General features: G+C 55.1%; 62 protein-coding genes and 1 pseudogene (1 of these 63 running past the window's edge). 38 read left to right on the plus strand and 25 right to left on the minus strand.

Annotated features, from left to right (window positions below):
• The first annotated feature begins 124 nt into the window (after window positions 1-124).
• Together Q0816_RS19980 and Q0816_RS19985 are read left to right on the plus strand one after the other, a co-directional pair.
• Window positions 125-448 (plus strand): hypothetical protein, encoded by a 324-nt coding sequence (locus Q0816_RS19980; RefSeq protein ID WP_298853952.1) that lies wholly within the window; start codon window positions 125-127, stop codon window positions 446-448.
• Between the two features lie 4 nt (window positions 449-452).
• On the plus strand, window positions 453-671 hold the full coding sequence (locus Q0816_RS19985; RefSeq protein ID WP_298853954.1) for a GDCCVxC domain-containing (seleno)protein: 219 nt from the start codon (window positions 453-455) through the stop codon (window positions 669-671).
• Window positions 672-1,044: 373 nt separating this feature from the next.
• On the opposite strand, the gene Q0816_RS19990 is transcribed toward Q0816_RS19985, so the two are convergent.
• Both Q0816_RS19990 and Q0816_RS19995 read right to left on the minus strand, forming a co-directional pair.
• Complete coding sequence (locus Q0816_RS19990; RefSeq protein WP_298853956.1) at window positions 1,045-1,584, minus strand: luciferase family protein; 540 nt, start codon at window positions 1,582-1,584, stop codon at window positions 1,045-1,047.
• Between the two features lie 65 nt (window positions 1,585-1,649).
• Window positions 1,650-2,240, minus strand: a complete 591-nt coding sequence (locus Q0816_RS19995; RefSeq protein ID WP_298853959.1) for a YceI family protein — start codon at window positions 2,238-2,240, stop codon at window positions 1,650-1,652.
• A 124-nt stretch (window positions 2,241-2,364) separates the two neighbouring features.
• Here Q0816_RS19995 and Q0816_RS20000 point away from each other — a divergent pair, with 124 nt between their 5' ends.
• Together Q0816_RS20000 and Q0816_RS20005 are read left to right on the plus strand one after the other, a co-directional pair.
• Window positions 2,365-2,946, plus strand: a complete 582-nt coding sequence (locus tag Q0816_RS20000) for a TetR-like C-terminal domain-containing protein (RefSeq protein ID WP_298853961.1) — start codon at window positions 2,365-2,367, stop codon at window positions 2,944-2,946.
• A 662-nt stretch (window positions 2,947-3,608) separates the two neighbouring features.
• On the plus strand, window positions 3,609-4,865 hold the full coding sequence (locus Q0816_RS20005) for an MFS transporter (RefSeq protein ID WP_298853963.1): 1,257 nt from the start codon (window positions 3,609-3,611) through the stop codon (window positions 4,863-4,865).
• Between the two features lie 99 nt (window positions 4,866-4,964).
• Here Q0816_RS20005 and Q0816_RS20010 read toward each other — a convergent pair whose 3' ends face one another.
• From Q0816_RS20010 to Q0816_RS20025, 4 genes are all read right to left on the minus strand, one after another.
• Complete coding sequence (locus tag Q0816_RS20010) at window positions 4,965-5,909, minus strand: efflux RND transporter periplasmic adaptor subunit (RefSeq protein WP_298853965.1); 945 nt, start codon at window positions 5,907-5,909, stop codon at window positions 4,965-4,967.
• 42 nt (window positions 5,910-5,951) lie between these two features.
• Window positions 5,952-7,484, minus strand: a complete 1,533-nt coding sequence (locus Q0816_RS20015) for a tannase/feruloyl esterase family alpha/beta hydrolase (RefSeq protein ID WP_298853967.1) — start codon at window positions 7,482-7,484, stop codon at window positions 5,952-5,954.
• A 660-nt stretch (window positions 7,485-8,144) separates the two neighbouring features.
• The gene (locus Q0816_RS20020; protein WP_298853969.1) at window positions 8,145-8,588 is read right to left on the minus strand and encodes a hypothetical protein; all 444 of its coding nucleotides are present in this window, start codon (window positions 8,586-8,588) and stop codon (window positions 8,145-8,147) included.
• A 37-nt stretch (window positions 8,589-8,625) separates the two neighbouring features.
• Complete coding sequence (locus tag Q0816_RS20025; protein ID WP_298853971.1) at window positions 8,626-8,994, minus strand: antibiotic biosynthesis monooxygenase; 369 nt, start codon at window positions 8,992-8,994, stop codon at window positions 8,626-8,628.
• A 103-nt stretch (window positions 8,995-9,097) separates the two neighbouring features.
• Between Q0816_RS20025 and Q0816_RS20030 the strand changes: the two genes are divergently transcribed.
• On the plus strand, window positions 9,098-9,586 hold the full coding sequence (locus Q0816_RS20030; RefSeq protein WP_298853972.1) for a MarR family winged helix-turn-helix transcriptional regulator: 489 nt from the start codon (window positions 9,098-9,100) through the stop codon (window positions 9,584-9,586).
• Window positions 9,587-9,722: 136 nt separating this feature from the next.
• Window positions 9,723-10,355, plus strand: coding sequence for a tyrosine-type recombinase/integrase (locus Q0816_RS20035; RefSeq protein WP_298853974.1), 633 nt, complete (start codon window positions 9,723-9,725; stop codon window positions 10,353-10,355).
• A 165-nt stretch (window positions 10,356-10,520) separates the two neighbouring features.
• On the opposite strand, the gene Q0816_RS20040 is transcribed toward Q0816_RS20035, so the two are convergent.
• The 8 genes from Q0816_RS20040 to Q0816_RS20075 form a co-directional block, all read right to left on the minus strand.
• Window positions 10,521-10,778: a YjhX family toxin gene (locus Q0816_RS20040; RefSeq protein ID WP_298853976.1), complete on the minus strand. Its 258-nt coding sequence runs from the start codon at window positions 10,776-10,778 to the stop codon at window positions 10,521-10,523.
• A 352-nt stretch (window positions 10,779-11,130) separates the two neighbouring features.
• Window positions 11,131-11,520 carry a VOC family protein gene (locus tag Q0816_RS20045; protein ID WP_298853978.1) on the minus strand — a complete coding sequence of 130 codons (390 nt, stop codon included), beginning with the start codon at window positions 11,518-11,520 and terminating at the stop codon, window positions 11,131-11,133.
• Window positions 11,517-11,831 (minus strand): helix-turn-helix domain-containing protein, encoded by a 315-nt coding sequence (locus tag Q0816_RS20050; RefSeq protein ID WP_298853980.1) that lies wholly within the window; start codon window positions 11,829-11,831, stop codon window positions 11,517-11,519. Before Q0816_RS20050 ends, Q0816_RS20045 begins: the two co-directional genes overlap by 4 nt.
• Window positions 11,832-12,068: 237 nt before the next feature.
• Window positions 12,069-13,580, minus strand: coding sequence for an AMP-binding protein (locus Q0816_RS20055; RefSeq protein WP_298853982.1), 1,512 nt, complete (start codon window positions 13,578-13,580; stop codon window positions 12,069-12,071).
• On the minus strand, window positions 13,577-14,998 hold the full coding sequence (locus tag Q0816_RS20060; RefSeq protein ID WP_298853984.1) for an aldehyde dehydrogenase family protein: 1,422 nt from the start codon (window positions 14,996-14,998) through the stop codon (window positions 13,577-13,579). Before Q0816_RS20060 ends, Q0816_RS20055 begins: the two co-directional genes overlap by 4 nt.
• Window positions 14,999-15,057: 59 nt before the next feature.
• Complete coding sequence (locus tag Q0816_RS20065; protein ID WP_298853986.1) at window positions 15,058-16,017, minus strand: tripartite tricarboxylate transporter substrate binding protein; 960 nt, start codon at window positions 16,015-16,017, stop codon at window positions 15,058-15,060.
• A 44-nt stretch (window positions 16,018-16,061) separates the two neighbouring features.
• A complete protein-coding gene (locus tag Q0816_RS20070) occupies window positions 16,062-16,517 on the minus strand; it encodes a tripartite tricarboxylate transporter TctB family protein (RefSeq protein ID WP_298853988.1) in 456 nt (151 codons plus the stop codon).
• A complete protein-coding gene (locus tag Q0816_RS20075; protein WP_298853990.1) occupies window positions 16,514-18,025 on the minus strand; it encodes a tripartite tricarboxylate transporter permease in 1,512 nt (503 codons plus the stop codon). The genes Q0816_RS20070 and Q0816_RS20075 overlap by 4 nt, the downstream gene beginning before the upstream one ends.
• A 113-nt stretch (window positions 18,026-18,138) precedes the next feature.
• Here Q0816_RS20075 and Q0816_RS20080 point away from each other — a divergent pair, with 113 nt between their 5' ends.
• Window positions 18,139-19,191: a LacI family DNA-binding transcriptional regulator gene (locus Q0816_RS20080; protein WP_298853992.1), complete on the plus strand. Its 1,053-nt coding sequence runs from the start codon at window positions 18,139-18,141 to the stop codon at window positions 19,189-19,191.
• A gap of 79 nt (window positions 19,192-19,270) precedes the next feature.
• On the opposite strand, the gene Q0816_RS20085 is transcribed toward Q0816_RS20080, so the two are convergent.
• Complete coding sequence (locus tag Q0816_RS20085) at window positions 19,271-19,981, minus strand: IS6 family transposase (RefSeq protein ID WP_298853994.1); 711 nt, start codon at window positions 19,979-19,981, stop codon at window positions 19,271-19,273.
• An 89-nt stretch (window positions 19,982-20,070) separates the two neighbouring features.
• Here Q0816_RS20085 and Q0816_RS20090 point away from each other — a divergent pair, with 89 nt between their 5' ends.
• Window positions 20,071-20,634 (plus strand): alpha/beta hydrolase, encoded by a 564-nt coding sequence (locus tag Q0816_RS20090; RefSeq protein WP_298853996.1) that lies wholly within the window; start codon window positions 20,071-20,073, stop codon window positions 20,632-20,634.
• A 277-nt stretch (window positions 20,635-20,911) separates the two neighbouring features.
• Here Q0816_RS20090 and Q0816_RS20095 read toward each other — a convergent pair whose 3' ends face one another.
• Window positions 20,912-21,769: a LysR substrate-binding domain-containing protein gene (locus Q0816_RS20095; RefSeq protein ID WP_298853998.1), complete on the minus strand. Its 858-nt coding sequence runs from the start codon at window positions 21,767-21,769 to the stop codon at window positions 20,912-20,914.
• Window positions 21,770-21,854: 85 nt separating this feature from the next.
• Here Q0816_RS20095 and Q0816_RS20100 point away from each other — a divergent pair, with 85 nt between their 5' ends.
• Window positions 21,855-22,877, plus strand: a complete 1,023-nt coding sequence (locus tag Q0816_RS20100; protein ID WP_298854000.1) for a permease — start codon at window positions 21,855-21,857, stop codon at window positions 22,875-22,877.
• Between the two features lie 284 nt (window positions 22,878-23,161).
• Here Q0816_RS20100 and Q0816_RS20105 read toward each other — a convergent pair whose 3' ends face one another.
• The gene (locus Q0816_RS20105) at window positions 23,162-23,842 is read right to left on the minus strand and encodes an IS6 family transposase (protein WP_298854002.1); all 681 of its coding nucleotides are present in this window, start codon (window positions 23,840-23,842) and stop codon (window positions 23,162-23,164) included.
• 102 nt (window positions 23,843-23,944) lie between these two features.
• On the opposite strand from Q0816_RS20105, the pseudogene Q0816_RS20110 reads away from it, so the two are divergent.
• The 14 genes and pseudogenes from Q0816_RS20110 to Q0816_RS20175 form a co-directional block, all read left to right on the plus strand.
• Window positions 23,945-24,049, plus strand: a pseudogene (locus tag Q0816_RS20110) (IS6 family transposase); the annotation flags it as partial.
• Window positions 24,050-24,151: 102 nt separating this feature from the next.
• Window positions 24,152-25,078: a hypothetical protein gene (locus Q0816_RS20115; RefSeq protein ID WP_298854004.1), complete on the plus strand. Its 927-nt coding sequence runs from the start codon at window positions 24,152-24,154 to the stop codon at window positions 25,076-25,078.
• A gap of 84 nt (window positions 25,079-25,162) precedes the next feature.
• The gene (locus Q0816_RS20120) at window positions 25,163-26,119 is read left to right on the plus strand and encodes an AAA family ATPase (protein WP_298854006.1); all 957 of its coding nucleotides are present in this window, start codon (window positions 25,163-25,165) and stop codon (window positions 26,117-26,119) included.
• Window positions 26,120-26,142: 23 nt separating this feature from the next.
• Window positions 26,143-27,021: a DUF58 domain-containing protein gene (locus tag Q0816_RS20125; protein WP_298854008.1), complete on the plus strand. Its 879-nt coding sequence runs from the start codon at window positions 26,143-26,145 to the stop codon at window positions 27,019-27,021.
• Entirely contained in the window at window positions 27,018-27,389 is a 372-nt protein-coding gene (locus Q0816_RS20130; RefSeq protein ID WP_298854010.1) for a hypothetical protein, read from the plus strand. The genes Q0816_RS20125 and Q0816_RS20130 overlap by 4 nt, the downstream gene beginning before the upstream one ends.
• Complete coding sequence (locus tag Q0816_RS20135; protein WP_298854013.1) at window positions 27,382-28,344, plus strand: VWA domain-containing protein; 963 nt, start codon at window positions 27,382-27,384, stop codon at window positions 28,342-28,344. The genes Q0816_RS20130 and Q0816_RS20135 overlap by 8 nt, the downstream gene beginning before the upstream one ends.
• The gene (locus tag Q0816_RS20140) at window positions 28,341-29,240 is read left to right on the plus strand and encodes a VWA domain-containing protein (RefSeq protein ID WP_298854015.1); all 900 of its coding nucleotides are present in this window, start codon (window positions 28,341-28,343) and stop codon (window positions 29,238-29,240) included. The genes Q0816_RS20135 and Q0816_RS20140 overlap by 4 nt, the downstream gene beginning before the upstream one ends.
• Entirely contained in the window at window positions 29,237-29,911 is a 675-nt protein-coding gene (locus tag Q0816_RS20145; protein WP_298854016.1) for a tetratricopeptide repeat protein, read from the plus strand. Before Q0816_RS20140 ends, Q0816_RS20145 begins: the two co-directional genes overlap by 4 nt.
• Complete coding sequence (locus Q0816_RS20150) at window positions 29,908-31,089, plus strand: hypothetical protein (protein WP_298854018.1); 1,182 nt, start codon at window positions 29,908-29,910, stop codon at window positions 31,087-31,089. The genes Q0816_RS20145 and Q0816_RS20150 overlap by 4 nt, the downstream gene beginning before the upstream one ends.
• A 110-nt stretch (window positions 31,090-31,199) precedes the next feature.
• A complete protein-coding gene (locus tag Q0816_RS20155; RefSeq protein ID WP_298854020.1) occupies window positions 31,200-31,919 on the plus strand; it encodes a response regulator transcription factor in 720 nt (239 codons plus the stop codon).
• Window positions 31,920-31,928: 9 nt separating this feature from the next.
• Window positions 31,929-33,086: an FIST N-terminal domain-containing protein gene (locus Q0816_RS20160; protein WP_298854022.1), complete on the plus strand. Its 1,158-nt coding sequence runs from the start codon at window positions 31,929-31,931 to the stop codon at window positions 33,084-33,086.
• A 2-nt stretch (window positions 33,087-33,088) separates the two neighbouring features.
• Entirely contained in the window at window positions 33,089-35,344 is a 2,256-nt protein-coding gene (locus Q0816_RS20165; RefSeq protein WP_298854024.1) for a PAS-domain containing protein, read from the plus strand.
• 45 nt (window positions 35,345-35,389) lie between these two features.
• A complete protein-coding gene (locus tag Q0816_RS20170; RefSeq protein ID WP_298854026.1) occupies window positions 35,390-36,064 on the plus strand; it encodes a hypothetical protein in 675 nt (224 codons plus the stop codon).
• 32 nt (window positions 36,065-36,096) lie between these two features.
• A complete protein-coding gene (locus Q0816_RS20175) occupies window positions 36,097-36,447 on the plus strand; it encodes a hypothetical protein (RefSeq protein WP_298854150.1) in 351 nt (116 codons plus the stop codon).
• Window positions 36,448-36,467: 20 nt separating this feature from the next.
• On the opposite strand, the gene Q0816_RS20180 is transcribed toward Q0816_RS20175, so the two are convergent.
• Complete coding sequence (locus Q0816_RS20180; protein WP_298854028.1) at window positions 36,468-37,280, minus strand: quinoprotein dehydrogenase-associated SoxYZ-like carrier; 813 nt, start codon at window positions 37,278-37,280, stop codon at window positions 36,468-36,470.
• 122 nt (window positions 37,281-37,402) lie between these two features.
• Here Q0816_RS20180 and Q0816_RS20185 point away from each other — a divergent pair, with 122 nt between their 5' ends.
• Window positions 37,403-38,434 (plus strand): quinoprotein relay system zinc metallohydrolase 2, encoded by a 1,032-nt coding sequence (locus Q0816_RS20185; protein WP_298854030.1) that lies wholly within the window; start codon window positions 37,403-37,405, stop codon window positions 38,432-38,434.
• Window positions 38,435-38,439: 5 nt separating this feature from the next.
• Here Q0816_RS20185 and Q0816_RS20190 read toward each other — a convergent pair whose 3' ends face one another.
• The gene (locus Q0816_RS20190) at window positions 38,440-39,219 is read right to left on the minus strand and encodes a pentapeptide repeat-containing protein (protein ID WP_298854032.1); all 780 of its coding nucleotides are present in this window, start codon (window positions 39,217-39,219) and stop codon (window positions 38,440-38,442) included.
• A 27-nt stretch (window positions 39,220-39,246) separates the two neighbouring features.
• Window positions 39,247-39,861 carry a hypothetical protein gene (locus tag Q0816_RS20195; protein WP_298854034.1) on the minus strand — a complete coding sequence of 205 codons (615 nt, stop codon included), beginning with the start codon at window positions 39,859-39,861 and terminating at the stop codon, window positions 39,247-39,249.
• Window positions 39,862-40,023: 162 nt separating this feature from the next.
• Here Q0816_RS20195 and Q0816_RS20200 point away from each other — a divergent pair, with 162 nt between their 5' ends.
• From Q0816_RS20200 to Q0816_RS20230, 7 genes are all read left to right on the plus strand, one after another.
• Window positions 40,024-41,136: an S-(hydroxymethyl)glutathione dehydrogenase/class III alcohol dehydrogenase gene (locus tag Q0816_RS20200; RefSeq protein WP_298854036.1), complete on the plus strand. Its 1,113-nt coding sequence runs from the start codon at window positions 40,024-40,026 to the stop codon at window positions 41,134-41,136.
• 1 nt (window position 41,137) lies between these two features.
• On the plus strand, window positions 41,138-41,971 hold the full coding sequence (fghA, locus tag Q0816_RS20205; protein WP_298854039.1) for an S-formylglutathione hydrolase: 834 nt from the start codon (window positions 41,138-41,140) through the stop codon (window positions 41,969-41,971).
• A gap of 55 nt (window positions 41,972-42,026) precedes the next feature.
• Window positions 42,027-42,383: a cytochrome c family protein gene (locus tag Q0816_RS20210; protein WP_298854041.1), complete on the plus strand. Its 357-nt coding sequence runs from the start codon at window positions 42,027-42,029 to the stop codon at window positions 42,381-42,383.
• Window positions 42,384-42,515: 132 nt separating this feature from the next.
• Window positions 42,516-44,318 carry a lanthanide-dependent methanol dehydrogenase XoxF5 gene (gene xoxF5 / locus Q0816_RS20215; protein WP_298854044.1) on the plus strand — a complete coding sequence of 601 codons (1,803 nt, stop codon included), beginning with the start codon at window positions 42,516-42,518 and terminating at the stop codon, window positions 44,316-44,318.
• Between the two features lie 69 nt (window positions 44,319-44,387).
• The gene (locus Q0816_RS20220) at window positions 44,388-44,891 is read left to right on the plus strand and encodes a c-type cytochrome, methanol metabolism-related (RefSeq protein WP_298854046.1); all 504 of its coding nucleotides are present in this window, start codon (window positions 44,388-44,390) and stop codon (window positions 44,889-44,891) included.
• Between the two features lie 28 nt (window positions 44,892-44,919).
• Complete coding sequence (locus Q0816_RS20225; protein ID WP_298854152.1) at window positions 44,920-45,717, plus strand: substrate-binding domain-containing protein; 798 nt, start codon at window positions 44,920-44,922, stop codon at window positions 45,715-45,717.
• Complete coding sequence (locus tag Q0816_RS20230) at window positions 45,714-46,268, plus strand: PQQ-dependent catabolism-associated CXXCW motif protein (protein WP_298854048.1); 555 nt, start codon at window positions 45,714-45,716, stop codon at window positions 46,266-46,268. The genes Q0816_RS20225 and Q0816_RS20230 overlap by 4 nt, the downstream gene beginning before the upstream one ends.
• 1 nt (window position 46,269) lies before the next feature.
• Here the strand turns inward: Q0816_RS20230 and Q0816_RS20235 are convergent, their stop codons facing one another.
• The 3 genes from Q0816_RS20235 to Q0816_RS20245 are packed head-to-tail and all read right to left on the minus strand — an operon-like array spanning window position 46,270 to window position 48,555.
• Entirely contained in the window at window positions 46,270-47,088 is an 819-nt protein-coding gene (locus Q0816_RS20235) for a quinoprotein dehydrogenase-associated SoxYZ-like carrier (RefSeq protein ID WP_298854050.1), read from the minus strand.
• Window positions 47,085-48,050: a beta-propeller fold lactonase family protein gene (locus Q0816_RS20240; RefSeq protein WP_298854052.1), complete on the minus strand. Its 966-nt coding sequence runs from the start codon at window positions 48,048-48,050 to the stop codon at window positions 47,085-47,087. The genes Q0816_RS20235 and Q0816_RS20240 overlap by 4 nt, the downstream gene beginning before the upstream one ends.
• On the minus strand, window positions 48,016-48,555 hold the full coding sequence (locus Q0816_RS20245; RefSeq protein WP_298854054.1) for an SRPBCC family protein: 540 nt from the start codon (window positions 48,553-48,555) through the stop codon (window positions 48,016-48,018). Before Q0816_RS20245 ends, Q0816_RS20240 begins: the two co-directional genes overlap by 35 nt.
• Before the next feature lie 311 nt (window positions 48,556-48,866).
• Between Q0816_RS20245 and Q0816_RS20250 the strand changes: the two genes are divergently transcribed.
• From Q0816_RS20250 to Q0816_RS20280, 7 genes are read left to right on the plus strand one after another with little or no spacing between them, the layout of a single operon-like run.
• The gene (locus Q0816_RS20250) at window positions 48,867-50,048 is read left to right on the plus strand and encodes an ABC transporter substrate-binding protein (RefSeq protein ID WP_298854154.1); all 1,182 of its coding nucleotides are present in this window, start codon (window positions 48,867-48,869) and stop codon (window positions 50,046-50,048) included.
• Between the two features lie 12 nt (window positions 50,049-50,060).
• Entirely contained in the window at window positions 50,061-51,032 is a 972-nt protein-coding gene (locus Q0816_RS20255) for a YVTN family beta-propeller repeat protein (RefSeq protein ID WP_298854055.1), read from the plus strand.
• A 19-nt stretch (window positions 51,033-51,051) separates the two neighbouring features.
• Window positions 51,052-51,489: a hypothetical protein gene (locus Q0816_RS20260; RefSeq protein WP_298854057.1), complete on the plus strand. Its 438-nt coding sequence runs from the start codon at window positions 51,052-51,054 to the stop codon at window positions 51,487-51,489.
• Window positions 51,490-51,504: 15 nt separating this feature from the next.
• Entirely contained in the window at window positions 51,505-51,753 is a 249-nt protein-coding gene (locus Q0816_RS20265; RefSeq protein ID WP_298854059.1) for a PepSY domain-containing protein, read from the plus strand.
• Between the two features lie 12 nt (window positions 51,754-51,765).
• Window positions 51,766-52,731, plus strand: coding sequence for an ABC transporter substrate-binding protein (locus Q0816_RS20270; protein ID WP_298854061.1), 966 nt, complete (start codon window positions 51,766-51,768; stop codon window positions 52,729-52,731).
• Between the two features lie 6 nt (window positions 52,732-52,737).
• Window positions 52,738-53,487: an ABC transporter permease gene (locus Q0816_RS20275; protein WP_298854063.1), complete on the plus strand. Its 750-nt coding sequence runs from the start codon at window positions 52,738-52,740 to the stop codon at window positions 53,485-53,487.
• Window positions 53,484-54,080: an ABC transporter ATP-binding protein gene (locus tag Q0816_RS20280; RefSeq protein WP_298854065.1), complete on the plus strand. Its 597-nt coding sequence runs from the start codon at window positions 53,484-53,486 to the stop codon at window positions 54,078-54,080. The genes Q0816_RS20275 and Q0816_RS20280 overlap by 4 nt, the downstream gene beginning before the upstream one ends.
• A gap of 3 nt (window positions 54,081-54,083) precedes the next feature.
• On the opposite strand, the gene pqqE is transcribed toward Q0816_RS20280, so the two are convergent.
• Both pqqE and pqqD read right to left on the minus strand, forming a co-directional pair.
• Window positions 54,084-55,196 carry a pyrroloquinoline quinone biosynthesis protein PqqE gene (gene pqqE / locus Q0816_RS20285; protein ID WP_298854067.1) on the minus strand — a complete coding sequence of 371 codons (1,113 nt, stop codon included), beginning with the start codon at window positions 55,194-55,196 and terminating at the stop codon, window positions 54,084-54,086.
• Window positions 55,196-55,229, minus strand: partial view of a pyrroloquinoline quinone biosynthesis peptide chaperone PqqD gene (gene pqqD / locus Q0816_RS20290; RefSeq protein WP_298854156.1) — the 3' portion only. The gene runs 239 nt beyond the window's last position; only the last 34 of its 273 coding nucleotides appear in the window; its start codon lies off the right edge, out of view; it ends in the stop codon at window positions 55,196-55,198. Before pqqD ends, pqqE begins: the two co-directional genes overlap by 1 nt.

A 55,229-nucleotide genomic window follows, 5' to 3' on the forward strand; every position in this document is an offset into this window, starting at 1 on the left:
TTTCGCATTCGTTTGCTCCTTCGAAAAGTTGAGCAAACTCTACATCAGAGCGAGGGAAGTTTCGGGGGGCAGGTCAAATGTCGGTGCCTCAACGCAATCAGATCGAGCACCCAGGGAGCGAAAGATGAAGATATATGTGACCCTCAGCTACCTTTGTTCGGTTTCCGCTATGGGGGTCGCAACATGCTGTGTTCTTCCAATGGTCATGATGTTGTTGGGCTTGGGTGGCAGCTGGTTGGCGGTATTCGGAAAAATAGCGGCGGCAAGCTATTATGTTCTTGGCATCTCAACAGCGCTGGTCGCGGTTTCGTGGTTCGTATCGCATCGAAACGGGACGTTAGTAAATCTGAAATGGTGGCTTACCGGAAACAGTGCGATCACCGTGTTGGCATGGGCCATCGTGTTCAATGAGGTTCAGATCAACGACTATCTAATCATGCAGATGTGAGACAATGACAAAACAAACTGTGGTGCTCGATAGCGCTTTGACCTGCCCTGAGTGTGGGCACATAGAAACCGAGAAAATGCCAACCGACTCGTGCCAGTGGTTTTATGAATGCAAATCATGCGAGGCAGTCTTGAAACCGTTGGAAGGAGATTGCTGTGTATTTTGTTCCTATGCAACTGTTCCGTGTCCGCCAATTCAGTTAGGAAATCACTGTTGTGGTTAAGCGGGTCGCAACCGCAACATCCGAGAGAGATGTTGAGTGTCCGCATTGGCTCGTTCGCCAAAGTTTGCGAAGTCGGGTTTATGCGCGTTGCCGTCATTGGGGCACCGCGCTGCATCGGTCAAAGCGGGCTCGAAGTGGTTGTTCTCTGCGGTGCATGTCGTGGCTGATGGCAGCCCGAAACGGACCTTCGACGCTGAGCTTTACTAATTCAACTGCGCGGGACGGGAGCTACCATTGATGCGAATGGCTTGAACGTATTGAGCGCTTCGCCACGGCGACAATGAAAGAAAGAATTTGACTGCTAAAACCAAGGCGGTTGAAACAACACTCTTAAAGGAAGCAGGCGTCACCGCACACTTTCGGGCAAACAGGCTTAACCCAAGGTGTTTCCGGTGATGAAGGTGTACGAACTTTCAACCAGATCGATGACGACATCCAACTCTTCTGGTGTGGTCGGTGTATATATCATGACAAAGCCGCTCCACCCAAGACGTTGCTTTGCCCAAGGGTGAGCTACGGCCCAGCCTGCCTCAATTGCCCGTCGCGCCAATGAGGGGTGCAGCGAAGCGTGCAAACTGCCATTAGGATGCATATGCGCAAACTCAAACCCACCGACGATAGAGCTCGGTTGAGACAACAACATGTCGGGATCAAGCTGAAAACCAACTGCGCCAGGAAGTGATATGCGTGTTGGACCAAGTGTGACCCCCGGGAATTGCGCAACACGCTCCAGCAATAGCTGGGCCAATTCGGCATTAATTTCGACACCAATCTGAGTATGCGGTACGCCGCTTGTTGTTTCAGGACGGGGCGAGGTGCGCTCCGGCAAGGAGCGCTCTTGTGCGGATACCATCGGGCACATCAATGCCACCGCCGTTACAGCAACCGCCAATGTTCTCAGGTACACATTCATCGTTTTGACCATCCGCCAAAATTAAAGATTGAGTGCTCAGCGCCGTATCTGTGCCCTTGCACACATCATTCAGCTTTTAACGCTTCGATATTGATCAAGAGTTCTATTTCGTCGCTCACCGCAGGTGCAAACGCCCCAAGTCCGAATTCAGACCGCACGATGGTCGCCGTCGCTGCCAGCCCCAAGGTCGGGGTGCCCTCCTTTGCACCAAACGGGTATGGTGCTAACTTATTGAGCGTCGTTGCCAGAACAACAGGTTTGGTGATGCCGTTCATGGTCAGGTCGCCAGATATATTCGCGGTATTGTCCCCGGTCACTTCGATGCTGGTTGAGGCGAATGTGACTTCGTCACCGTCACTCGCGCTGAAGAAATCGTCAGACATGAAGTGTTGCAGACGGGCGTCCCAGCCCGTGATCATGGATTTTACAGGCATAGACACTGTGACAGATGACCCAGACGGATCATCTTCGTTGAACTCTATCTCACCGCTAAAACCTGAGAACATTCCAAACGTTTCTGAGAACCCGATGTGGTCGTAGCTGAACAATACCTGACTGTGTCCAGGTTCCAGCTCGTAAGTGCCGCTCTCGGACAATGCGGTTGTCGCTCCCATCGATAAGAGTACCGCCAGCGGGGTTGCTGCCACTTTGAACATTGATACGCTCCCATTTTGACAAGACGTGTTCGCGGAATCGAGTATTGAGCTTTAGTTTTTAGCTGGCCATACTTATAGAACAAAATGTTCTACAACGCAACAAGATGTTCTATAGGAGGGGCGATTGAAAGAAGATCCCAGGCTGATCGCCACACGACAGACTGCGCTTGATGCTGCGCAAAAGATACTGATGGATGAAGGCGTGCTGCACGTAACTCATGGCGCAGTTTCAAAGGCAACGGGCATTTCGCGCAGTACACTTTACAGGCATTGGTCAGATGCGCGTTGCCTGCGTGATGCAGCGTTCAGGCGCATCGCAACACCGCCGAACATACCGCCCAAAACCGATGGCCCGCTGCGATCTGACCTGCGCTGGTTACTCGGTGTACTGATGGGAGCCTTGAATGACACACCATGGGGCCAAATCGCGCCTCAGGTGGTCGCTGCTGCGTCCAACGATGCAGAGGCGCGGTTGGTGATCACTGAATTTATGAAAGACAGGTTCGCAAGTGTTGAAGCAGTATTTGCAGCCGCAATAGGCCGCGGTGAGGTCACCGCCGACGTTCCGGTTGACCAACTCATAGAACTAGCAGTCGCTGCACCTTTTTTCCGCAAACTCATACGTCACGAGGCACTGGACGAAGATTGGTTGGACAAACATGTCGATCTGCTTTGCAGTATAGCGAAAACCAATTCGGAACGTTGAATATCGCCTAAATTTGTAAACAAAGCGACTACGATACTTAGCAGTTTCCAAGATCGCGATAGGGCTACAGTCGCCGCTAGACATCAGCACGTCGCCTGAACACCTTTGGGCTTCGTTACGACAACCCCCTCACGAGTGGTTCATTAGTCTCAAACCATAGCTCAGTTTAGGTTTGCAGCCGCCATCGGGTGTTGCGCCGCATCTGCACTGTATCGGTTTCAGTTGGCGACACCAGCGGCCCATAGCGGCCGTTCGACCTGGTTCACCGACGCTGCAGTGCGGCCCGCCTTGCCGACATTCGCCGCGCGTGCAAAATCTGAAGCCGCTCGAACTCACATAACGCGGACATAGCGGCCACCCGCATTCTTACTCCCAAGGACCGCAGTCAGCTCGAAGCAGAAGGCGAAAAAAGCGTTAAGACAAAGGAAAGCTGACCTTCGACGACCCAGAATCCCTCAAAACTGTCTGACGACGGACAACTAGTCGGCGTACACGAGTACAAAAATCTAATCCCGAGTAAGTGTAATTGCGACGTAGCCTACAGATTGACCGGTAGATTATGGTCGTGCCGGTGATCTACTGGAACGCAATTTCAATTGCGAATAGTGCTATGGCTGTGTTCCCTTGGCCGCATAGAGACGAAGCTGAATAAAGGAAGAGTGGTGGTACAGGCACAACTCATAACATTACGATCTGTCATGCTGGCGATGGCGGCCATACAGTTGGTGACGGCGGCTTCCGGTACTCTAGTGGCTCTTTATTTTGCCGAAACAGGAGCCTCACAAGCAAGCGCTGCCATCGCATCCGCTTCATACTCGCTAGGCTTCCTGCTTGGCTGCTTCTTTGCTGCCGGGCCTATCTCCAATATCGGGTATATCCGATCCTTCTCAGCAGGGGCTGCGATATCTGCCGGGTCCGCGCTTGTGTTTTCGCTCACCGAGTTCGAGCCTGCCTTGTTCTTCGTTCGCCTTATGACCGGCGTGGCGACAGCCGGACTATTTGCGATAGGAGACTCATGGATAAATGAGGCTGCGGATAAGGCGTCACGTGGCCGTTTGCTGGCAATCTATGCTGTTGTAATGGGGATCATGTCAGTCTCCAGTCAAATCGTCATCGTTCTGGCACCCGACGATTTGGATAGGGCGTTTGTTCTGGTCACTTTGCTGTACTGCTTCGCAATCGTTGTGATCGCCGCAACGCGCACAACCCCGCCAGAAATCAAGTCGAGCGCAAACGTTAGAGTGTTGCCCCTTTTAAAGGAGGCACCAACGGCTATGACCGGTGCTTTCGCGGTAGGGTTCGTGCAAATATCGGTCCTGAGTATAGTACCCTACCGACTGTCCGTTCTTGGAGTAAGCACAATTGATGTGGCCCTCCTAATCGGCGCAACGTACTTGGGACGCATTCTCCTACAATTTCCCCTCGGAAAACGTTCTGACAGCACGGACAGACGGCGTGTCATATTCGCTGCGTCTTTGTTCGCAACGGTAATCTTGCTGGGGCTCAGCTACTTTGGAACCGGTGATGGAGTGGCGTTTCTGCAAACTTCTGCACAGTATTCAATTGTACCTTTTTTAGTGATCTCAATATTGCTCGGGGGTAGTTTGCTCACGATTTATTCGCTTCTCGTGGCGCATGCGCTGGATCGGAGTGCCCCTGTGTTTGTGTCTTCCAGCGCGGTCACGATGCTTCTGTCCTATACTATCGGCAGTGTTGTGGGTCCGTTGTTCGTGAGTTTCGCCTCAGGAATTGCAGGTGATGGCGCTTTGGGTTGGATTTGCTTTGTCGTTATGGCCTGTTACACCATCTACGGGGCCTATCGCATCAAAACTGTCGAGCCGGCATCGCGGGCTGAAAAAGCTGAGCGGCCCATCGTAAATCAAAACAGCCTCGAGCTAGCTCCCGCAGCGAAAAGATAGGCTCTTTCCCTAATCCCGCTGGGTATTAAGGTCAGTTCTACAGTACGAAGCGGAGGTCAACTGAACCCTGCATAGAACCGGCATCTCGATAGGGAAACTTTAGTTCTTGAGGCGAGCCTTTACCTGAACTTTCAGACCCGGGATCAGGATTATTTGTGGATTTTTGAGCTTTGCCCACACGCGCAGGTTGCCATGTTCATCCAACTCATTGTCGGTCGAGGTTATTTCTCCAGACTCTTCGAATACCGTACCATTGGGCAGGATCACGTAGACATTTAGCTTCTTAAGCAGCTCAGGCATAGACACTGGTGAGACGCTCTGAAGTTCAATGAGTGTGTCATAAGGCTGAAGATACGAAACCAGTACAGTGTTCAGGTCCAAAATCTCTGCAAGTGGCCGACGTGTTTGCGTTTTCAAATATGCCCCCAGATCATGCTTCGGGGCAACGATCCAGCCGGAAGCCTGCGCTTCGATTTTGGTTGCAGACAGAATAACCTGTGCTTTCTTTAGCTTTGCCTTCGCTTCCCTCAACGCGACTTCGGCGAGAGCAAGCGCCTGTTTGGTCTCCTGTTTCCTTAACATTGTAGCAGCGCCAGTGCCCGCTAGCGAAGACGTACGCTTTGCCGATTCGCGTGCGATTTCCAGTTCCACCTCTCTCCGCCGAACCTCATTATCAGCGAGTTCGACGTCCAATTCAAAGGTCTGCTTTGCGAGTTCAAAAAGCACCTCACCTTTCTCTACGCGTTGCCCGTTGATGAAGTTCACACTAACCAGCGTTCCGTTAATACTGTTCGAGACCTGTGTGCGCTCTCCAGCTTCGACGACACCTTCGAAGACCTGCCGTTCCAAAAGTTCGACAACCTCATCAAGTTCGCTTGCGGTCACCTGAGAGGAGCTAAGCAACGCCATGGAGACGGCTGCAACGAGTGTGCCGAAGAATTTTGAGCAGTTCACGGAACACTTGCTACCTAAAAAATCCATTTGTCTTTTGACCCCTATTGCAAAAGCGATAAACACACAGATCGCGACATTCCGTGGGAACATGTCAAATTATTCTACGAGCACACCCAACCGTCTTCTGTTTCGCTAGTTTTTAACGACGCAGCTGAAGCTATCCGGTTTATTCGGATCGCCACTCCCATCGTAAGTCACAGTGGCTGGGTGCGCACAGATTATGCGTCCTTCACCGGTTGGTTCTTGACTCACAAGATTGACAAAAGGTGCATCCAGTTGGTCAGGTGCGTTGTCTGAATCTAACCACTCTTCCAGCGCAACGATATAGTTGGTGCCATCAGGCCCAGGTCCGCCTTTGCAATGTGTCACGCCGGGGCGAACAAACAAGCGCACATCATCGCGGGCGGAGGGGTCGTACTCAAGCACCCGTTCGTAATAGTCGATAGTTCCGTGGGCAGACAGCGACCCGTCCATCCAGCCGTTGTCAATAATAAGCTTGCCGCCATTGGCCCGGAATTCCGAGAGGTCGGGATTATCCGCATCAAGCGTTGGGCTTAGACGCGCAGCATGGTGTGCAAAATCTGAGAAGTCGTAGCCATCGTAATTCCAGTCAGCATCGCCATAAAAGAAGTTCTTCATCATCTGCGTTGCAAAGCCCCAAGTGGCGTTTGGTATCGGGGGCTCCTCGTATGTCTCCTCGCCTCCTTCGCCCGGATGAAAGTCGATTTCAGCACCTTCGACGTAGCCTCCGGTCGTCCAAAGCGACCAACCCAACGGGCTACCCGGCAACTCAGCGCCCATCGGCATGCCGGGCCAAGACGTTCCTCCAAACTCGACTTCACGATATAGGTCTTCTGCCACCCGGACTTGTTCTGCGCTCAGGCACTGATTGGCCTCGCTGTCACCACATAGCAGGCTTGAAACCTCGAAATCACATTGTCGAGGGTCATTTAGTATTCCGTCTTTTAAGCCATCAAGTGCGTCGCACTGGTCCATAATGGCATTCCCGAGAAGTGCTTGCGCCTCGGTATCGATCACTGGCGTCGAAATCTGGTTTGGATCAGGGAACATGTTCATGGCGTCAAAAGTCCACCGGCCAGCCATCTCCTTTGTCCAGGAGTAGGCAGGTGCCCCGGCATAGATGCCGTCGAAAACGTCCGGTGACCGCTGCGCGACCATCAAAGCCTGACCACCGCCACGGGAGCAGCCGAAGAAAAGGTTTCGCTGACTTTCAGAACCGTAGTAGTCCGCGATGATCGCTTGCGCTGTGACAGCAGTCCGATGCACAGCCTGAAAACCAAAAGAGACCTGCCGCTCCAGGTTATTGAGAGCCCAAGAAGCCACGATGTTGCTTCCCTTGTGCCCTGTGTCAGTTGCGACCGTCGCCCAACCATCTTCCACAACCCGATATAAATCGTTGGCCGCGTTGTCAAAGTTACCGGCATACCCGCCGCTGCCACCCATAATGAACTTCCCATTCCAGTCGTCAGGAAGAAGCAATTCAAATTCGGTTTCAGTACCAATTTTTCCAACAATACGACAATGTTGGGCTGGTTCAATCAACGCTTCTACAGATAAAACGCTCATATCAGGGGCACTGGGAACTCCGGTCAAGCTGCACTCACCGGCGGTTGCGGTAGCCGCCCCCGTTGTGAGCGCAGCCATCATAAATCCTAAGAGCATACTTGGTCTTTGGAAACCGTCCAAAGCTTTAAAAAAAACGCGCATCCGGATTCCCTTCATGCATTCACTTTTTAGAGTATGTCCGACCGTACTGCCCGGAAAACCGAACTGTCCAGAGAATCTTGGGCCGGGAAGGGACCACTGCCTTTGAACAAGTGAAAGTGGATTATCATCATGTCAGGCCCTCTTTCTGGCGAAGAACCGCGGTTTAGACGGACTGTTTTCTTTGGTCAGCGCTGAACTCGGTCGGTTTGAAACTACCTACGTTTGTGGAAACACGAACATATAAGGCATTCTCTCGGTCGACCTGTGACAAAGGCGCATTAGCTTACTCAGCGCAAACGTCCGCCTTGGGCTCGGGTAACCAAATTCCCTCAAGACGTGAAAGCCTGCTTTCAGGAAACGGCTCTGAGTTTGCAAAGTCCGCTTCCTGCACATTGCTGTCATTGGGGCATCGAGCAGCGTCGGTCAAAGTCGGACTCGGAGTCGCCTTTCGCTGCCTTTCACATTAGTGACTGGAGGCAGCCCACAGCGGACATTCACAACCGACTTTGCAGTTTCCGAGAAGCGGACATAGCACCAATTCGCTGCGTTTGCTCGAATGTCGGCAATTTGGCCAATGCTTTGGTTGGAACCACACCTTCAGCGCGGCTTCCGAATTTTGCCGGTCATTCGCAAGCCATCACGAATGTTCAGTCCCATCATCGTGAGGTTGGCCGCCCCGGCGATCAGTTCAATCACCTGAACCGCATAAAATATGCTGTCGATTTCGCCAGCAGCGGCCTTACCCGCCAGAAACCAGGCTGCGGGTAGAAGGATCAGCAAACCGTTCAGCGCGATGATTGGCATACGGGTCTTCTTCGCGCTCGTCAGCGCATCCTTGCGTTTCCGGGCCATTGCCATGCCCGATCCGCCAGCAATGGCCATTGCCGGGATGAGAATAAACATGCCTTTCAGGATCAACGCCTTGACGGTTGCGACTGTTTCATGGCTCGCAAAGAGCTCGCTCGTGGCCGTTGATGTCCAGAAGAGGAGGATCATCACAAAGCCGATGCCACCCGCGATGGCGTGAATCTTTGTTTTCATAGCGGTTCCCTCAAATTGGCTTATGGAAAGGGCTTCGTCAGGCAGTGCAGCAATTCGGCACCGCAACCTTCTCGAACAGATGGGGGGCGGTCACAGCGCTTGAGGGATAGTGGTTGAGCTGTTGCTGAAACTCGGGGTTTGAAAACGCGGCGCGGAAGTTCGCAACGGACTCCCAGACCGCGTAGTTCAGGTACATGCTGCCATCACCAATTGCCTTATGCAGTTGGGTACTGATGTAACCCGGCTGCTTTTTCATCCATTGGGCATCGCTCTTCCAAGCTTCAACCAAGGCGACTTGGTCAACGGGATCAACTGTGAAGAGATTGACGAGAACGACGGGTCCAGCGTCGATGCCCAATTGCCGTTCAATGGGAAACTCGGGGTCGAGGGGTTTGAAACTGACCATTTCGGTACTCCTTGAAAGCAACTTCATTTTGGTGTCATGTTGCCATACTTAGGAAGCATCAAGCACAATGACAATATGTTGTCAAACAAAATGAGGAGCCGACATGACGGATGCGCGAAGGACCGAAGAAGGAGAAGCCGTGACAGCGTTGATACTGGATGTGTTTCGGCTGAACGGTCGATTGCAGCTTGCTGGTGATCGCCTCGTATCAGAACTCGGTCTGACAAGTGCCCGATGGCAGATCCTTGGCGCTATTGCTTATTCTGATCGGCCGGAATCCGTTGCCTGGCATGCACGGACGATGGGTGTTCACCGGCAGGGCGTACAACGGATCATCAATGAATTGAGCAAAGAAGCCATAGTGGAGTTTCAGCCGAACCCACACCACAAACGCGCGCATCTTGTTGTTCTGACCCAAAAGGGACAGAAGTTGTATGAGGCCGCGATTGCGAGGCAAATCCCATGGGTGAACGAGCTCTCGGAAGGCCTGTTGCCAGATGATATTGCGACAGCGCAAAATGTTGTTGACCGTCTCAAAACACGTCTCGAAGAAGCCTCAACGCGACAAGATCATAGCCCGACCCAAAGCTGACGCTCATGGAGAGCGCAGCATCGGTCATTCTGGGCTCTTTCCAGACCTCGGGGACGGCGCAGCATCTTGCTATTATGTGATCGGGTCAACGTCGGGTTGTCGCTCCGGGAGGGTATGGCGGATCGGAGGATTAGTCATGGAAACACCAAACTTACCTGCCATTCGTGCGCTTCGGCCTGCTTGGAACAAGGGCCGTATCGACGGCCAGAAGCGTCCACTGAAACCAAAACATGTCTGGGCGATCGGGGTTCGCTTGGAGCTAGCCGAAAACCATCGTGACCTCGCTCTCTTCAACATGGCGATCGACAGCAAACTTCGCGGCTGTGATCTCATCCGGATGCAGGTGGTGGATGTCATGGCGTCTGGCCAAATCAAGGAACGCGCCTCAGTTCTGCAAAGCAAAACACAAAAACCTGTTCGCTTCGAGATTTTTGAAGGCACTCGGGCATCGGTCGCGAAATGGATGGAAGACCCGCTGATGATCGGATCTGAGTTTCTTTGGCCGGGCCGATTTCACGAACGCCTCCATATTTCAACGCGGCAGTATGCTCGGATCGTGCGGGATTGGGTCGCTTCGATCGGGTTGGAAGCAACGGCCTATGGCACTCATTCCATGCGACGGACCAAGGTAACCCAAATATACAAGAAGACTGGCAACTTGCGCGCCGTTCAGCTCCTGCTTGGGCATACCAAGATGGACAGCACGGTCCGATACCTTGGCGTCAAACTCGAGGATGCACTCGCTATTGCTGAAGCGATCGAAATCTGACGATCTGGGCCGCCTTCAGAGGGCGGCCCATAGCGGATGAGGTGGTAGGCTCCTGCTCCACCGGCATCGAATGTGCCAAAGAGCAGTTGTTGTCGACTGCGAGGGAAACGCCCGTCTGTGGATTTCCGCGATGGCTTCGATTTCTGAATGGTTCATAGTTCTTTCCTATCTTTGGTTCATTTGTGCGCGAACGGATTGGTTCCCCAAATGCGTAATCCGGTAAGGGCTGCCATTTTTTGATTTGATGAAGCGCTTGTCCTTGAGACGTTTGAATACGTCCATCGTGCAGGCAGAAAAGACAAAGCCGTCACGGGTATAACACTGAACAGATTGTACCTTTCCGTTGTCAGCTCGCGCGTATTTTATCTCACCACCTAAGGCGAGTTCATGCAAAACACGTTGCTCGTGCTTTGAGATGTTCATTGGGATGTCTCGATTTTAAGAAAGTACAGAAACAGGACACTCAGCGTCGCGCGTGAGTGTGCCCATCAATGTTGGTGTTCCTGAATGTGCTTCGCCAGGAACGGGCGTTAGGCCCGGGGCTCTTTCATAAAATCTCCATAACAAGAGGCGAACTGCCTCAAGCGTGCGACGCACTTAGTCTTCGGTCCAGGAATCGTCAATATGTTTGCGTCAAAATTATTTTCATGAAATCCGGAAAAACCGACACTCGTCAGAGCTGCAGTATTTGGCCACGAGGGCTCTTTCCCGCCGTTCTCTGTATCGAGAACCAATGCAAGCTTTACGGAATTGGCAGAGTTTCTGTACTTGGTGATCAAACATGCAACTCAACTAGCTGGATGAGATTTCCACAGGTGTCGTCAAAGACGGCTATCGTAGCGCCGCCAGCCTTCACGGGAGGTTGTGTGAACTCGACACCAGCTGCCTCTAGTTTGGCAACCTCGACCTCAATATCATCAACGCTGAATGCCGAAACGGGAATACCATCGGCCATAAGCGCCTCCTGATATGCGCGCGTTGCAGGATGCACGTTCGGTTCTAAACCCAATTCTACTCCTTCGATCTCTTCCTTGGACGCCAATGTCAGCCAGCGATGTTCGCCTAGGGGGATGTCGTGCTTCACAACGAACCCGAGTTTATTCGTGTAGAAATCGAGAGCTTTAGACTGATCATCAACAGCAATGCTCTTTATGTACATTTTCATTTGGCGTCTCCTTTTGAGAACAGTTCGACCCAAGGGTTGATCGCATCGGCAATTGGCGCCGCCACCCGTGTGTGAATTTTTGTGCGCCCTCGCCATGCCGTGGTGATTAGACCTGCCTGCTCCAGCGTATTCAGATGCCTTGTGATACCTTGTCTGGATATTGTGACTGAATGCTCTTCGAACAGTCGTGCGCAGAGTTCGAAAAGCGTCTGTTCGTCACGCTTTCTCAGCTCATCAAGGATCAACAACCGGGTTGTGTCCCCAAGCGCGTTGAAAAGAATGCTAATCTGCGGATCGAACTGTACGCTCATGCCCCATAATGCAACGATATTGTTGCATGTCAAATCGTACGGTCATTCCTTTCAGTAGATGCAAATGCTCGCTACAGGCTCGAAGGCGACCTCGGGGGCAGCGTAGTATCTGTTCGGGTTAGTTTCGGGTGGCAATATCAGCTGCCCAAAGCGGCCATTTGACCACACTGTTGGTTGCTGCCAGGCAACTTCGCAGACGCGGATATTGGGCTTTCTATCAAACAGTATCGTGGATGTTCAGATAATTGAGTTACCAGCTTTCTCGTTAACGATCTCGAGTATCCTGTTTCTTTGGATTTTCCCCGACGGCCCCTTAGGAAGATCAGGCAAGATATGAACTTCATCGGGTGATTTGAAACGACCTAATTGGGCTTTGCAAATCTTCGACAAATCCAAAGGGGTCAATTCAGAACCTTCGCGAATTTTGACAGCCGCCTCGACGGTTTCGCCATAGCTGGCACAGGGGCGTGCAAAAGCTGCAGCTTCAACAACGTCGGGGTGGGAATAAAGCGCCTCGTCGATCTCGCGCGGGGCAATGTTCTCACCGCCCTTGATGATCAACTCCTTCAGCCGGCCAGTGACAAAAACGTATCCGTCCTTGTCCATGCGGGCGAGATCACCGGTGCGCAACCAGCCTTCGGCGGTAAATGTATCAGCTGTCGCTTCGGGGTTCTTGAGATATTCCAACATGACGTTCGGTCCGCGAATTACCAACTCGCCTTCTGTTTCGCGTGATACCGGCTGGCACTGTGCGTCGAAGATCGCCGCTTCATTGCCGAAAGCAATACCTGGAGACCCAATTTTACGGATGCCTGGTGGCAATGGGTTGGACAATATCTGTGCAGCGGTTTCCGTAAGCCCCATGGTCTCGACGATCGGGATTTGGAACCGGTCTTCAAACGCACGCTGCACGTCTGGTGCCAGCGCAGAAGATGCAGAACGCCCGAAACGCACATGCTGGCGGGTTTGGGCATCCGGCTTGGTGTCAGAGTGTAGCAGGTGAGAAATGATGGTGGGCACGACTGAAAACCAGGTTGCCTCAACCTTACTCAGATTGTTCCAAAATCGGCTGGCCGAAAATCGGTCACACACGGCCAATGATCCGCCTGAAACCAGCGTTCCGATGACCGTCACACACAGTCCGTTGATATGGTAAATCGGTAAAACGCAAAACCCGCGATCAACCTCGGACAACTCATGCGCAACTGTAGTCGTCCAACCCCCTGCCAGCAGGCTGGAATGTGTGTGGACGACGCCCTTGGGGCGCCCGGTAGTTCCCGAGGTATACATCAACAGCGCATGACTATCGGAAGAGATACTATGTAGTTTACCGTCGGCATCGACGGCATTTGCAGCTTGCAGCGCCGTGATACTGGCTGGATCGGCTGTTCGCTCGAATAACTCCGTTTGTCCGGGATGCACAAAACCATACCGTGCGCCACTGTGTTCCAGCGCGTAGGCTACGGCGTTGTCGCCCGCAACAAGGTTAATCATCGTCGCCCGAAATCCTCCGTAGAGAACGCCGAAAAGGACCTCAAGCGCCTCGCGGCTATTGGGGTAGAGGATGGCAACGCTTTCGCCTTTTGCTACACCTAAACCGGTTATCATGACTGCGATGCGGTGGGCTGCTTCGCGCAATTCACCCCAGCTCAGGTCCGGTGCCCCGTCCGGGAAAACGAAACCGGTTCCTCCCTGACTTGCCCTTTGGTTCAGCCAGTCGCGGACGGTTCCTTTGGGCGGTTCCATCATTGTCCAGCCTCCGACCAGTAACTGCCGAACACTTCGTCCAGCCCAGGTTCGCGCGGCGATGTTTCACGCACGATTTTGGTGGTTTGGACGAAATGCCGCCAATGCAGGTTGGTGTCGATAGAATTCCCCCCCCAGCTGCCGCAGCCCATCGAGAGGGAAAAGGGCAATCCGTTGGTAAAACTGCCGCCAGTGGCAAATGTATGCGCTTGATTTACGATGACCCGGCAGGTGGGTAAGTCACGACCCAACTCAACTGCACGCGTGTCATCGTCGGTATGTATACCAACCGAATGCCCCGCCCCCTGATGCGCTAGAATACGGGAGGCGGTGGCCTTCGCGTCTTCGAAATCTGCGGCGCGATAGAGTGCTAAAACCCGGCTGAGTTTTTCCCCGGATAAAGGATGGTCCGGCCCTATTCCGTCCGTTTCCACGGCGAGAAACTTGGTTCCGTCGGGTACTTTACCCGCCATCCCCAAAGCTTCGAGCATCTTGTCGGCATCCTGTGCAATGACCGAACGGTTGAGATGACCGTCGGGCCAGAGCCGCGCGACGATGTCACTTGCACCGGAAGACGGCACCAATGCACCGCCCTCAGCAGTCATCGCCGCGACAAAGGCGTCATAGACCGCGTCCACCAAGATCACCGAATTCTCAGAGGAGCACGAAGTTGCGTTGTCAAAGCATTTCGAGGCAGCAATCTTGGCTGCTGCTGCTTGCAGTTCAGCAGTCTCATCCACGATCACCGTGACGTTTCCGGCACCAACGGCAACCGCAGGGGTGCCACAGGATTGCGCGCGGTGGACGTTGTTTTGACTGCCAGTGCAGATCACCCGATCAACTGTTTCCATCAATCGCTGTGTCTTGGCCTTTGACCCGGGCGCCGGGATCATCTGAACCAGATCGTGATCCAATCCCAGTTTGTCGAATTCTGTGTGTATATAGCCAATCAGCATCTCGCAGGACGCCACGCCTTTGGGCGACGGTGCCACTACGATGGAATTGCCGCCTTTGAGTGCGTTGATGATGTTATTCGCGGGTGTCGCGGCTGGGTTGGTCGACGGCACAACCGCGCCGATCACGCCGATAGGGCGAGCAATCTCGCTAATACCGGTAGTCGGGTCTTCGTTGATGATGCCATGGGTTTTCGCGTCAGCGATATCACGCAACAGACCGAGTGTCTTGCGGTGGTTCTTCGTGATCTTGTCGGGAACATTGCCCAGACCGGTGGTTTCGACAGCAGTCTCGGCCAGCGTTCGATTGCGAGTTGGTTCCATAATGGCCCAACCCACCGCCAGTGCCGCTCTGTCATATAGCACCTGACTGCCTCGGGCTTCAAAGGCTACCTGAGCTGTACGCGCTCGAGCTACGATACGATTCACTTCGGCGATTTCAGGGGCAATCTCGTCCTGAGCGTTCATCTTGTTCCTCGATTGGTTGCTCGGGGCGGACCGACTCCGCCCCGATGGGAATGTCCGGATCAGAGACCGGCAAGCAATTCGTTCAGAGTCTGCTGGCGTTGCGCCCACATCTCGATCACTTCGTCGCGTGTCATGATGTGCATGGGCGATCCACCTGCTTCCATCTTCTTGGCGACACGTGAATTAGCGAACATTTCAGGCACTGTGGCGGCCAGTTTCTCGATCACCTCAGGAGGTGTTCCCTTGGGCACCATCACTCCCCGAAAATTGACCGACGAATTATCCACGTCCAGCCCCTGTTCCTTCATCGTTGGCACGTCCGGCAGGAATGTGCTGCGCTCCAGGTCTGCAACGCCGAGGATTTTAACGTTGCCCGCCTCTTGCGCGCGGAACGCATCGGACAGGTTGTTGATACCGCCCAAGACTTCACCAGCGATCACCGCTTTCATGGCGGCCGCTCCGCCACCTTTGGTAGGGATGTAAGCCATCTTGGTTCCCGCGGCCTTGTCGATCTGCAGGGCGGCAATGTGGTGGCCAACAAAAAGACCCGCGCCGGATACGGTCAGCTTTCCGGGGTTTTCCTTGGCATAGGCGACGATGTCCTCCATCGAGTTAAATTCACTGTCGGCACCAACCACAAACACAGCCGGATCAGCGCCCCAGTTTGCAATGGGTTCAAAGCTGTCAGTCGAATATTCCACACCACCCTTGATCGACTGGGCGATGAAATGCGGAACGTTATAGGCCGCCAGCGTATAGCCATCCGGATCGGCCTGAGTTGCAAACCAGTTCCAACCAACACGTCCGCCCGCTCCGGGTTTGTTGATGATGGCGATGGGCATGCCCAGCGCATCCTCGTTCCCTGAGGTCATGGTGACAATCCGCGCCTGAAAATCGGTCGCGCCACCTGCACCGTAACTGACCATCATCATGATCGGTCGTTCGGGGTATTCCTCGGCCAGCGCCGCGCCTGTCAGGCTCATAAGGGCCAATGCGGCCCATGCAATCATTCGTTTCATTTGCGTTTCCTCCCAGATTAGGTTCAGCCACGTCGCTCGCGTGGTCAGAACAGAATTTCCTTTGGCGTGTAGACGTTCAGCAGCATGGCAAAGAGCCCGTACATCACCGCCACAAAGACCGCTGTAATGATCACGCGTTTGATCCAGCTTTTGGCTTCGCTGTGCGGGGCGGGATCGTAGATCGACAGCAGAATGAAAAAGGCGATAGTTGTTGCGGTGTAGAAACCCAGCGACTTGGCCACCCAGAAGACATAGATCAATGTGATGATCAGACCGGGCAGCATGTTTAGGAACATCTTGCGCGTTACGCCGGTTCCGACCTTGGACAATCCCATCACCGCCTTGCCAAATGTCCAGCCGGCCAGAACCACAAACACGGATGCGATCAGACGCGGGAACAGGAATGCCTCGGCGGGTTGCTGGGTGTAACTGACCCAGGTCACCCAGAGACCAACCGCAAAAACCAGACCCGACCCGAATATGTGCTGCGAGCGATTCATGCCTGCGCCTCCTCTTTGGTGGTGTAGCGACGGTGGCGCAATTCCATCCAGACCGAGTATGCGATCGAGGCCAGCACGACCGCGATCAGCAGCAGGTTCAATCCACCGGTCAGGAAGTACAACGCCTTGCCGACGGTGGCGTCAGCGATCATTCCACCTTGGATAAAGTTCGCCTCGGCAATCGGCCCAAGGATCAGTCCCAGAACCAGTGGCGCAGCGGAAAAGCCAAATCGCTCCAGAAAGAACATGCCAATGCCGAGGCACGCCATGACATAGACATCACCCATCGAACCCTGCACCGAATAGGCACCAAAGACCGACAAGGCCAAAACGATGGCGGCCATAACCGATTGCGGCACCTGCGCGACGCGTGCTGCAAGGCCAGCAACATAAAGACCAAAGATGCACATCAGCACCTGCCCGATCAGCATGGAATTGATAAAAGTCCAGGCAACATCAGGGTGATTGTCGAACAGATCTGAGCCCGGGAAAATGCCATGGATCAGCAATCCACCCAATAGAACGGCGGCAGTCGGGCTGCCCGGGATCGAAAGCGTCAGCAATGGTACCAGAGACGGGCCGACCATCGCGTTATTGGCGGATTCTGCGGCGATAACACCCTCAGAGTGACCTGTGCCAAACTTTTCCTTTTCGGATGAAAACTTCTTGGTTTGATCATAGGCGACCAGCCCGGCGATCTGTCCGCCCACCCCCGGGATCAGACCAATGATTGAACCGGTCAGCGTGCCAATGCTCAATGCCCGTGTTCGGCTGAACAGTTCCCGAAAGGCTGCAAGGATCGAATGGCGTTGAACTTCTATCACCTCAGCACCGTCCGTTTGGCGGCCCTTGGCAAACATTGTCAGCACCTGCGGGATCGCGAACAGACCGATCAGCGCGGCAATGATGTTGATGCCTCCGCCAAGTGCGGGATGAAAAATGAACCGCTGCGCGCCCATGATGTCGTCGAACCCGATGGTGGCCAGCCACAACCCTATACACCCCGACAGCAGACCTTTGACGACCGAGGCGGAATCCAGCGTTCCGATTACAGTCACCCCAAGGATGGCCAGCCAGAACAAATGCGAGGGGCCAAAGGCCAGCGCCCATTGTGCCAGAACCGGGGTCAGAAAGATCAACAGCAACACGCCAAAAATGCCGCCCACGGCCGAGGCCAGAAACGACAGTTGTAACGCACGGGCACCTTCGCCTTTTTTGGCCATGGTATGGCCGTCCAGAGTGGTGGCGATATTGGCTGGCGCCCCCGGGATTTTAAGCAAAATGGCGCTAACCGCACCGCCTGCCACGGTCGACGTGTAGGCAGCGCCCAGCAAGATCAGCCCCTGAGCCGCTTCCAATTGGAAAGTAAACGGTATGAGGAGCGCAACGGCCATTGTGGGCGACAGTCCCGGGGTCGCGCCCAGGATCAGGCCTCCGATCGTACCGCCCAACAGCAGCATAAACGACAACGGCGTGAACACATCTCCGAAGTAATAAATGAATTCCATTCAGGGCCTCCCAACCCGTTGGTTCATACTTTTACTTTTGTTGACAAATCAGGGTAGGCGATGAAAATAGTATTGCAAATGTTTTCATAAATTCGACCAAGCGGGAGGATATTATGGCTAATTTACAAAAGGGTAGAGTGGATATTGTGGCGGTTGCGAAGGCCGCAAATGTTTCACCGTCCACAGTTTCGCGCACCTTCAATCACCCAGATCTGGTAAACCCTGCGACTCGCAAAAAGATAAACAGGGCTATTCAGAGACTGGGCTATATCCGAAACCGAGCGGCTCAGACGATGCATGGCAAACGGTCGGGAACAATCGGTCTTGTCGTGCCCACAATCAACCACGCTATTTTCGCCGAAGTCATCCAGGCTTTTTCGGATTCGATAGACAAAGTCGGGTTCAGCCTTTTGTTGGCATCGCACGGGTATGATCTTGACCGGGAATACGCGATGGTTCGTAAGCTGCTGGAACATCGCGTGGACGGGGTGGCGCTAGTCGGATTAGAGCATTCAGACGCCACTGCCCGTTTGATCGAACAGCAAAAAACACCGGCACTTGCGATTTGGAATTACGCACAGGATTCCTCCCTTCCTTGTGTTGGTGCGGACAACCGGTTGGCTGGGCGTCTTGCGACAGAGCACCTCCTGGCCTTGGGGCATCGAAACATTGGACTGATCTTTCCTAAAACCGATGGCAATGACCGTGCGCAGCATCGGCTTTCTGCGGTACATGAAGCGCTGGCTAAAATGGGTGTTTCCGTGCCAGACGAGCATGAATCTGAAACCCCCTACAGTGTCTCTCAGGCTAAGCAAGCAGCCATAACTCTTTTGACGGAACAATCTCGCCCTACGGCATTGTTGTGCGGAAATGACGTTATTGCACAGGGCGCATTGTTTGCGGCCCAAAGCCTTGGTTTGAAGATTCCCGATGATCTGTCGATCATTGGAATCGGGGATTTTAAGGGATCTGCGGATGTTGAACCGGGACTTACTACAATTCGCATCCCTGCGGAAACCATCGGAAAGCTCGCAGGCGAGAGGTTCACTGACTACATTACATCAGACGACCCGGCGCCCTTTAGAATCTGCTGCGAATTGGAGCGTGTCGTTAGAGGAACAACAACTCTGGCTTCGATTGGATGTGTCGCAAACTCTGGGGTATAGTTGACGAGCCTGGGTGATCTGAGGTTTGGGCATTGCCAACTTGTTTGCACGCGGCTGACGACGGTCTGGCCTGCGTCTGTCAGGCGGTCATTTCGAGAGCGTAACCATCCCAGAGGCCGAAAGCATCGGTTCTGGCGTGACGGTGTGAGACGATGGAGAGTTGATAGCGGCGGGGTCGAAAGACGGTGTTGATCTGGTCGTGAGCGGCAAGAAACCTTTGGGCCTGTCTTAGAGATTTGAAACGGCCCATCAGCTTCTCACGTTTTCGAGTGGGTCTGTGTGATCCTTCGATCCGATTGTTCAACCCTTTGTGTGCTCGGTGATCCGCGCCCGGTGCAAGATCGCGGATCGGCTTGAAATAGCTTCGCAACTTATCCGTGATCACAACACGGGGTTGGCCGAATTGTGAAATCAACCGCTTCAGAAAGCGCCGGGCTGCCTTAGCACTCCGCCGTGGTTGGACGAGGATATCAAGAGTATCTCCGTTCGCATCCACGGCCCGCCAGAGCCAGCATTTCCGACCGTTGATCGGGATGACCACTTCGTCCCAATGCCATTTGTCGGCGGCGGCTGGCTGGTCTCGCCTGATGCAATTCGCGAAATGGCCGCCAAAGCGGTTGACCCATTGCCGGATCGTTTCCCGACTGACCGTTACACCGCGTTCCGCGAGCAGATCTTCAACATCGGCAGTGCTGAGCGCAAATCGGTGGTAGACCCAGACGGCATAGGCGATGATCTCACGCGGAAAACGAAAGCCCTTCAGGCGAGGCATCTTGGACAGCATCTTCATGCGTGAGGCCTAACCAGTTCAGTACGCGCAAACAAGTTGGCAATGCCGGGGAAGGTTATCAAGCAGATTGGATCGCACCTGAAAGTCTGTTGCCACTATTGCCCCAAGCCAACCATATTCGGGGCACTATGGACCTGCCGCCGCTTGATTTCAGCATCCCCGAACAAGAGAAGACGATGGTAGATGGTGTGATCTCGGCGGCCGAAGATTTGCGCAAAGCAGTGCTGCATATCCGGGAATCTGCTGCCACTTATAATATCGACCCGAACCGTATTGTGCTTGGTGGGTTTTCCGCAGGCGCAGTGACGTCTTGGAATGTTGCACATGGCATGGGAGTCCCGGTCTCTGGTGTTTTTCTCCTGTCCGGAACTGATGCCGGGTTTGACGTCAACAAGGCGGTTACAGCTTCGTCAGACAGACCGCCGATACTCATGTTCATGGGTCAGTATGATTTGGCTGGCGCGTTGTCTTCAGTTCCCCTCCTTTTCGCTCACTACGAAGAAGTAGGTGTGGAGCATGAGTTTGCGTGGGTGCCGGGCTTTGGTCATTTCTATCCTGCTGGTGCCGCCAGCTTGGGTGGCGATGCAGTGAGCACGTCCGTGGAAGGTCGGATTGCCGAGTTCTTGGAACGTGTTATCGGCAACGGGCAGTGACCCAGAGCTTAGTGGCTGCAAGTGGCGGGTGACTGTTGTCTAAGCATTTGTCGCCTTGAGAAATGCCAGCTTGTTGCTCCGATGTGATTTCGGTAACCACCAAATTTCGCTACTGCAGCGAATTCCTCCTCTGACGGGCCGCACCGCAGCGACGAAACTCGTTGTCCAACGGCAATTCAGGGCCGTGGAATACAGGGAAGGGACTTACGCCGAGCCTGCTCCGATGTCTGCAAAAGCCCGACCTGGTCATTCGACAGAGCGCAGCGAAGGTCGGATTTCATGGGTTGGCGAAAAATGCGGTTCGGATCGCGGCCTTCATAGCGTCCTGAGGCCCTTGTTCTTTCGGCTTGCTGGATGCCATCACCAGCTTGGAGGCAGGCGTGTTTCCGAGGCCTAGTGCATCGTTCACAACCGATAGGCCGCCGTGCAGCGAGGAGCGACCGAGCAGACCCACCGCGATCCCGGCTTCTACCGCTGCAATCACACCAGAGACGCTTTGGCTGGAATATACGACGCGATATGGCTCTCCGCGGGATTGCAATGAAATGACCGCCGCGTCGCGCCACCAGCACGCATGATCGAACAAGGCCACTGGAAGGCTTTCATCGGCCCGAAAGTGCCGGTGCGCCGACGAAACCCAACATGTCGGGTCTTCATAAACAACCTCCTCGTGACTGGACGGGCTTTCGACCTCATAGACCGCAAGGTCCAGCGACCCCTTGTCGAGGGCTTCTGGAAAACTTGTGCTCAAGGCGCAGGTGACATCCAGTTCGACTTTCGGATGTTGACTGGCAAAGGTCGCAATGATCGCCGCAAGTTTTGCGCGCCCGTGATCGTCGGGTATGCCCAAACGCAATTTGCCGCTTACTGTGTTCTGTGAAATCTCTCGTAGTGCCGCGTCGAGACGTTCCGTCACCTCCTGCGCGACTGGAAATAGCTTTCGTCCCGTGTCGCTCAGGACCACCCCGCGACCATGCCTGTCAAAGACCGGCTGACCCAGGATCGCTTCGAGGCGCTTGATCTGAAGACTTGTCGCAGATTGCGACCGGTGGATGCGGGCAGCACCGTCCGTGACGCTTCCGGCATCAGCCACGGCGACGAAGGTTCGCAGAAGATCGCTATCCAGATTTTCCATCAGTTTTTCCAATATCGGAAATTGATACTATGCGTTTCACAGATGCCTTGTGCCGCACTATTTTTCAAGGTCAGAGGAGTATCCCATGTCGGATCAGACAGCTGCCCACCAACCATGTAACCGGAAACCCCTAGTGTGGGGCGTGTCTTTGCTGCTGCTGGCAGGCGTCTGTCTTGCTTGGCCGGAACACGCCGCAAACGCAGCAAAGTTTGTCCTATGGGGCCTGATTGTCGTGGCCCCCATCGTCATTCCGGGCATCGTGCTTGCAGCCTGGATCATCGCAAGCGGCGCGGATACCCACATTGCTGGTGCCTTCGAGGGCAGGACACTGAGAACGGTTCTGGCGGCCTCGCTCATTGGAGCCATCACGCCCGTATGCGGTGTGACCGTTCTGCCTTTGATGGCCGGACTACTGGCTGCGGGTGTACCACTCGCTCCGATCATGGCCTTCTGGCTGTCTTCTCCGATAACGGACCCCGCAATGCTCGCGACAACAGCGGCGACTCTTGGTCTGAGCTTTGCGATTGGCAAAACGCTTGCCGCCTTCGGATTGGGTCTATTCGGCGGCGCGGTCACCGGCCTGTTCGCCAAGACGCCCTGGGCCAAGAATGCGCTTCGGGACAATGGCCTGGCGCGCCAGCTAAGTGCTGCACGATGCGGCGAAGAGCAGCCCTTTGATCCTTGGGTCTGGCGGTCTGAGGCGCGTCGTCGTGCTTTCAGCAAACAGGTCTGGGCAACCACGCGGCTTATCCTGATTTGCCTGATCCCAGCATTTGCCGCGGAGTATGCCTTGAACGCGGCTCTTACACCGGGCGCACTGGCCGCATATGTTGGAGAAGACAAATGGTGGGCCATACCCGCCGCTGTCTTCGTCGGTGCCCCGGCCTATATCGACGGTTACGCTGCGCTCCCGCTGACACGAGGGTTGATCGACAACGGTATGTCCGACGGCGCAGCGATGGCGTTCCTTGTTTCGGGCGGCGCGGTCAGCATCTGGGGTGCTATGGCCATCGCACCGGTGCTCAAATTGCAACCATTCATGCTATATCTGTTGCTTGCAGTTCTGGGGTCGCTCGGGGCGGGGTATGTCTTTGGGTGGATCGCCTGAGATTCAGCTTTAACGGGACGCAGACGTTCAGCGAAAGGCAACAAAGTCCTCTGATCCGACATGTACACCCTTTAGGAGCCACAGAATTGCCGGATGTCAGGAGTGAGCCCAAAGAACTTGTTGCTGCACTCGGTTCGAATGATTGCCATGCCGCTGCCTTGCCTGTTGAGTGAGCTTTCAAGAATAAGGCCAAGAAACCTGCGCCAACGGCGAGCCAGACGGAGCCTGTCCGGATGTGTCGCAAACATTTGCAACGGCCAAAGTCAGCGACTTACTGGATACACCTATCCTGCGATCTCGGCGAATACCTGAAAGCCGGAAGTCGTATTGCTGGGGAATTGCCGCTTCCGGATCATGTTGGCGACTTCGATGCCGTCCAAGGTAGCTGATGCGGATCTGAACGATTTGAACCCACACATGTGCCGTACGCGACGCTTGATAAATCGATGATCCTGTTCGATCAGGTTATTCAGATACTTGGACCTGACCATTTGGATTTTTGCCGGGCAACCGAACCGCTTCAGTATCCTGTTCACCTCTCGAATGCCCGCCGCGTTGGCTCCACTTTTGTCGATGACGATCTTGCTCGGGATTCCATTTGAAGCCAGCGCTTTGCCAAAGAACCGTGCTGCTGGACGGTTCCTACGCTCAGACAGCATGAAATCAAGAGTATTCCCAGCTTTATCGACGGCCCGATAGAGGTACATCCATTTGCCGCGAACACGAATATAGGTCTCGTCCATGCGCCATGAACTCAGCGTTGGACGCTTCTTTGATTGCGCACGAGCTGCGACGATCGGCGAGAACTTCACAACCCACCTATTCAATGTGGTATGGTCAACTCGCACACCGCGCTCAGCCATGATCTCTTCCAAGTCACGATAGGACACCGTGTACCGCAGATAGAAGTAAACAGCATACAAAACTGCATCCTTAGGGAAATGACAGCCCTTTAACGAGATCATGCTCAAATTACCTGTTCGAAAACTATTCTACGAGTACAAACCTCAGATCACCCAGGCTCGTCAACTATACCCCAGAGTTTGCGACACATCCGCTTCACCTTAGCTGCCGCGACACTCGCAGGTATCGAGACTGCAAACATGATCCGGAAAGGCCAGCTCGGATCTTCGACAAGCGGATTCCGTCAATTTGCGGTGCTCGCCGGATAATTCCGCCCAATCAGAACGACAGCTCTAATCAACGCCGGAGTTTGCGACATGGCCTGGTGTGGGTATTCTGGATACGATGCGTTTTATCTTATGAGGGATTGAATGCGCTATATTCTGTTGCAAATTACACTGCTTGTTGCTTTTGCGGGCGCGCTTCACGCGGATAAGCGCGATTATATCCAGCTTGCCCAGCAAGGATGGGGATATGAACTGCGCTCAACCATGTTGGGGCGCGACTTGGCAATGCCGGTTCACATAAACGGGCGCGATCTGGTCGGCGCAGCGCTTTGCGTGGTTGGCGAAAGGCCGCATCCTCAGACTCTGGCGGTTTTGAATACCTTTCGAGAGTTGCTGAAACACAGTTTCGGGCACCCGACGCCCATGCGGTATGCTGGTCCTTCGGCACGGGACTGTGGAACCGGCAGAACCGTGGTCTTGCGGCTGTATTCCGGATACCCTCCCAACAGCGATCTGTCAGCGGATATCAACTGGCTCAGTGAAGTACATCAGCTTGGGCTGCCTGAGGGTCGCGCCTATTTGGTAACGTCTCCGGCTATGGCGCAGACATTCTTTGGTCGTCGGGGGCAGGGGACCCATATCGTGGTCAAGCAACCAGCCCATGATCGCCCTGGAAAGCTTGAGAAAGACTTTCACAAATCGATCCTGCTGGAAGAGCTGTTTCAGTCCTTTACATTTGGCATGGACATCTTGCTTATCGACAAGTCAGCAGGGTTCTTGTCCAAGCTGCAGGAAACACCGGTGAAGCTGCAACGACTGCCGTGGAGCTCGCACGATTTTATGCGCGCTCTGTTGAATTCGAACCCGAGCGGCCTGTGTGCGTTTGATATCTTCATGATGCATGCTGTTGCGCAATCTCCTGTAGATCAAACCATTGATCCAGGCTTTATCGACTACATCGATCGCCAATATGATCGGCTTTGGGCCCAGACCGATGAAACATTGGCTGATCCACAATTTGCGGCCCTGATCGACGAAGGCTGCACAACATCAGTCAGCGTGCCCAGGTAATACCATCTGCTGTGTTTTGCTAGCCGGGTGACTCCGGGTAGCCTGATCGCAGGTATTGCGCCCTCAGGGTCTATGGGAGGACATATGGACACAAGGCCTAAAAATCCGCCGCGCGCGATTGCTGGATTGACGGGATATTTGTCGCAGGGGCTTGTTGGGCACGAGCATCTGGTGGAATCCCTTCTTATCGCATTGCTTGAGGGCGGTCATCTTCTTGTCGAAGGCCCGCCGGGGCTGGCAAAAACGCGCGCGGTCAAATGGCTGTCGAACGCTGTCGAGGGCAGCTTTGCCCGAATTCAGTGCACGCCCGATTTGATGCCTTCTGACGTGACAGGAACGCCGGTGTACCAGCCGCAGGAAGGGCGCTTTGAATTTGTTCCGGGGCCTGTGTTTCACACACTGGTGCTGGTTGATGAGATCAACCGCGCGCCACCGAAGGTGCAGTCTGCCCTGCTGGAATCCATGGCAGAGCATCAGGTAACGGTTGGCAACGAAACGCACGTTCTGCCGGATCCGTTTTTGGTAATTGCCACCCAGAATCCGATTGAACATGACGGAACGTTCCCTTTGCCCGAGGCTCAGTTGGACAGGTTTTTGTTGCACGTCGTGCTGACCCTGCCGGATCTGGAAACCGAGCGTCAGATCCTTGATCTGGTCATTGCCGAAACGCAGGATGGGCCGCCAGAATTTCAGCAGATGACGCTTGCGGAATTGCAGTCTGCGCGCGCCGAAACGCAAGCTGTGCACGTGGCACCGGAATTACGGGACTACATCGTGCGTCTCGTGACCGCGACCCGCGAAGGCCCGTTTGCCGAGCAAATTGAACACGCAGTCTCACCCCGCGGATCGTTGGCCCTAGCCTCGGCATCGCGTGCGCGCGCCTATTTGCGCGGCCGCGATTTCGCCTTACCCGAGGATGTGGCCGCTGTTGCGCTCGATGCGCTGGCTCATCGAATGGTGCTGACATGGAGGGCCATCGCAGATGGAAAAAAGCCACGCGAACTGGTGGCGGACATTCTGAATGCGGTCGAGCCGCTGTGACGGGTGTGTTGGATCATGCGGGTGTGAGCCTGACAACGGATGCCTTGATCGCCTTGCGACAAATCGCTTTGAGCGAACACAAGAACCCCGCAGTGGCGGCTTTGCCGGGTGGTTTCCTGACCCGAAAGCGTGGGCAGGGTATCGAGGTTGCGGATGTGCGCGAATATGTGGCGGGGGATGACATTCGTCATCTGGATCGCGGAACAACCGCCCGCACCGGGCGCCTGCATATCCGTCAGTTTCAAGAGGAACGGGATCGAGTCGCCCTGTTGGTTGCCGATTTCCGCGCGCCGATGTTTTGGGGGTTGCAGCGGGCGTTTCTCTCCGTTGCTGCCGCCGAGGCTCTGGCCTTGATCGGATGGCATATGGTTGAAAGCGGCGGGCGTGTGGGCTTGCTGGCGATTTCGATCGATACATCTGTGGTAGTCCCACCGCGGGGCAAGACACGCGGGATGCTGGATGTGATCGGCGGTTTGGTTCAGGCCCATTCGCGCAGTCTGAACGCCTTGCAGAACGGCGAGGATGAGGGGTGGACGCTGGAGCAGTCGCTTACTGGTGTTGAAAGGCTGACGCCCACAGGGTCCGAGATCATCATCGCGTCTGGCTTTGATCATCAGGGTGATGGGTATTCTGATCTGCTGGATCGGCTTGATCATCGTCGAAACCCGCGCCTGGTCCTTGTGACTGAAAGCAAAACACATGAGATGCCAAGCGGCTGGTATCCGATCCGCCTGTCAGATGGCCAACAAAGGCGCGTTTATCTGGGTAAGACAGCGGCTGATGATGCGCTGATTTATCAGAAGGTTGCTGCACATACGGCGCTTGTTGTGAACGCCAGCGACCCGGTTGAGGCAACCTCTCGCCGCATTTCGTCGGCCTTTGCGGCAAGATACGTCCCATGACTGAGAAGGCCCTCACTGAGGCCACAATGCTGGCGAGTCTGCGGGACATCCACTTACCCGCCGAGGCTGTAGGCGGGGTGTTTGCCGAATATGCAGTTGTCTTCGGGATCGCAGCGTTGGCGTCGGTAGGTTGCGTTGCCATCCTGCGGATTCTGAGTATCAAGGTCACCGCAAACAAAGCGTTGGAAACGCCCAAAAAATTTACAGATCAACCCGATTGGTCTGCGGATCGGCGCAAGGTGGCGCTTTTACATAGGCTGCGCGCTCAGAACCCGACTCGTTATGCTGAACTGAGAGGTGAGCTTTACAAACCCGGCGGAGGACCCGATCTGGAGACTCTTCAAGATGAGGTTGCGGGCCGTGTTTGAGCTTGCTGATCCCTGGGCTTTGCTTCTGTTGCCGTTGCCTCTGGTGATGGTTCGTCTGATCAAACCACGGCCAGTATTTGAACGCGCGTTTCCCGTTCCTGATCGCTTTGGCGGGATGCTGTTGGCGGCAAGTCCTCAGGTTAACGCCGCGAACCATCGCTTGGCAGATCGCCTCATCTTGTGGGCCATTTGGGCGTTGACTGTCTTTGCCTTGTCCGGTCCGCGTGAGCTGCAACCAGTCAGTGCGTTGAAAGTTTCCGGGCGGGATCTTGCGATTGTTTTGGATCTTTCGGGTTCGATGGTGCGAGATGATTTTCATCTCGATGGGCGCCAGATCACCCGGCTGGAGGCAGTGACGAGCGTTGGGTCCGAGTTCGCCCGACGCCGCGCTGGCGACCGGGTGGCTTTGATTGTGTTCGGCTCTGAAGCCTATTTCGCCACGCCTTTCACATTCGATACCGAGGCTGTTGCGCGACGGATCGAAGAGGCCATGATAGGCATATCGGGCCGTGCAACTAACATATCCGATGGCCTAGGCCTCGCGTTGAAGCGGCTCGCTGACAGTCAGGCAGCGTCGCGCGTTGTGATCCTGTTATCGGACGGGGTGAACAACGCGGGGGCCACGAACCCTCGGGGCGTCGCAGAACTGGCCGCTGAAATGGGCGTGCGGGTTCATACAATTGCGCTTGGCCCGAAAGACCTGCAAAGCGCTGAGGTCGGTGAACGCGGAGTGGTCGATGCCGCCACTTTGCGCGCCATTGCCGAGGTATCAGGCGGTGAGGCTTTTCGCGTCAAAACCACCGATGATCTGATCGACGTGACGCAAGCGCTGGATCGGTTGGAAGCGACGGACAGCGCTGGCCTTACGGCTGAGGTCCACAAATCCTATTGGATATGGCCTGCGGCAATGGCAGCGGCACTTGCCCTGATCGCGGCATGGAGGCAGGCGGAATGAGTGAATTGGACGTCACTCTGCTCAGGCCGTTTTGGGGGCTTTCCGTGTTCTTCCTATGCGCGATGGGCTGGTGGGTAATATCCCGCACCGGTGGGTTTGGTGCCTGGGACAGAGTTGCCGACCCTCAGCTTATGAAAGCGATGGCGGCGATTGGTAGGATCGAAGGTGGTTCGTTCCCGCTCACGCCATTCGCTTTATTGCTGACCAGCGGGATCGTTGCCATTGCGCTTACGGGTCCGGCGATCGAACGGCGCGACGCGCAAACCTATCACAATCTGGATGGTGTGCTGTTCCTTGTGGATGCGTCAGACAGCGTGGTGGATGACAGCCGCTGGCCACAAATGCTGAGCATGGGGCGTTTTGGCGTCAGCGCGCTTGGAGCCCGGCCCGGTGGCATCATTGTATTTGCAGGTGATGCCTATGTCGCTACGGACATGACGACGGATCACCGCCAATTGGGACAAACACTCTCTCTCATCGACAGAGAAACCGTTCCCGACAAAGGGTCTCGTCCTGAACGGGCACTCGCACTGGCGCTCCGACGGATTGAAGAAGCCGGGATTTTGGCCGGAGACGTGGTGATATTCACGGACGGAGCCGGATTGGGCTCACTCTCGCTGCAACAGGTCGCGTCTCTTGCGTCGCGCGGTGCGCGCGTGTCTTTGGTGTCGCTACTGTCTCCGACGGCGCAAACGCAAACGCATGCTGGTTTTGGCGGTGGTGCCGTGTTTACGTTGGACCAGACGGATGATCTGGCCCTTTGGTTGGCCGATGATGCCGCAACTCAGTTGGAACGCGCAGACTATCCGGTGTTGTTCTGGCACGATCTGGGGCGGTTTCTGTTGATATTCGCATTGCTCCCGCTCTTGTTTTTGTTTTGGAGGGAACGCGCATGAGATGGCTTGCGATCGCGGGTGTTGCTTGTATTGCTCTTGCTTTTGCGTTGGGCGGTGCTGCCCCCTTTGGGCGTGCTGCCTTGGCGATTGGCCTGTACCCTTTGGCGGCAAACCTGTTTTCGGATCCGAACTGGCACGGTATTGCCCTGTACCGTTCCGGGGACTTCGATAAAGCCGCCGAAGCGTTCAAAAGCGCCGGAAACAATTACAATCTCGGCAACGCCGAGGCCCGGAACGGTAAATTGGCCGCCGCACTGGAGGCTTATGATCAGGCCATCGGTAAGGGTAACCCGGATGCTCAGGCAAATTTCGATGTGCTGGCCGCCTTTTATGCGGGGCAGCAGATCGAGCCAGAGGCGTTGGGCCTTTTCCCGGAACGCAAGTCAGGTCCCAAAGCTGAAAGCTTTGTGGCCCGTGGAAATGCGCGCGCGGCGGGAACGGGCAGTGAGGTCACAAACTCGAACACGATGCTGGGACTGGCGGAATTGGACAGCCGCGGGCGATTGGGGGTGCGGCGCATCTTTGATGACAAGTTTATGGTTGCTGACCAACGATGGCTCAATCAGCTTTCCGATGTTCCGGGTGAGTTCATGGCGGCCCGTATCGCGCAGGAACACAAACGCAGGGTGAAGTTGGGTCTTTCCCCTCCTGAAGCGGAGAGCCCGGAATGAAGTGGTTGGTCTTACTACTCATCGCTCTCCCAGTTCCGGTGCTGGCGCAGTCAAAGACCGTGCTGCCATCTGAGGCGTGGATAGAGGTTACCATTGAAGACAACGGCTCTGTTCCCTTCACCCGGGAGATGGTGCTTTTGACGATCCGGGGTGTTTATCGCCGGCACATCACTCGTGAAGAACTTGTCCAACCCGATTTTGAAGGGTTTAGCTGGGCACAGCTTGGGCCGGACAGTTGGTCGGAAGAAAGGATCAATGGTCGGAAGTTCAAAGTGTTTACCCGGCGCATGGCAATCTATCCGGTTGAGGCGGGCGAGCTTGCGATTGGTCCATTCGTTCACCGGTTGACGCTGACTGACGAAAATGACGACTGGTTTGAACATGAGATTCAATCGGAACCACTGTCCATTCAGGTCGCTGATGCCCCGGCCACGAAGGATTGGTGGTTTCCGGTGCGCAAGTTGCAAATCTCGGACCAGTGGTCGAATGCCCCGGATCAACTCGCCCCGGGCGAGGGTGTCTTGCGTGTCATCAGGCTGGAGGCTTTAGGTGCGACCCCCGAGATGATCCCGCCGATGCCAGAGTTGACCTCACCTTCGGCTTTGATCTTCGCGCATCCTGAGAAACGTCTAGTCGAATTGACCCCGGAGGGGCCAGTAACCTATGCATTCTGGCGCTGGACCATTCGCCCGTCTAACGATACGTCTGGCATTGTTGAACCCCTGCAATTCAGCTATTTCGACACCTTCGCGCGCGAAGCTCGTGAGGTCACGATTTCACCACAACGCATTGCGTACGGCACAGTAACCAGAGCGGTGCCCACTGACGGCCCCGAGGAGGTTGCGCCACCTGTGACGTTGCTGAAGTGGCCAGCTTTCGCAATAGCCGCTGTCGTTTTTCTGGCTGGTCTGGTTTTAGGCATGTCTGGGCATAAAGTGGCCGCTTCAAAGGCATTGCTGCGATTTGGGGTTTTCGATACCCTGGTTCGTGATTTGCGGGGTTGCGCCAAGGCCGGTCGCGCAAACGGGCTGCGACAAGCTGCTGTTGCGATCTTACGTCGGGACGGACCCTCAGCCGGGCGCCTTGAGCAAATTCGAGACTTTGACAGGCAGGTGTTCGATCCCAAGGTGGCGGCACCTGATTTGAATGAATTTGTCAGGAAATTCCTCAAAAATTAGACCTTCCGAGTTATCAAGCTTTTGTTATCTATGAAATCTTTTGAACGTATCAAAATGAAACAGTTGAACTGATCAAGAAATGATGTACTTTTCCCATTGGAGGAGAGCCCATGCATACTGCGGGATGCCCTGAACCGTTGGACCGAGTGTCCAGCGTGCTTATTGTTGATGATCATCCGCTGTTTAGCGACGCACTGGCTGCGGCGTTGCAACTGAGTTTCGAGAATTGCCGGATTGAAAAAGCCAGCACGCTCGCGCAATCATTTGAGATACTTGGCGAGGGCTTCAAACCTGACCTGATCATGTTTGACCTCAAATTGCCAGACGTCACAGGGATCTCGGGTTTTCAACAGTTCCGACAGCGTTGTCCGAAGGTGCCGGTTCTGGTCATCTCGTCCCTTGCATCCGGCGAGCTTGTGCGATCTTTGCTGGATCACGGCGCGATGGGGTTTCTTCCCAAAGATACGCCTGTGCAAACGCTCAAGATCGCGATTCAGGAAATCGCTTCTGGCCGTAAGTATGTGCCGGCCGAATACAGCCGAGTTGAAGAGGCGAAGCCAGTAGAGAGCATTGTCTATCAATCCAGCCCTGAGCTTTCATCACTGACACCGCAACAGGTCAAAATCCTGAAACTTATTTGCGTGGGCCAATCCAACAAACAGATCGCATATGAGCTGTCGCTGGCTGAGGCGACGGTCAAAGCGCATATCACCGCTTTGTTGCGCCGTCTTGGAGTGCGCAACCGGACCCAAGCGGCTGTTCTGGTCGATTCGGTTGTCGCCCGTCAGTCGCGACATGAACCGGAGGTTAAATCCTTTCTTCAACACTAGGGGGCGCAAATGCGGGATCTGGAGCACGGACCGAATTTCATTGCTATTGGCCGTTCCGCAAACTCGGACCCAAAAACCGCTGTTGAAGAAGCCTGTGCGGAATTGGATTGTCACTTATCTTGCTTCGTCCTGGCCTTTATTCCCAGCAATCTTGATCCGGCGGAAGTGTCGCGATGCCTGAACTGGAAACTCGCGGGCGTTCCAGTTTTCGGCTGCACCACCGCGGGGCAAATAACGCGATCAGGTTATGAATCGGATGCGTTATTGCTACTGGCCTTCCCGAAGTCCAACTTTCGATGCTCGTCCATTTTGTTCGAAGAACTCAGACCACTGGATTCGACTGAAATCGCAGCTACCGCACAGCGTCAGGCCGAAAGATTCCGTCATACGGCAGGATGGAACAGGCTGGCTCTGGTGTTCACCGATGGATTGTCCAAGCAAGAAGATTTGCTAGTCTCCACTCTGGAAACCGTTCTGGATGGATTGCCGATTTTTGGTGGCTCAGCCGGGGATGGCCTTCAATATGAAGAGACGTTTGTTTTTCACTGCGGCAGGGCACATAGCAATGCCGCCGTCCTGTTGTTGATCGAAACCAACCTTGGCTTTCAAGGCATCGGGTTTGATCATTTCCTGCCTATCGGGTCAGAGATCATCATCACCGACGCCAATCCGGAAGAGCGTGTAGTCTATGAGATAAACGGAGCCCCGGCAGCGCAGGAATACGCGAGGTTGGTCGGTTGTGCGGCCGAGGAACTTTCACCGCTGGTGTTTGCAGAAAACCCCCTGCTTCTGAGGCAAAATTTGAATTACTACGTACGCGCCATTCGCGAACCGATGGAGGGCGGATCCTTATCCTTTCTCGCGGCGATTGATGACGGCCTTATCATGACTTTAGGACGCGGGAAGGAGATCATCGAAACGCTCAAGGCCGGGCTGGATGTGCGCGACAATACCGGAACGGCACCTGATTTCATCCTCGGGTTCGATTGTATTCTGCGCAAGCTGGAAATCGAACAGAAGCAGTTGAGCAAACAAGTCTCAGACGTTTTGCAATCCCATCGGGTGGTTGGTTTCAACACATACGGAGAGCAGCAATCCGGTGTACACATGAATCAGACCTTTGTGGGGGTCGCCTTCTTTGAACCAGAGAAGCGAGACCTGAGCTGACTATGCTTAATCCAGACGATCCGCTCCAGATTCAGGTCTCGAAACAAGCCAAGATCATTGATGCGCTGATGCGGCGCGCCAATCGCCAAAAGGATGTTGGGCCGTCAGCCTTTCTGGCATTCCAGTCGGCCATCGAGTTGCAGCAGCAGGTGATGGAGCAGAGCCGTGATCTGGAACGCGCAACCACCGAGCTTGAAAGCGCCAGATACGAACGCGAACAAACACGAAAGAGCCTCGTTAAAGCGCTGTCGTCCATGGAAGAAGGGTTTGCGCTGTTTACTGATGGTGAGTTGAATCTGTGTAACGAGCTGTTTCAGGCGATCTTCCCGGATATGTCGGACATCGTCGGGCCGGGTCTCAGTCTGGGCCGGTTCTTTCTATTGGTACAGAGCAGCCGCGAATTCGTGTCGTCTGATCACGGTATCTCGAACATGTTGGATACGTTGGAACGCAATTGCCATACGGGTATGGTGTCAAGCGACGTGATCGAATTGCGCGGCGACCGTTGGTACCAACTCAGCGCTCAGTACACGTCGGTACAGAATGTGGTCATACTTCTCACTGATATCACGTCGGTTGTTCGTCGGAACCGCGATGAGAAAGAGACCCTGATCGACCGGCAGGAAGACTACCTTCAGGCGGTTTTTCAAAACATGAGCTCTGGCGTCTGCACTTTCTCGTCAGAGTCCCAGATCATGATGCACAATGCGCGGTTTCGGGAGATTCTGAACCTGCCGCTCTCCTTTTTGCAGGGAAATGTACCTGTGAAAACGCTTCTGGATCTGATGCGGAAGCGCGGGCTGATCAAGACCGAAGATGAACGCAGGATCGGTAAATGGCAGCACGAGTTGAAAAATCGGGGTTGGCTGCGCAAACGAGTGCGCGATGGATCGGACCGCGTTCTGGACATACAAGTCAACCAGCTGCCGGATGGTGGTTTTCTCGTCGAACTCAAAGACGTGACACTTGAAGCCCGTGCAACCGAAACTCTGGAAAACCGGGTCATGGAACGCACGGCCGAATTAACCCATGCAAACGCCAAGCTGGTTAAGGAATATGACGAAAAAGCGCGGGTGGAAGAGGCGTTGCGCATCGCCAAGGAACGGGCCGAAGCTGCGGTATCCTCCAAAACACGATTCCTTGCCGCAGCGAGCCACGACTTGCTCCAACCGATCAATGCCGCAAAGCTGATGATTTCCACCTTGTTGGAAATCACGCGTGAGTCCGATCTTCATGAGATGATGGAACGGCTGGACGGTGCATTCGGCTCTGCCGAACAATTATTGCATTCATTGCTGGATATCTCAAAGCTCGAAACGGCTGATCCGGGCACGGTCTCACCGACTGATGTCAGTCTTGCGTCGATGATCGCGGGGATACAGGGCGATCAAACGTTGGTTGCCGAAAACAAGAACGTGAGACTTGATGTTGTTCCTTGCTCGGAAATCGTCAACTCTGACCCGGTCTATCTTTTACGCTCGATCCAGAACCTCGTGGTGAATGCCATCCAATATACCGAATCCGGAGGCCGGGTTCTGGTGGGCTGTCGCAGGCGTGGTGACAAGGTCATCTTACAAGTCTGGGACACTGGCATTGGAATTGCGCTCAAAGATCAGGAGCGTGTTTTCGAAGAATTTACACGGGCGGAAAACGTGCCATTGGGTTCCGGCATGGGATTGGGGTTGTCAGTGGTGGACCGCGCCTGCCGACTTCTGGGTCATAAGCTGTCGCTGCGATCAAAACCTGGGATTGGATCGGTGTTCAGCATCGAAATGGACAGGGTTGAAGCAGGGCAAACTGTGGTTGAACCCTTGGATCTTCTTGCAAACACGAGCGATGTGCCGCTCGATTTCATTGTTTTAGTGATCGAAAACGACCGTGATGTATTATTCGGCACTACGCAGTGGCTGGAACAAAACGGTGCAAGCGTTCTACCGGCTCAGACACCGCAGGAAGCCATGCAATTCATAAGAGATTTCGGAATGCCGCCTGATATCATTCTGGCCGACTATCAACTGGATGATGGTGAAACCGGAGTGAATGCAGTTCGTCAGATACGCGAGATGACGCAGACCCAGATTCCGGCGATCTTGATCACTGCGGATCGCAGTGAAACCTTGCGCAAAGACGGGCTGCGTCTTGAGATTACTGTCATGACAAAACCGGTCAAACTACCTCGGCTCCGGTCTTTGATCATATGGAAGATTCAGCGCGCCGTCTTTACCAAGACGCTCGACACCGACAAAAGTCGGCGGTGACATGAGCTGTCTAGCCCATACTCTCATCTATGGGAGGACAAGATCATGAGAATGTTTCTTTGCGGGCTGTTACTTTCGTTGTGGAGTTTGAATCCAGCCTCCGCGGCCTCGATTGACGCAGAACAGGCTTATGATTTGCTGTTCCAGGATGGCGTTCTGGACAGTATCGCAAGGGACAAGGAGTTGCTATACCAGCGCACCGTCACAAACCAGCTTCGGGCCGATACAGCCGAGCGTGATACCGGCGATATCGCGCTCAGCTTCGCGGACGATGGAACCGAAATGGCGCATCTGGAGTTTCGCCAAAATGACAAACACCGCGCCATGGGAGTCTTTCCGGCCAGTGTCGGGAATCCGATGATCATGGTATTTTATGAAAGTGCCATCCGGGACATGGCTGAGTCCGCCGGAGGCAGCCCGTTCTACATCCGAAACCGCGTCAAAGACGCGCTGGTTCAACCTGCCGAGATTATCAAGGGTGAGGCGTTGCTCGATGGCAAAACCATCCCTGTTCAGACCATCCTCATGCGGCCCTTTGCCGAGGATCCGAACCGGGACCGCATGCAAGGCTTCGGAGATCTTACCCTCAGCGTCACCGTGTCAGAGGAGGTTCCGGGATGGTATCTGCGCTTGGTTGCTGAAGCTGCGTCCCAAGGCGAGGGCACGGTAGTTTATCGATCGGAGATACAGTTTGAAGGCGTGCAGGAGGGACGAGAATGAATGCCTCGGACCGTAAATGGGGACGTAACCGGATGATCTATTCCGTCTTAGTTGCGGCTTTCCTGGTTGTACCGATCACAGTGTCAGCACAAAGCGTCGCCGACCGGCTCAACGATTACCCGACCGCAGCGCGCGCGGACTACGTGTTCGCATGTATGGTGACCAACGGCCAGACCCGCGAGATGCTGGACCGGTGTTCGTGCTCGATTGATCTGATCGCTTCGATATTGCCCTATGAACGATACGAACAGGCGGAAACCGTCCTGTCGATGCGCCGGGTCGGGGGTGAGAGAATGGCGTTTTTCAAAAGCGCGGTTCTGGCTGATAACATGGTAGCTGATCTGCGCCGCGCACAGGCCGAGGCTGAAATTGTCTGTTTCTGAGTTGAACGCGAAACCGCCCGTTAGCTGGCAGCAGCCTTGGGCAGGTCTTTCTCGAAGGTATTGCCCTCGGTATCTGTTGCCTTGACCGTCAACATGGTCGAGCCGTTGTCGTTATAGGCAAAACGGAAAGCCGGGTTCTCCGAGATCGAAATGCCGCCGTCCATAGTGAACAGCAACTCATCCCCCTGCCAGACTTCGATATGGTCGATGAAATGCGCAGGGATGAATAGTTGCGTAACCTGATCGCGCTGCAGGCCGGAATAGTTCGGGTGACGGATCATGATCTGAGCTTCTCGACGCGGCGTGGAAATCTGCGCCTCTTGCCCAAAGCTGCGCAGCTTCATCTTGCCCATGGACGCCAATGCGACCTCTGGGTCTTTGCTGGCTGGTGCTGAACAGCCGCCCGATGCTTTGACAAACCGGCCGGTCATATGAAGCCCGTCAGGCGTTTCAGCAATCACGCGGACATTCGAATATTGGTTCACGCGGACTCGCATCTCGAAATCCAATTGACCCATGGCTGGCGAAAAAGCAAAGACGCCTGCGATCGGGGCCGGGTTTTCGTCGATCACGACAGTGGCAGCGGAAATCCGGGCATCGGGATCAAGCTGTTTCAAAACGATCGGCACCGTTGCGGCATCATGCGCCCGGTAAGGGGCGTCCAGCGAAAGCAGCGTGTCCGCATTTCCGATCTGGGCATCGCCCACGACATCGTATTGCAGGTCCTTCCATGTCTCGCTGCTGCCCAGCGGATTTTTGATTGGCTGCTCTGCCCATGCAGGCAGGGCTATTGCAAGTGAAAGGATTGCTGCGGGTGCTAGTGCTCTGGCCATGTTGATTCCTCCGGCAACCGGTAGCGAAGAATGTGCCACAAAACGCAAGGAAAATATATGCCGACGAAAGGCGTGGTGGTTCTGTCAGAGATCTGTGCCAATGTTCTGGTCGGAGGGCTGCTATGTTTGAAGCCGTGATTTTGCTATGCGTTCAGGTTGCGACAGAGCCTTGCAGAGAACAGCTTTTGCCGGGTTACGAAGCCCGATCACAGGCTGAATGCGAGCAGAAGCTGAAAACAACTCTTCCGCCGCTTTCCGATTGGCGCAGCGGCGAACCGTTTTGCCAACACATTGGTCAGGCACTGGAATTTGAAGAAGCTGCGCCAGGTCTGTTCGTGCATCGCGGTTTGATAGCGGAACCCGCCGCGGACAATCTGGGCGATGTGTCCAATATCGGATTTGTCATCGGCCAGGACAGTGTTGCGGTGATTGATACGGGAACGGCACCTTGGATAGGAGAGGCTGTCTGGCGGGCTATTCGGACAGAGACCGACAAGCCAGTCAGTCACGTAATTTTGACCCACATGCATCCCGATCACACATTGGGGACTGAGTCTTTGACCCTTTCAGGTGCGCAGGTTGTCGGCCATGTGGGGCTGGAGAGAGCGTTGCTGGACCGGTTGGGCAACTATGTCGAAAGCCTGAGCGCCGCGATCGGCGATAGCGCCTATGTGGGCGTCGGGCCAGTTTCGGTCGACATCGCTGTCGAAACCACGGACGAGATCGACCTGGGTGGGCGTAAACTGATCCTGCGGGCCTGGCCCCGAGCACATACCGGGAATGACTTGACCGTCATGGATGCAAACACCGGCGTTATGTTCACGGGCGATCTGGTATTTCACCGGCATACCCCGGCATTGGATGGTCAACTGATCGGCTGGCAACGCGTCCTGAAGCAGATGACCGGGCTTGACGTCACCCAAATCGTACCCGGCCACGGTGGGCCGATCCTGGCGTGGCCTGAGGGCGCCGAGGATATGAGGCGCTATTTGAATGTGCTGGAAACCGACACGCGCGAAGCAATCGACAGTGGTCAGCGGCTGGGCAATGCGGTTGAAACGATCGCTCAGGAAGAAGCGGTGCACTGGGAATTGTTTGACGCCTACAACCCGCGCAATGCGACGGTCGCATTCACCGAACTTGAATGGGAATAGCCCTGTCAGCGAATAGCCCGATCCAGGTTTTTCGCGGCGCCCAGATTAGTCTGATCTGCGCCCCGAACGTCAGTCAGCCGCGTTGCCGTCAAATCGGCATTCGTAAAATCGGCACCGGACAATGTGGCCCCTGTCAGGTCCGCCCCGCCCAATGTGGCCATCGACAAATCCGCATTGGTGAAATTTGCGTTGGGTAATTTGGCAAATTCCAGATCGGCGCGTGACATTTGCGCGTCAGTGAAATCCACGTCCGATCCACGAGCCGAGGACAGAACGCCTCGCATAAGCCCCATGGATTGGTTGCGCATGTCGGCGGAGAAATCTGCCCCTTTAAACACCGCTCGGGTCAGATTGGCTTTGGTAAAGTCCGCGGCGGTTCTGGCATTTGTGAAATCGGCGTTGCTAAGGTCTGCATTGCTGAGCTGGGTTTGGAACAACTCGGCCCCAATAAGTGACGCGCCGGAAAGGTTTGCCCCGATCATCCAAGCCTGGCTCAGAACTGCACCATCCAGTTTTGCCCCTGACAAATTGGTGCCGTTTAAAGATGTCGCTCGCAGGATCGCATTGCTGAAATCCAGTCCGGACAAGTCCAAATTGTTGAGCCAGACCCGGGTGAAATCGGCGGGATTGTCGGTCATGGCGGCTTTCAACCGGGAGATAACGTCGGCGCGGGACATCTGCGCTTCGGTCATTTTAGGCAATGTCATGTCAACGCCACTGAGCGGTGACTGGCCAAGGGCGGATAGTGGCGCGAGAGCTAACAAGATGATCAGTAAGGGTCTCATGTATCCCTCCGTTTTTTGGCTGGCGCTCTAACCCTGATCCGACGTCAACTGCTGCAGCATTTGCGAGATCGCAAACAGACGGCGCTCAATTATTTGAGGAGTTTCGCAGAGATAGGTGATCGAGCGCTGACGGTCTGTATAGATCAACTGGTCCCAATCCAGCTGCTCTTCAAGGGCATCGACGCGGTCATAATCCGGCGGGTCAGCAGACAAGGCTTGCTCCATTTCCACTCGGGTCAGATCAATTTTTTCGGCCATGTCGATCTGGTTCAGTGAAAACTCGCCGATTCCGATGATGATCCGCTTGCGTCGTTTGGACAAGGTGTCGAAGACACGTTGAAACACCAATCCCAGAATGTCCGGATCCCCGTTGTAGCGAGCTGCAAATTCCGCGACTTGGGGCTGCAGGTCTTCCAGTTCGATCCGTCTCAGGGCCAGCAGCCCGGCGATTTCTTCAATTTCGGCGCTGTTTTGTGTGGGTTCACTCTCAGTGATCTGGTGCGGCCACATAAGACCCAGCGACAGATCTTCGACTTTGCGTTGAATACACGGCCAGGTGGGATCGGAATAATCCGCCGCAATGCTTGGACCAACAGTGCCGAGCCAAGCCAGTGCCATAACAATCAGCTTGCGGTTCGACATCATAGCTCTCCTCCACGCGGATATTATGCATGAAATCTGCGTGCTAAGTCCATTCAACCCAATACACACCATTGTCTTAATTGTTTGAACAAGGGGCTGACCCTCATACTCGACCCATGCTGTCGGTCTGAATGATTCCGGCGCAAGGGAGGACAGACAGATATGAGAACACGCGCGGCGGTTGCTGTGGCGGCAGGTCAACCATTGGAAATCATGGAGGTTGAACTGGATGGGCCAAAAGCAGGCGAAGTCCTGATTGAGGTGAAGGCGACCGGTCTATGCCATACGGACGAGTTTACCCGTTCGGGCGATGATCCCGAAGGGATATTTCCTGCAATTCTGGGCCATGAAGGCGCAGGAGTTGTTCAGGAGGTCGGGGAAGGTGTTACCAGCCTTGAGGTAGGGGACCATGTGATCCCGCTTTACACCCCCGAATGCCGCGAATGCGAATATTGCCTGAACCCCAAGACGAACCTGTGTCAAAAGGTGCGCGCGACGCAGGGCGCGGGTCTGTTGCCGGACGGTACGACCCGGTTCAGCATGTTGGATGGCACACCGATCCATCACTACATGGGCTGTTCGACCTTCGCCAATCACACGGTGGTGCCAGAAATCGCGCTGGCCAAAGTGCGCAAGGACGCGCCGTTCGACAAAATTTGTTATATCGGCTGCGGCGTCACAACCGGGATCGGAGCCGTCATCAAAACCGCCAAGGTCGAGATCGGATCGCGCGGCGTTGTGTTCGGTCTCGGCGGTATCGGCTTGAACGTAATCCAAGGTCTGCGCATGGCTGGTGCGGATCAAATCGTTGGCGTCGATCTGAACGATGGCAAAGCCGAGATGGCAACGTATTTCGGTATGACCGATTTCGTGAACCCCTCGAAAGTCAACGGTGATCTGGTGGCACATCTGGTCGAACTGACCAGTGGTGGCGCGGATTACACCTTTGACGCCACGGGCAATGTTGGTGTGATGCGTACCGCTTTGGAATGCGCGCATAAAGGGTGGGGTGAAAGCATCATCATCGGCGTTGCACCCGCTGGTGCCGAAATATCGACTCGTCCCTTCCAGCTGGTCACCGGACGGTCGTGGCGCGGAACGGCGTTTGGCGGTGCCAAGGGGCGGACGGACGTTCCGAAAATCGTCGACTGGTACATGGATGGCAAGATCGAGATCGATCCCATGATCACGCACAATCTTACACTGGATGAGATCAACCACGGCTTTGAGCTTATGCACGAGGGTAAGTCGATCCGTGCAGTAGTGGAGTACTGACATGGACTTAAAGGTCATCTCACAAAACCGCAGTTTTGGAGGGGAGCAAACTGTCTACTCCCACTCGTCCGAGAGCTGTGATTGTGAGATGACCTTTGCCATCTATCTGCCACCACAGGCCAAAACCGGACCAGTGCCGGTGCTATGGTATCTGTCCGGCCTGACCTGCACCCATGAAAACGCGATGACCAAAGGCGGTTTTCAGGAGGCAGCGGCGGATTATGGCGTTGCTGTGGTGTTTCCTGACACCTCTCCGCGCGGCGACAACGTTGCGGATGACGACGCCTATGATCTGGGTCAGGGGGCAGGGTTCTATGTGAACGCTACCCGGGATCCCTGGCGGTCGCATTTCAGAATGTATGACTACATCGTCGACGAGCTGCGCGATATCGTGTTGAAGAATTTCCCGATTCAGGATCGCCATGGAATCACAGGTCATTCCATGGGCGGTCACGGCGCGATTACGATCGCGATACGCAATGCAGATAAATTTGGATCGCTTTCCGCATTTGCGCCGATTGCGCATCCGACACGCTCGGATTGGGGCCGCAAACAGCTCAGTAGCTATCTCGGGGATGACGAAAACACCTGGGTCGAGCATGACGCCACTCTGCTGCTTGAAGAACACGGATGGAAAGGTGACCTGCTGATCGATCAGGGTGCGGATGATCAGTTCCTTGATCTGCTCAAACCCGAAGCTTTGGCTAACATGATGGCCAAGCGACGACAGCCCGGTCAGATCAGAATTCAGGAAGGGTATGACCATTCATATTTCTTCGTGAACAGTTTTGCGCGCGACCATGTCGAATGGCACGCCGAACGTCTAAGCCAATGAAAAACGCAAGGAAAGAATGATAGTGTTCAGAACGGTAATCACGGCTACTTGCCTCATGTTTGCACCTGCCTTCGTCAGTGCCGAAGGCGATCCCGAAGCGGGTGAGAAAGTCTTTCGCAAGTGCAAAGCCTGTCACGCTGTGGGCGAGGGGGCGGAAAACAAAGTGGGGCCCATGCTGAACGGTATCGTTGGGCGTCAGGCAGCAATGGTTGAGGGGTTTGGCTATTCCCCGACTCTCATCGAACTGTCCGAAGAGGGGCTGGTCTGGACACCGGAAGAACTGGACGCGTTTCTAACAAAACCGCGCGACTACGCGAAGGGGATCAAGATGACCTTTGCCGGTCTGCGAAAAGAAGACGATCGCGTCAATATTATCGCATATCTTGCGACCTTTGAGGACCCAGGGTCGTAAGAGAGCGCATTGCTCGCACGTCGAACTGGCCGGAATAGGGCTGGTCCGGACGAGCATTAACAGACACCGCAATCCGACCTGGGTGAGGTGTTGCTATGCAGCGAGAACGCTGCACGAAAGGGAGGAGATTGAATGAAAAATTTATCGCTTTGGACCTCCGGGATTGCCATTGCACTGGCCACCGCGGCCTATGCAAATGACGACCTGGTTGCCCAGATGGAGAACGCGAAACAGTGGGCGATCCAGACGGGTGACTACAAAAATCAGCGCTATTCCGCACTGGATCAGATCAACGCAGACAATGTTGGTGATCTACAGGTCGCATGGACCTTCTCGACCGGCGTTCTGCGCGGTCACGAGGGTTCGCCGCTGGTGATTGGCGACATGATGTATGTCCACACGCCGTTCCCGAACATTGTCTATGCACTGGATCTGGCCAATGACGGCAAAATCGTCTGGAAGTATGAGCCCAAGCAGGACCCGGACGTGATTCCGGTTATGTGCTGTGACACGGTGAACCGTGGTGTGGCTTACGCTGATGGCAAGATTTTCCTGCATCAGGCCGACACCAAGGTTGTGGCGCTGGATGCCAAGTCCGGCGATGTCGTGTGGGAAGTCCAGAATGGTGACCCGGCGATTGGTGAAACCAACACAGCCACAGTGTTGCCTATCAAGGACAAGGTCATTGTCGGAATCTCGGGTGGCGAATTTGGTGTGCGCGGGTCGGTTACGGCCTATGACATGAACTCGGGCGAGCAGGTTTGGCGCGCCTATTCCATGGGACCGGACTCCGATATCCTGGTTGATCCTGAAAAAACCACCCATCTGGGTAAACCTGTTGGTGCAGACTCGGGTACAAACACCTGGGAAGGCGATCAGTGGAAGATTGGCGGCGGGACCACCTGGGGCTGGTATTCTGCGGATCTGGACGAAAACCTGATGTACTATGGCACGGGTAACCCGTCGACCTGGAATCCGGCGCAACGCCCGGGCGACAACCGCTGGTCCATGACCATCATGGCACGTGATATCAACACCGGTGTGGCAAGATGGTTCTACCAGATGACGCCGCATGACGAATGGGACTATGACGGCATCAATGAAATGATCCTGTCGGAACAGGAAATTGATGGCACCGAACGCAAGCTGCTGACCCATTTCGACCGCAACGGTCTGGGATACACCATGGACCGCGTCACAGGTGAGTTGCTGGTGGCCGAAAAGTTCGACCCGGTTGTGAACTGGACAACGGGCGTTGACATGGATCCCAACAGTGACACTTATGGTCGTCCGGCTGTGGTTGCGCAGTATTCGACGGAACAGAACGGCGAGGACGTAAACTCGACCGGTATCTGCCCGGCGGCTCTGGGGACCAAAGACCAACAGCCTGCAGCCTATTCGCCGAAGACTCAGCTGATGTACGTGCCAACCAACCATGTTTGCATGGACTATGAGCCGTTCCGCGTGTCCTACACTGCTGGTCAGCCCTATGTGGGTGCGACTCTGGCGATGTACCCGGCACCGGATAGCCATGGTGGTATGGGTAACTTCATCGCTTGGGATAATACGGACGGAAGCATCAAGTGGTCTCTGCCCGAGCAGTTCTCAGTCTGGTCTGGTGCTCTGGCAACCGCTGGCGATGTGGTCTTCTACGGAACGCTCGAAGGGTATCTGAAGGCCGTTCATGCTGAAACTGGTGAAGAACTGTATAAGTTCAAAACACCTTCTGGCATCATCGGCAACGTGATGACGTATGAGCAAGGTGGCAAGCAGTATATCGGCATCCTGTCGGGTGTTGGTGGCTGGGCCGGTATTGGTCTGGCGGCTGGTCTGACCAACCCCAACGACGGTCTGGGCGCCGTAGGTGGCTATGCCGCTCTCAGCGACTATACCGCGCTGGGCGGTCAACTGACTGTGTTCGCCCTGCCGAACTAAGCCAAGAAACAGACCGGCGCGGCCCAAACAGACCGCGCCGGTTTTCACCTGTAAAGAAACGAGTTTTTCATGAACCACTCTGTACGTCTTCTGGCATCTGTTCTTGTGTCCAGCCTTCCCGGGGCCGCGATTGCTGACAATCTGGCGGTCTCGTATTCCGAGGATGGGCGGTACTACACCGAAGACGATATCCCGACATTCAACGTGGCCGAGAATGGCACAGTGGACTGGATGACCTTTTCAGGCTTTCGGCGTTATCACGCGGAATGCCATGTCTGCCATGGTCCGGATGGTGAAGGCTCGACCTATGCGCCCGCTTTGAAAGAATCGGCGCTGGATATGGACTATTACGACTTTGTCGACATCGTTACGAACGGTCGTCAAGTGGTGAACGCCGCTGAAAATTCGGTGATGCCGGGATTTGGCAACAACCCGAATGTGATGTGCTTTCTGGATGACATCTATGTATACTTAAAGGCTCATGGATCGGGCGCGATTCCGCGCGGTCGCCCACCCAAGAAAGAGGCGAAATCCGATGTGATCCGCGAGGATGAAGATGCGTGCATGGGTTAAGGCTTGTTTTGCTCTGACGGCACTTAGCATGTGGTTCGGTCAGGCGCTGCCTGCGCAGGCTCAAACCTCTGACCTGGTATCAAAGACAGCCTTTCGCGTTTGCGCGGACCCCGCCAACTACCCTGTGTCGACCGAGGACGGATCGGGGTACGAAAACCAGCTGGCCGAGTTAATCGCTGCTAAGTTGGAATTGCCTGTTCAGTATGTCTGGTTTCCCCAAGCGACGGGGTTCATTCGAAACACCTTGACCGCTAAACGGTGCGATGTGGTGATCGGCTACGCGCAAGGTCATGAATTGGTGCAGAACACCAATCACTACTATACGTCCGCCTATGCGCTCATCGTGCCGATGGACAGCGATCTGGCCCAGGTGGATCGATTGAATGACCCAGCGCTCAAGGGGCGTAAGATCGGGATCGTGGCGGGTACTCCTCCGGCGGCGCATATGGCGCGCAACGGACTGATCGGTCAGGCCAAGCCCTACAACCTGTTTGTCGATCGCCGCGTGGAAAGCCCGGCTATCGATATGCTGGATGATCTGCAATCGGGAGACATTGATGCGGCCATCCTTTGGGGTCCGCTGGGCGGACCTTTGGTCAAGGCTGATTACCCCGATTTCAAGGTTATCCCAATGGTCAAAGAAGAGCTGCCTCCACGCCTGTTCTATCGCATCACAATGGGCGTGCGGCAGGGTGAAAAGGTTTGGCAGCGGCAACTGAATTCATTGATCCGCCGCAATCAGGATGAGATCAATGCTGTGTTGGCCGAAGCGGGTGTTCCATTGGTGAATGATCTGGGGACCGAGGTTCTGGACCTGTCGCAATGATGCGTGCGTTCCTGGCAATTGCGCTATTCTCAACCTCGGCAATAGCGCAAACCGTCCCGGAACCCAGTGACTACCGCATGGAAAACTACCGCGCGCCGGTGCCTGACCAGATAACCGGCGGCACAACCATCGGCCCGGAAGACACGCACGGCCTTTGGCAAGATCAGAGCGCTGCGTTTATCGACGTTTTACCTCAGCCGCCGAAACCAGCCAATCTGCCCGAGGGCACGATTTGGCGGGACAAGCCGCGCGACAGCATTCCCGGTACGATCTGGTTGCCCAATGTTGGTTACGGAGCAATTGCAGACGTCACAGCGGACTATTTTCGATCGGGGCTAGAGACCAGCACCAATGGCGACGTCAACCGTAGAGTTGTGTTCTTCTGCCTCGAAGATTGCTGGATGAGTTGGAACGCGGCCCGACGCGCAATCGATTGGGGCTATACCAAAGTCTACTGGTTCCCCGAAGGCACCGATGGCTGGGCCTTGTGGGGGTACCCATTAGAACGGGTCGAGCCATTTCCGGGTCAGCCCGCAACCGGAGGCGGTTGATCTAAAAGCCCGCCAGTTTCTTGTGCAAGTGACTGACCGTGCCGTCCGTATCCGTCATCGTTACGTCAACCGCTTGCGCACGGCTTGGGACGGATATGCCGACCCTCGGGTTTTCAGACAATGAAATTGATCCGGTCATCTGAACATAACCGGTGCCGTCAAGCTCAATATCCACGGTTTCGACATAGCGCATAGGGATGAACAGCAGAGAAATCTGGTCCATCTGCATTCCAGAATGCGACGGATGATCAATGTTCAGATCCATTTTGTTGGCACGATCCGCGCCCAAATTAGATAGACGTGACAGAGTGTCCAGCGCAGGGACACGACCGACCAGTTCGGCCTTCATCGTTCCCAAATTTTCCAATGCCAATTTCGGATCGGTTCCCGGTGGTGCGGCACAAGCCCCAACGCCGGATGTTTTGACGAATGTTTCCGAGACCCAAAGCCGGCCATCCGTGGTTTCGGCGATGACATGCATCGGGGTCGGCCCGTTCACGCGCAAGGTCACGTCGAAGTAGAAACTCGGCAGCGGTTCTTCCAGCTCGAACACCGCAGAAACCGGCATTGGATTTTCGTCCAGTACCAAAGTCACTTTGGCTACGTTCGTTCCTCGGGGGGCGATGACCTGCGCCGCCAGTTTTGCTCGCGCATCATCGGGTGTGCGATAGGGTGCATCAATTGCGATCAATGCGTCGCCATTCTGCATGGGCCGGTCGCCGTAAAGCAGCGCGCGGACATTTTCCCATGCTTCATTCGATGCAAAGGCCGGAGCAGCCAGCACGCAGAACAGGGCTGCAATCAGGTGAGAAGCCTTCATTGTCTTCCTCCTTGCAGAAAGCTGCCAAAGGCACGCGGCCCGTCGCAGGTTTCTATCGTTTCTATCACAGAGAGCGCCTTTGGGTCCACGATGCTGACAGTGTTGTCGAACCAGTTTGCGACGACCACCAGATCCTCGCTGGCGGTTGCATCAATGCCCTCCGGGTACTCTCCGACCTCGATCAGAGCTTCATGCTCCAACGTCGTTAGAGAGATAACGCTGAGCGTATTTGCATATTGGTTTGTGACGAATGCATGACCCTGGGCAAAAGCGATCCCATAAGGGCGTTCGCCGACCGGAATCGTGGCGGTGACCGTGCCAGTTTCGACATCGATAACGCTGACATCATTGCTTCCGACATTGCCGACGAACAGCCGCCCATCCGGGGCAAAGCGCAATCCAAAGGGGCGGGTGCCAACGGTAATTCGATGACGTGATTGCAGAGTTTCTGTATCAAACACTGACACCTGATCTGCGTCCTTGTCAGCTGAAGCCAGAAAACGACCATTGGCTGACATCGCGATCCCAGCGGGGGCGGTGCCTGTTGGCAGTTCCTTCAGAACCTCCAGGTTTTCGCCGTCCAGCATCCAAAGACGGGCGTTGTACCAATCCGACACAAATACCCGTCCACCTGTCGAGTCCAGCACGATCCCGATGGGACCACCATCCAGTACATTCTGCGCTATCGTCTCACCGGTCTCAGAGGACAAACGCCGCACAGTTTTGCTGTCCGGGGACACGGTGAACAGCGTTCCGTCCAACCCAGCGGCCACGCCCGCAGGCTTGCCGGGCAGGGGCCAACGGGCGGTTTCCTGCATTTCGGAAAGATCAATCCGGCTGAGTTCCTCGCCGTTTTGACAAGTGATGAACGCCGTCTCTGCCAGCGCCATGCTAGCAGAGATCGCCGCAATCAACGTGAACAATCGGCTAGCTTGCCGCACCAAAACGCTCGACCAGCGCATCCAGTCCGGCCTGATACACTCCGGTCACGGCGACGATGGCGGCCTCGTCATTCAATTCGGCTGGCGGGTCATTGTTTGGATAGCCACGATAAAAGGCCCCGCGCCATTCGATGATCGAACCGCCCCCGTCACGCGGTTTGACTGTCAGATGCGACGAGTAATTGGTTACTGGCAGTACCTCAACCGCGACATCGATGATCCGGTAGGAATAGCTCATCTTATCGTCGCTGAATTTGTAGAGGACTTCGTCAATCGTCGGCCCATCTTCTTGACCCAGCGTCAGCAACCGCGTCGCGTCAATCTCATTGCCACCTTTGCCCTCGGTCGCAAACACAGCGGGATGCCATGACATGTCATCGAAGTTTCCAACGACAGTCCAGACCTCTTCGGGTGAAGCTGCGACTTCGGCGGTCAACGTGACCTTTTGCCGGGTTGGTCCGTGCGCCCAGACCGTGCCCGGAACCAATAGCGCAGCGGTCGTCACAAGAAGCATTCGTCGATTCATCCTGTATCCTCCCTGAATGCGTTTGGCGGTCGTTGGCCTGTCTCCCGATCGTGCGTTCCCAGTCAATTCCACAATCAAACACACTAAAACGGCCACCCTATACGACCCCTCTGCAAAAAAGCAGTTGGTCGCGGGAAACCATAGCAAGATCAACCGCATACGCGCATTCTTATAAAATAAGAATCGAGCTTAATCATGAAGCTGATAGGCTTTGTATTACAACACGGCCAAAAGTATCGGTTCCGTTCTTGGGGCGTTTTACCCTTGATGAGCCAACCTGATCTTTCGGGTAACAGGAGGGCATATTGACCATGCGCATATTGCCGCTGTTTGCAGCGCTTTTCTGGTGTATGTCTGCAGTGACTGCGGCGGCGATCGAAGTGAAAGCTACGGTGCTGCGGATCGACTATCCGTCGCTTCTGCCAATCTCTCGATATGATCTGAAGCCCGACGATCTGGGCTTTGCCGGTGCCGCGCTTGGGGATGAGGATAACGGCACCACCGGCGGATTTCTGGGGCATACCTATGAAACTGCAACCGTTGCAGTTTCGCCGGAAGAGGCCGACGCCGCGATGGATCAGATCATCGCCGACGGGGTACGCCTGATCGTGCTGATGGCCAAAGCCCCCGAAATTTTGCGCCTGACGGATAAGGCGGCTGAGGCCGGGGTGCTGGTGTTCAATGTGTCGGCACCGGATATCGATTTGCGGGACGTAAACTGTCGCGGCAACCTGCTACATATTGCGCCGTCCCGTGCCATGACAGCCGATGCAGTGGCTCAGTTTGCGGTCTGGAAAAAATGGGGGGATTGGTTCCTGCTGGCCGGTTCAAACCCCGAAGATGTGAAACTGGCAGACGCCTTTCGCCGCGCGGCTACCAAGTTTGGCGCAAAGATTGCCGAGGATCGAATCTTTGCGGATACCGGAGGCTCTCGGCGGACGGATTCCGGTCATGTTCTGGTTCAGCGTCAATTGCCACTGGATACGCAGGACGTGCGAGATCATGACGTGGTGATTGCTGCAGACGAAACCGATTACTTCGGGCGTTACCTGTCTTACCACCTTTGGACCCCGCGCCCGGTGATGGGATCAGGTGGGTTGCGCCCGACGACGTTTCACGGTGCTCATGAGGCATGGGGGGCAACCCAGTTCCAGACCCGTTTCGAGGAACTTACAGGCCGCTATGTTCGGCCCGAGGATTACAACACCTGGCTTGCGCTGCGTGTGATTGGCGAGGCCGTGACCCGTGCCAGCACAGCTGACCCCGATGGAGTGCGTGACTATGCCTTGTCGGACAAATTCGAACTGGCTGCCTTCAAAGGGCAAAAGGTTACGTTCCGCGACTGGAATGGGCAGTTGCGCCAACCGATCCTTCTGTATGACGGATCGATCACCGTCAGCGTCAGCCCGCAAGAGGGGTTTCTGCACCAGGTCTCACCGCTCGATACGCTGGGATTGGATCGGGCGGAATCCAGCTGTCAGGCATTTGAATAACCGGAGGTTTTGATGAAACAACTATTGCTGATCGTTGCTTGTGCTGCGTTGACCTCTGGTCCTGCGATCGCGGGCAAGGCCTTTGTCTCAAACGAACGGAGTAACACCATTACCGTGGTGGATACCGAAACCTGGGAGGTGATCACCGAATTTCCGGGCGGCAACCGCCCGCGTGGCATTACCGTCAGCCCGGACGGCAAGACGCTCTATGTCTGTGCCTCGGACGACAATATCATCCGGGTGTTTGATACCGAGACCTACGAGGAACTGCCCAGTCTGCCCTCTGGTCCGGACCCCGAGCTTTTCATCCTCGAACCATCAGGCAAGCGGCTCTACATCGCCAATGAGGACGACAATCTGGTGACGGTCACAGACACCGAAACCCGCACCATTCTGGCCGAGGTGCCGGTTGGCGTCGAACCCGAAGGCATGGGGATGAGCCCGGACGCAAAATTTGTGGTCAACACCTCTGAAACCACCAATATGGCGCATTTCATCTCCACCGAGGATTACTCCATCAAGCATAACATTCTGGTCGACCAGCGTCCACGTTATGCCCAGTACACCGCCGATGGCAAACGGCTGTTTGTAACGTCGGAAATTGGCGGTACCGTCTCGGTCATGGATATTGCCGAGGACGGAGCGCCCACGGTGGTCGGCAAGATCGGCTTTGAGGTGCCCGGCGTGCAACCGGAATGGCTGCAGCCCGTCGGGGCCAAGGTAACTTCCGACGGCAAGCGTCTGTTTGTTGCTCTAGGGCCTGCAAACCGGGTTGCCGTCGTCGACGCGCAAAGCCTTGAGGTTCAGGACTACATTCTTGTGGGGCAGCGGGTCTGGCAGCTCGATTTCACGCCGGATGAGAAATACCTGCTGACCACAAATGGAAATTCAAACGACATTACAATTATCGATGTAGCGGCGGAAAAGGCGATCAAATCGGTACAGGTCGGTCAACAGCCTTGGGGTGTAGTGACCATTGACTAAAGTTCTGGGAGGGACGGGAATGAAGAAACTTATGATCGCAGCGATGGTCGCGGCGTTCGGTGGACCGGTCTCGGCGGCGCCGCTCTGTGACGATCTGGGATTTGCCGGACTTCTGGCGAAATGCAATCGCGGTGACACCATCAAGCTGACGCTCGCCTCGGGGCAGCCACTGGGCGAGGACGTAGTTCTGCAATCCGGCGCGTATTACAAACTTGAGATCACCGCCGATGGCTCGGCGGAACTGGCGATCGAGGGACCTTCGTTCTTTCGTGCGATCTGGATGAATGAGATCGTGATTAACAAGATCGAAATCCGCCCGATGGCGGTGGATAGCATCGAGTTTGACAAGGCCGGTGTGGCGGAACTGTCGTTTATCGCAATCAAACCTGGCAGCCATGAAATTCGCATCCCCGGTTCCACCGGAGAAACGCAACGCATCACGGTCAGCATTCAATAGAGAAAGGAAAGTATGATGAAAAAGCTTGGGGTTTTGTTGATTGCTGGACTTATCGTGGCACCGGCTTTCGCCGACGAAATTGACGCGGCAACCGTCGAAAAGATCGAGGCCTATCTTGCATCCATCGAATGCCAGATGGACCCGGACGATATCGAGGTTGAAGATGACGTTTACGATCTGGACGACGTCATCTGTAAGGGTGGCAACCAGTTCGACATTAAGTTGGACAAGGACCTGAAAGAAGTGAGCCGCAAGGCGGAATAGCGGGTTGTAGCCATGATGAAACTGCTTGCAGCATGTCTTTCGCTGACCTTCACGGCGGGCGCTCTGGCCGCCGATACTTTGCCGACCATTCGCGCAGCGGTGCTCAAGATCGGGACAGTGAACTGGGAGCTGGAGACTATTCGCCAGAATGGTCTGGACAAGAAACATGGCTTCATTCTTGATGTTCAACCTTTTGCCGACAATGGCGCGACCCGCATCGCTGTTGAAGGTGACGAAGCTGATCTGGCCGTCGCTGACTGGATCTGGGTTGCCCGCCAAAGGGCTGCTGGCAAGCATTATGTCTTCATCCCTTATTCCAAAGCCGTCGGTGGGGTTGTTGTACCTGCTGACAGCCCGGCGACCAGTTTGAAGGATTTGGCAGGTGGCAAGATCGGCATTGCCGGCGGACCGTTGGACAAATCCTGGCTTATCCTGCGCGCCTATGCAGCGCAGGAATATGGGATGGATCTGAAAACCGAGACCGAGCAGGTGTTCGGTGCACCGCCACTGATCTTTAAGTCCGCTCTCGGGGGAGATTATGCGGGGGCAATCAATTTCTGGCACTTTCTGGCCAAGATGAAAGCTACAGGTATGAAAGAGCTGATCTCGGTGGAAGACGCCGGGCAGGCGCTTGGTCTTGATACAAATACGCCGCTGCTGGGCTATTACCTGAAAGAGAGTTTTCTGACTGAAAATCCAGATATTGCGCAAAACCTGTTCGCCGCCAGCCGAGAAGCCAAGGATCTGTTGGCCAATTCTCCTGAGGCGTGGGAGGCGATCCGCCCTCGTATGAACGCCAAGTCCGACGCGCAATTTGAACAGCTCAAATCCGATTGGATCGCCGGGATTCCTGATCGCAGCCCAGTCGACGCGGAAGCCGCAAACAAGATGCTGGAACTGATGGCCGAGTTGGGTGGGGCCGAGCTGGTGGGTGAAGCAACAACAGTACCACAAGGTCTGTTTGCAGACGTGGAATAGGAAGTGATGCAAGACACGCGCCTCACACCGCTTTTGTCCATTGCGGGCCTCGTGGCGTTGTGGATTGTTGCGGCCTCTCTGACAGCAGATCCGCAAGTTCTGCCACAGCCCTGGGACTTGATCCCACGTTTTAAACAGGAACTGGTATCGGGCGAATTGCCGCGCAGCCTTGGTGTGACTTTGGTGCGCGTGATCTGGGCTTTCGCATTGGCAATGACCTTGGGAACGATCATTGGGCTGTCCATGGGGCGTTCGGATGCGCTGAACCGCTGGCTCGACCCGTGGTTGGTCATTTTCCTGAACCTGCCCGCGTTGGTATTGATCGTGCTGTGCTATCTCTGGATCGGATTGACCGAGGCAGCGGCAATCACAGCCGTGACATTGAACAAAATTCCCAATGTCGCGACGATCCTGCGCGAAGGCGGCAGAGCGCTGAGCCCGGATTTGGACGCGATGGCCCAAGTTTACCAGCTGCCGAGGCAAACGCGACTGCGACATGTGATCCTGCCGCAGCTGACCCCATTTATCGCCGCTGCTGCAAGGTCGGGGCTTTCCCTGATCTGGAAGGTCGTGCTTGTGGTCGAATTTCTGGGGCGTTCATCTGGTGTTGGATTTCAAATCCACTTGTATTTTCAGCTGTTTGATGTGGCGATGGTGCTTGTCTATGCGTTTTCCTTCATTGCGGTCATGCTGATCGTCGAATGGCTGGTTTTGCAACCATGGGAGCGTAAGGCACGGCGGTGGAGAGCTGTATGATCCGCATTGACATCCGACAGAAACGCTTTGGCAACGATGTCGTCTTGGGACCCGTCTCCTTTGATATCGCTGCGGGGGAAACGATCGCGCTGACCGGACCATCGGGTATCGGCAAGACCACTCTGCTCCGGTTGGTGGCCGGTATTGATCCCGACTTTGACGGCCAAATCGTACGGCCGGATCGGCTGGCGATTGTGTTTCAAGAACCCACCTTGCTGCCCTGGCGTTCCGCTTCTGATAATCTGATCCTGGTCCACCCGAGCTTGTCTCGCGCTGATGTTGAGGCCGCTCTGACAGACGTCGGTTTGGACGGAAAGGGGAATTTGTTTCCCGGTCAACTGTCCCTGGGTCAGCAGCGCCGCTTGTCGCTGGCGCGCGCCTTTGCCGGGCAGCCCGAGTTTTTGATTATGGACGAGCCTTTTGTGTCTCTGGACGCCGAAACAGCCGAAACGATGCTGACCCTGACCGAGGATCTGATCGCGCAGCATGGCCCGGCCACCCTGTTCGTGACCCACTCCCAATCCGAAGCACAACGTCTTTCCAATCGGATACTCAACCTGATATCCGGGCGGGACGGGGCCGTTTTGGGTTAGGGTTTACTCCGCAGGCTCGGTTGCTGCTCCGGGTGAATGGCGATAGACGAAAGGTGCGTCCGCTTTGGCGGCATGTTCGTTCGCCTGATCCTGCAATGCCTGATGATGGGGCGACTTGATGCAAACAGGATCGGTGGCGCTTGCGTCTCCGACAATGGCCATGGCCTGACAGCGGCAGCCACCGAAATCTATGGTTTTTCGCTCGCAGGATTTGCAGGGGTCTGCCATCCAGTCCGTCCCGCGATATGCATTGAACGCAGAGCTGTTGTACCAGATATCCGCAAGCGCTTTGTCCTGTACCCGATCAAATGTCAGATGCGGAATGGATTGCGCCGCATGGCAGGGCAAAACCTGACCATCCGGTGCCACGTTCAGCCCGGTGTTACCCCAACCACCCATACATCGCTTGGGATAGTCATCATGATAGTCCGCCGGGACATAATCGATAACCAACTGTCCTTTCAGGTCTCTTCGCGCCTCGGTTACCAGCTTCGTCACTTGCTGCGCCTGTTCCCGCGTGGGCATCAAAGCATCCCGGTTCTTCAAAGCCCAGCCGTGGAACTGCACCGTTGCAACCTCAATTCGTCGTGCGCCCATCTCTTGTGCCAGTTCCAGCGCGCGTGGCAGTTGGTGCGCATTGTGGCAGTGCAGGACAAAGTTCAGGGTCAGCGGGAACCCGATGTGTTTGATCCATTCGATCGTTTGCATCTTTCGGTCAAACCCGCCCCGGTAACCGCCCACCTTATCCGCCATCACCGCGTCAGTGCCTTGAAGAGACAGCTGGATATGGTCTAGACCGGCCTCATCCAATTCATTCAGGCGACGTTCGGACAGGCCGATCGCTGAAGTGATCAGGTTGGTATACAGCCCGGCCTCACGCGCGGATTTGACCAACGCAACCAGATCGCGGCGAGACGCGGGTTCGCCACCAGAAAGGTGCAATTGCAACACACCAAGAGCAGCGGCTTCTTGGAAAACACGTGCCCAAGTCTCGGTATCCAACTCGCTGTCGAGCTTCGCCATTTCGACTGGATTGGAGCAATAGGGGCAGGATAGCGGGCAACGATGTGTCAACTCGGCCAGCATGGCGATTGGGGGTGGGGCTTTCGCTTGCATCAAATCACATCCAGAAAACGCCGCGCCCGCAGG

Origin of the sequence: uncultured Ruegeria sp., assembly GCF_947497005.1 — a bacterium.
GTDB lineage: Bacteria > Pseudomonadota > Alphaproteobacteria > Rhodobacterales > Rhodobacteraceae > Ruegeria.

Coding starts and splice junctions, on each gene's coding strand:
- Q0816_RS20060 (WP_298853984.1), bottom strand. CDS start 14,998: ATGAACGCTCAGGACGAGATTGCCCCTGAAATCGCCGAAGTGAATCGT.
- Q0816_RS20275 (WP_298854063.1), top strand. CDS start 52,738: ATGCAAGACACGCGCCTCACACCGCTTTTGTCCATTGCGGGCCTCGTG.
- Q0816_RS20195 (WP_298854034.1), bottom strand. CDS start 39,861: ATGTCGAACCGCAAGCTGATTGTTATGGCACTGGCTTGGCTCGGCACT.
- Q0816_RS20170 (WP_298854026.1), top strand. CDS start 35,390: ATGAGAATGTTTCTTTGCGGGCTGTTACTTTCGTTGTGGAGTTTGAAT.
- Q0816_RS20260 (WP_298854057.1), top strand. CDS start 51,052: ATGAAGAAACTTATGATCGCAGCGATGGTCGCGGCGTTCGGTGGACCG.
- Q0816_RS20140 (WP_298854015.1), top strand. CDS start 28,341: ATGAGTGAATTGGACGTCACTCTGCTCAGGCCGTTTTGGGGGCTTTCC.
- Q0816_RS20160 (WP_298854022.1), top strand. CDS start 31,929: ATGCGGGATCTGGAGCACGGACCGAATTTCATTGCTATTGGCCGTTCC.
- Q0816_RS20015 (WP_298853967.1), bottom strand. CDS start 7,484: ATGGCTGCGCTCACAACGGGGGCGGCTACCGCAACCGCCGGTGAGTGC.
- Q0816_RS20095 (WP_298853998.1), bottom strand. CDS start 21,769: ATGGAAAATCTGGATAGCGATCTTCTGCGAACCTTCGTCGCCGTGGCT.
- Q0816_RS20070 (WP_298853988.1), bottom strand. CDS start 16,517: ATGAATCGCTCGCAGCACATATTCGGGTCGGGTCTGGTTTTTGCGGTT.
- Q0816_RS20145 (WP_298854016.1), top strand. CDS start 29,237: ATGAGATGGCTTGCGATCGCGGGTGTTGCTTGTATTGCTCTTGCTTTT.
- Q0816_RS20025 (WP_298853971.1), bottom strand. CDS start 8,994: ATGGTCAGTTTCAAACCCCTCGACCCCGAGTTTCCCATTGAACGGCAA.
- Q0816_RS20210 (WP_298854041.1), top strand. CDS start 42,027: ATGTTTGCACCTGCCTTCGTCAGTGCCGAAGGCGATCCCGAAGCGGGT.
- Q0816_RS20120 (WP_298854006.1), top strand. CDS start 25,163: ATGGACACAAGGCCTAAAAATCCGCCGCGCGCGATTGCTGGATTGACG.
- Q0816_RS20150 (WP_298854018.1), top strand. CDS start 29,908: ATGAAGTGGTTGGTCTTACTACTCATCGCTCTCCCAGTTCCGGTGCTG.
- Q0816_RS20035 (WP_298853974.1), top strand. CDS start 9,723: ATGGAAACACCAAACTTACCTGCCATTCGTGCGCTTCGGCCTGCTTGG.
- Q0816_RS19985 (WP_298853954.1), top strand. CDS start 453: ATGACAAAACAAACTGTGGTGCTCGATAGCGCTTTGACCTGCCCTGAG.
- Q0816_RS20190 (WP_298854032.1), bottom strand. CDS start 39,219: ATGAGACCCTTACTGATCATCTTGTTAGCTCTCGCGCCACTATCCGCC.
- Q0816_RS19980 (WP_298853952.1), top strand. CDS start 125: ATGAAGATATATGTGACCCTCAGCTACCTTTGTTCGGTTTCCGCTATG.
- Q0816_RS20080 (WP_298853992.1), top strand. CDS start 18,139: ATGGCTAATTTACAAAAGGGTAGAGTGGATATTGTGGCGGTTGCGAAG.
- fghA (WP_298854039.1), top strand. CDS start 41,138: ATGGACTTAAAGGTCATCTCACAAAACCGCAGTTTTGGAGGGGAGCAA.
- Q0816_RS20115 (WP_298854004.1), top strand. CDS start 24,152: ATGCGCTATATTCTGTTGCAAATTACACTGCTTGTTGCTTTTGCGGGC.
- Q0816_RS20225 (WP_298854152.1), top strand. CDS start 44,920: ATGTGGTTCGGTCAGGCGCTGCCTGCGCAGGCTCAAACCTCTGACCTG.
- Q0816_RS20050 (WP_298853980.1), bottom strand. CDS start 11,831: ATGAGCGTACAGTTCGATCCGCAGATTAGCATTCTTTTCAACGCGCTT.
- Q0816_RS20185 (WP_298854030.1), top strand. CDS start 37,403: ATGTTTGAAGCCGTGATTTTGCTATGCGTTCAGGTTGCGACAGAGCCT.
- Q0816_RS20255 (WP_298854055.1), top strand. CDS start 50,061: ATGAAACAACTATTGCTGATCGTTGCTTGTGCTGCGTTGACCTCTGGT.
- pqqE (WP_298854067.1), bottom strand. CDS start 55,196: ATGCAAGCGAAAGCCCCACCCCCAATCGCCATGCTGGCCGAGTTGACA.
- Q0816_RS20235 (WP_298854050.1), bottom strand. CDS start 47,088: ATGAAGGCTTCTCACCTGATTGCAGCCCTGTTCTGCGTGCTGGCTGCT.
- Q0816_RS20230 (WP_298854048.1), top strand. CDS start 45,714: ATGATGCGTGCGTTCCTGGCAATTGCGCTATTCTCAACCTCGGCAATA.
- Q0816_RS20130 (WP_298854010.1), top strand. CDS start 27,018: ATGACTGAGAAGGCCCTCACTGAGGCCACAATGCTGGCGAGTCTGCGG.
- Q0816_RS20265 (WP_298854059.1), top strand. CDS start 51,505: ATGAAAAAGCTTGGGGTTTTGTTGATTGCTGGACTTATCGTGGCACCG.
- Q0816_RS20175 (WP_298854150.1), top strand. CDS start 36,097: ATGATCTATTCCGTCTTAGTTGCGGCTTTCCTGGTTGTACCGATCACA.
- Q0816_RS20030 (WP_298853972.1), top strand. CDS start 9,098: ATGACGGATGCGCGAAGGACCGAAGAAGGAGAAGCCGTGACAGCGTTG.
- Q0816_RS19995 (WP_298853959.1), bottom strand. CDS start 2,240: ATGTTCAAAGTGGCAGCAACCCCGCTGGCGGTACTCTTATCGATGGGA.
- Q0816_RS20105 (WP_298854002.1), bottom strand. CDS start 23,842: ATGATCTCGTTAAAGGGCTGTCATTTCCCTAAGGATGCAGTTTTGTAT.
- Q0816_RS20010 (WP_298853965.1), bottom strand. CDS start 5,909: ATGTTCCCACGGAATGTCGCGATCTGTGTGTTTATCGCTTTTGCAATA.
- Q0816_RS20270 (WP_298854061.1), top strand. CDS start 51,766: ATGATGAAACTGCTTGCAGCATGTCTTTCGCTGACCTTCACGGCGGGC.
- Q0816_RS20280 (WP_298854065.1), top strand. CDS start 53,484: ATGATCCGCATTGACATCCGACAGAAACGCTTTGGCAACGATGTCGTC.
- Q0816_RS20165 (WP_298854024.1), top strand. CDS start 33,089: ATGCTTAATCCAGACGATCCGCTCCAGATTCAGGTCTCGAAACAAGCC.
- Q0816_RS20200 (WP_298854036.1), top strand. CDS start 40,024: ATGAGAACACGCGCGGCGGTTGCTGTGGCGGCAGGTCAACCATTGGAA.
- Q0816_RS20040 (WP_298853976.1), bottom strand. CDS start 10,778: ATGAACATCTCAAAGCACGAGCAACGTGTTTTGCATGAACTCGCCTTA.
- Q0816_RS20180 (WP_298854028.1), bottom strand. CDS start 37,280: ATGGCCAGAGCACTAGCACCCGCAGCAATCCTTTCACTTGCAATAGCC.
- Q0816_RS20155 (WP_298854020.1), top strand. CDS start 31,200: ATGCATACTGCGGGATGCCCTGAACCGTTGGACCGAGTGTCCAGCGTG.
- xoxF5 (WP_298854044.1), top strand. CDS start 42,516: ATGAAAAATTTATCGCTTTGGACCTCCGGGATTGCCATTGCACTGGCC.
- Q0816_RS20075 (WP_298853990.1), bottom strand. CDS start 18,025: ATGGAATTCATTTATTACTTCGGAGATGTGTTCACGCCGTTGTCGTTT.
- Q0816_RS20020 (WP_298853969.1), bottom strand. CDS start 8,588: ATGAAAACAAAGATTCACGCCATCGCGGGTGGCATCGGCTTTGTGATG.
- Q0816_RS20055 (WP_298853982.1), bottom strand. CDS start 13,580: ATGATGGAACCGCCCAAAGGAACCGTCCGCGACTGGCTGAACCAAAGG.
- Q0816_RS20250 (WP_298854154.1), top strand. CDS start 48,867: ATGCGCATATTGCCGCTGTTTGCAGCGCTTTTCTGGTGTATGTCTGCA.
- Q0816_RS20065 (WP_298853986.1), bottom strand. CDS start 16,017: ATGAAACGAATGATTGCATGGGCCGCATTGGCCCTTATGAGCCTGACA.
- Q0816_RS20100 (WP_298854000.1), top strand. CDS start 21,855: ATGTCGGATCAGACAGCTGCCCACCAACCATGTAACCGGAAACCCCTA.
- Q0816_RS20220 (WP_298854046.1), top strand. CDS start 44,388: ATGAACCACTCTGTACGTCTTCTGGCATCTGTTCTTGTGTCCAGCCTT.
- Q0816_RS20245 (WP_298854054.1), bottom strand. CDS start 48,555: ATGAATCGACGAATGCTTCTTGTGACGACCGCTGCGCTATTGGTTCCG.
- Q0816_RS20085 (WP_298853994.1), bottom strand. CDS start 19,981: ATGAAGATGCTGTCCAAGATGCCTCGCCTGAAGGGCTTTCGTTTTCCG.
- Q0816_RS20240 (WP_298854052.1), bottom strand. CDS start 48,050: ATGCGCTGGTCGAGCGTTTTGGTGCGGCAAGCTAGCCGATTGTTCACG.
- Q0816_RS19990 (WP_298853956.1), bottom strand. CDS start 1,584: ATGAATGTGTACCTGAGAACATTGGCGGTTGCTGTAACGGCGGTGGCA.
- Q0816_RS20045 (WP_298853978.1), bottom strand. CDS start 11,520: ATGAAAATGTACATAAAGAGCATTGCTGTTGATGATCAGTCTAAAGCT.